Genomic DNA, 57671 nt, shown 5'->3' on the forward strand with positions numbered 1-57671 from the left:
GATGTGACGGGCGGTGATCTTGGAGTGTTTCAGGGAGCGGCGGGCTTCGCCGTTGGTGAGGGGTTTGCGGGAGGCACGTTTGCCGCGGTTGCTCTCGACGGCGGTGAGGTGGCGGGAGAGCAGGACGGCTTCGGGGCAGCGGCCGGTGAACCGTTCGCGCTGGGCGGTGGAGAGGGTGTCGAGGAAGTCCTGGACGAGGGGGTGCAGCGCGGGGGGTTGTTCGGCCTTGCTCGCGGTGCAGGTGAGGGTGGCGCCGCGGACGGAGAGGGCGGCGCCGACGGTGGGGAGGATGCCGTCGCGGCGGTGGCGGAGCGTGGGGGTGTGCCCGTCGTCGGCGGTTCCGCTCCAGCCGATGCGGGGGTCGCCGGTGGCGGCGGTGTGGTGTGCCGTGGTGCTCATGTGGTGCTTCCCTCCCTGCAAACCCCCCGGTTGCGGGGGTCAGCCTGCCAAATGTCCCGGGTGTTCCGGTAGTCGGGCATGCCGTGGAGGGCGTCACGGGCGGGTGACAGCGTGTTGCGGGTGGGGTAAGTGGGCTGGCCGGGGCGGGTGTGATGGGTGGGGCGTGGCGGAGCGGGTGGTGGTGTTTGTAGGGGGTCGGTGGGGTGGTGTGGAGGGCGTCCGGTACCTGCGGTGCCCCTTGCGGTACGGCATAGGCTGTGCGCAGTAGCCAGATTCAGCCAGGGGGCACCGCGATGACGACAGGTCGGCTCGGGCAGCATGCCGCGCCACCGAACACCGCTTATGCCGGGCAGGTCGTGCATTTCCCGGATCCGGTCCGTGCCGCCCGGCACCCGGCGGGGGTGCGGATGGACGGGCGGGGTTTCCCGTCGTTCACGCCGTATGCGCGGGCTGCCGTGGAGATCGCCGAGCCGCCGGAGGGGTTCGGCGTGGACGAGCTGCGGCTGACGGACTATGTGTCGGCGAACGCGGCGATGCATGCGCGGCGGCACGAGTTGTGGGCGGACGGTCCGGCGGTGGCGACGCCGCACGGTTGGACGTGGCACCACGTGGCGGGCACCCGGCGGTTGGAGTTGGTGCCGGTCGAGGTGAAGGCGTTGCTGCGGCACCACGGTGGGCTGGCGACGGCGGCGGTGGCGCACGACAAGCGTGGCACCCGTCCGTTGCAGGAGACGCGTCCGGTGCATTTCGGGTTGGCGCACCGGGGGATCTCGGTGGGTGAGGAGCAGGTGGCGCAGGCGGAGGAGGCGCTGGGTTACCGGCTGCCGGGTGCGTACCGGTCGTTCCTGAAGGCGGCGGGGGGCTGTGCGCCGGTGGGGGTGGGGCTGGACGCGGAGTTGGGGCTGCTGGTGGATCAGCCGTTCTTCACGGTGCGTGACGACGCGGCGGTGAACGATCTGGTCTATGTCAACAAGTGTCTCCGTGATCACCTGACCAAGGACTATCTGGGCGTGGCGTTCGCGCAGGGCGGGTTGCTCGCGGTGAAGGTGCGGGGAGCCGACCTCGGTTCGGTGTGGTTCTGCCCGTACGACGATGCGCGGGACCGTGACGGGTGGACGGTGCAGGAGCGGGTGGAGCGGCTGCTGTTGCCGTGCGGGGCGGATTTCGATGCGTTCCTGGAGCGGCTGGCGGGGAATCCGCCGGAGCTGGAGACGGTGGCGAATCTGATGGTGGACGGTGGCTTCGCGCAGGTCGTCCCGGTGGAGGGGTGAGCGCGGTGGTGACGTTCGCGCAGGCGCAGGAGCGTGCGGAGCTGTGGGTCAACGGCGACGTACCGGCGCAGCTCCAGCGTGAGGTGCGGGTGCGGGAGTTCGACCTCGGGTTCGTCGCGTGGGCGGAGGACCGGGAGGACGGTCCGCGGTCCGACGGGGGGCGGAGCCGGTTGGTGATCGCGCGGGACAGCGGTGAGACGACGCTGTGGCCGGGGTTGCCGGTGGGTGAGGTGATCCGGCGGTACGAGGAGGAGTACGGCGCGGCGGCGGCGCGTCCGGCGGCGGTGTCGGCGGCGCCGCGGATCGATCTGGAGGCGACGTCGTTCCTGCTGACGCCGCCGGAGTGGTTGCAGGAGGCGGCGGACGCGCGTGCCGAGGCGTCGGGTGGAGCGGCTGCCGCGCCGCCTGCTCCGGCTGCTCCGGCGCCCGCGGTCGGTGGTGACGGTGCGGCCGATGCGTGGGCCGGGGTGAATGTGACGCCGGGGGCCGAGGGCGGTCCGGGGGCGGCGGAGGGCGACGACCGGTCGGTGGCGCCGCCGCAGACGGTGTTCGCGCCGCCGTTGGCCGGTCTGGACGAGGTCGGCGAGGAGGACGGGGCGGACACCGCCGCGCGGCGGAGCAGTCCCGAGGCGAAGACCCAGTTGTTGCAGGGTGGCAGTCAGTTGCCGCCGACGCAGGTGACTCCGGCGCTGGAGCGGGAGGCGCCCGCCGGTGCGCCGTCGGCCGATGGTGCGTCAGGTGCAACCGCCGGTGGGTCCGGTGCCGGTTCCGCTGGTGCCGCGCCGGTGCCGCCGATGCCTCCGGCGCCGCCCGTGGGGCCGGGGTGGGCGGATCTGCCGCCGCCGTCGGGTCCGCCGGTCGCCGAGGTGCCGCCGCCGCAGGGCGCCACGCCCGCCGCGTCCGGCCCGCCCGCGCCGCCCGCCACGGGCGGGGTGCACGCGGCGGCGACGGTGTTGGCCGCCGGTGCCGCGGTGCCCGCCGAGGCGGCGGTTCCGCCGCCGCCCCCGGGGGTGCCGGGTGCGGAGAAGGCGGCGTCCGGCGGTGCGGGTGCGCCCGCCGGTGGTTACGTACCGACGCAGTTGGTCTCGCAGTTGGACGGTGACGGGCTCGATCTGAGCGCGGTGGACGGTGCCGACGGGGCGTCCGGTGGCGCCGGTTCCGGTGCGTCCGGCGGTGGGGTGCACGCGGCGGCGACGATGCTGGCGTCGGGTGCCGCGCTGCCCGATCCGGCGACCGGTGGCCCCGGTGCGGGTGGTCCCGCCGTACCGCCGCCGCCCGGTCCGCCCGGTGCGCCGAAGGGTGCCGGTGGCGCCAAGTCCGGTGCGGCGGGCGGGAGTTCGGGGGCGAGCCCGGACGGTCCGCCGCCGCCTCCGCCGCCGGTGCCCGCGGTCGGTGGCGCCGGGGGCGGGGTGCACGCGGCGGCGACGATGCTGGCCTCCGGCGCGGCGGCGCCCGGCCCGGGTGCGTCCGGCCCGGCGGCTCCCGGCGCGCCGCAGGGCGCCGGTCCGGCCGCGCCGCCGCCCGCCCCGCCGCAGGCTCCCGGCCCCGTCGCTCCGCCGCAGGCTCCCGGCCCCGCGGCCCCGCCGCAGGCCGCGCCCCCGCAGGCCGCACCCCCGCAGGGTGCACCCCCGCAGGGTGCTCCCGGTGGCTACGGGTATCCGCCGGCGCCGGGCGGGGTGCCGACGGTCGGGCCCGGGTACATGGCGGTGCTCAGCTACCGCGCGCCGGACGGGTCCGAGCAGAAGATCGTGCGCCGGTCGGCGCCCGGTACGCCGCATCCGGAGTGGCAGCTCCTGCACGAGCTGCGGGGGATGAACATCCCGCCGCAGCAGGTGCTGGAGCTCCACACCGAGCTGGAGAGCTGTGAGGTGCCGGGCGGCTACTGCGCCCGGCTGGTCCGGGACACCTGGCCGCAGGTGCGGATCAGCCACACCGCCGCGTACGGCCGCGACCACGCCTCGCGGCAGCAGGGCGTCCGTCATCTCGTCGAGCACCAGGGCGAGTTGCACCAGGTGGCGGACGGTCCGGCGCGGCCCGCTCCGGTGCGGGCGCCGCTGCCGCACCCCTCGCAGGTGCAGCCGGTGCCCCCGGCGCCGCCGCAGGTCGTCGGGCAGGAGCTGGAGCAGGCGTTCGGCCCGCAGGCGCTGTTCCGCTTCGACCAGCGGGCGGTCTCCCGGCAGGGCGTGCCGGAGGTCGTCGCGCAGATGCTGGTCTGGGCGGGGCTGCCGGTCGACTTCGGGCCGTTCTTCTGGGCGCAGGCGCAGCCGGGCCGCCCGGTGCCGACGCTGGCGGAGCTGGCGGCGGAGCGCGGGGTGCAGCCGTCCGCCGACGCGGGCTCGTATCTGGTGATGGGGAACGACTACGGGCGGCAGCTGTGTGTGCAGTACGGCACGGCGCACCTCGTGGCGGTGCCGCTGGAGGGGGTGCCCGGTGGGCAGCCCGCCCCGGCGCAGTTCGTCAACAGCGGGCTGCCGGAGTTCACGCGCTGCCTGGCGATGCTGGGCCGGATGTGGCGGCTGCGGTACGGGCTGACCCCGGAGCAGGCGGGTCGCTGGACGGTCGATTTCCAGGCGCAGCTGGTGGCGCTCGACCCGGCGGCGCTCGGTTCGCCGGAGACGTGGTGGTCGGTGCTGCTGGAGCAGATGTGGGACGGGCTGCTGTAGCGCCCGACCGCAAGTTGTGGCCGTGACAGGGCCGCTGACCTCGGGTTTTGCGGGGTCGGCGGCCCTTCGTCGTACCCGCTCGGGCTGCGGGAGCGGCGTGGCGCGCGGACCATACCGGTATGGAGCAGCTCGGGCAGGAGCCGCCACCGCCGTCCGCGACCACCGATCGCGCCGGGCGGCGCACCGGGCGGGCCCGGGGCGGGCGGCGGCGTCGCCGGTGGCTGCGCCGGACCCTGCTGGTGCTGCTGGTCGTGGTGGTGTTGCTGGTCGCCGGGGGTGTGGCGGCGTACCGGTGGGCGGGCGGGCAGGTGCGGCACGTCGCGGCGATCGGCACCTATCCGGGCCGTCCGGCGGCGGGCGCGGGCACGAACTGGCTGCTGGTCGGCTCGGACAGCCGCGCCGGGCTCACCCCGCGGCAGCGCAAGGAGCTGCATGTCGGCAACAGCGGCGGGCGGAACACCGACACGGTGATGGTGCTGCACACCGGCGCCCACGGCCCGTCGCTGGTGAGCCTGCCGCGCGACAGTTACGTACCGGTGCCGGGGCACGGCCGCCGCAAGATCAACGAGGCGTACGCGGACGGTGGTCCGCAGTTGCTGACCCGGACCGTGGAGGAGGCGACGGGGCTGCGCATCGAGCGGTACGCCGAGGTGAACTTCCTCGGTCTGGTGCAGGTCGTCGACGCGCTCGGCGGGGTGCGGATCTGTCCGGCGAAGCCGCTGAAGGACGCGAAGTCCGGGGCGGACTTCCGGGCCGGGTGCCAGCACATGGACGGGCGGCAGGGGCTGGCGTACGCGCGGGCCCGCTACAGCGATCCGCAGGGTGATCTGGGGCGGGTGAAGCGGCAGCGGCAGCTGATGGGGGCGGTGGCGGACCGGATGCTGAGCACCGGGACGCTGGTCCATCCGTCCCGTCCGGGGCCGGTGGTGCGGACGACGCTCGCCGCGATCCGGGTGGACGAGGGCGCCGGGATCCGGCAGTTGGCGGAGCTGGGCTGGTCGATGCGGAAGATCACCGGCGGTGCGGGCCGGGCGGTGACGGTCCCGGTGGCGCAGCCCGGGGTGAGCGTCAGCGGTGCGGGGGACGTGCTGCTGTGGGACACGCCGAAGGCGCGGCAGTTGTTCGACGCGCTCCGAAAAGATGATCCAATTCCGACTTCTGTCATCAATTGACGCATCCTGGTGGGGTGGAACGGCCCTCCTGCCGTCTTGAGGCGGTGCGGGCCGGTCCGGAAGTTGAGTGCGGGGCGGCGCGTCGGCCGGACAGAGCGGTCCGGGCGGCGCATCGTCGCGGAGGGCGTGACGTGCGCGCGCCGGAGAGGGGCATGAGGATGAGTGCGTCGGTTTCGCCGCACGGTTTCGTGACCGTACGCGGGCGCGGCTACCGCCCGGACGACGTGGACCGCCGCGTCGCGGGTCTCACCGTGGACCGCGACTCGTGCTGGGAGCGGGTCGCGCAGCTGACCGAGGACGCCGAGCGGCTGGCGGCGGAGCTGGCGGAGCTGCGCGCGTACGTCGCCACGATGCCGCCGCAGACGTACGAGTCCCTGGGCGAGCAGGCCCGGCTCATCCTGACCACCGCCGAGTCCGAGGCGGTGCGGCTGCGGGTCGACGCGGAGCGGGCGGCCGAGGAGCTGCGGGATGCGACGGTGGCGTACGCCTGTGACACCGGCGAGGCGGCCGACGAGGTCGCGCACGCCCGCCGCAAGGACGCCGAGGAGCGCGGTCAGCGGGCGGTCGACGCGGCGCGGGCGGATGCCGCGGCGCGGGTGAAGGCGGCGCAGAAGGATGCCGTGCAGTGGCGCGAGGAGGCCGACGAGGCGCTCCAGGAGATGCGGCGCCGCACCGCCGAGCTGCTCGCCGACGCCGAGCGGCAGCAGGCCGACGCGTGGGAGGAGTGCGGCCGGGAGATCGCCGGGCGGGAGGCGGAGACGGCCCGTCTGATCGTGGAGCTGGAGGAGCGCGGCCGGGAGATCGTGGCGCAGGCGGAGCGGCGGCACGCGGAGACGGAGGAGGCCGCGCGCCACCGCCAGGAGGACGCCGAGGCCCGCGCCGCCGAGCTGCTGGCCCAGGCCGGTGTCGAGGTCGAGCGGATCGAGCGGGCCACCGCCCGGATCCTGCGCGAGCACCAGGAGGAGCGCGATGAACTCCGCTCCCACATGACCCATGTCCGCAACAGTCTGGCCGCCCTGACCGGCAAGGACCCGGGCGATCTGACGGGGGCGGACGAGGACGGCGGCGCCGGGCCCGGGGACGCCCCGGCCGCCCCGGAGGCCGATGCCCCGGCCCCCGCCGCGGGCGGTCCCGCGGGTCCCACGACCGGGCCCGCCGCCGGTGAGCTGCGTACCCCCGTCAACCCGGACGACGAGGACACCGTCGAGACGGAACTGCCGCGCACGACCTGAGCCGGGCCGCGCGGCGGGCGCCGCTCCGGCCCGGGCGCGGGGCGCCGCTTCCCGTGCGGGGGCGGGCGGCGCGGTCCCGGCGGCGCCCGGCCGCCTCGTCCCGGGCCCCGTCCGCCGGGTGACCTGGGCGCCTTCGCTCGCGCGGCGGGCTGTCGGTGGGCGGGCGTAAGGTGGGCAACCCCGGCCCGTTCGACATGGGGACCGCTCCGGCCCAGATCGTCGCGTCGGGCTGTTCGCGTTGTTCGCCTCGCTGGGACGGAACCCCTCATGAGCCTTGCTGGTCTGCTCGACGCCGTCGTCAAGGATCCGGCGCTCGCCGAAGCGGTGCGGGCCGCGACCGACGGCCACCGCCCGCACGTGGACCTCGTCGGCCCGCCCGCGGCCCGCCCCTTCGCGGTGGCGGCGCTCGCCCGGGACGCACAGCGCCCGGTGCTCGCGGTCACCGCCACCGGCCGGGAGGCCGAGGACCTCGCCGCCGCGCTGCGCACCCTCGTCCCGGCCGGGCAGGAGAACACCGTCGTGGAGTTCCCCTCCTGGGAGACGCTGCCGCACGAGAGGCTCTCGCCCCGCTCGGACACCGTCGGCCGCCGCCTCGCGGTGCTCCGCCGCCTCGCCCATCCGAGCCCCGACGACCCGGCCACCGGCCCGGTCTCCGTCGTCGTCGCACCGATCCGCTCCGTGCTCCAGCCGCAGGTCAAGGGCCTCGGCGATTTGGTGCCGGTCAGTCTGCGGACGGGGCAGAGCGCCGATCTCGGCGAGGTCGTCGACGGGCTGGCCGCCGCCGCGTACGCCCGGGTCGAACTGGTCGAGAAGCGCGGCGAGTTCGCCGTCCGCGGCGGCATCCTGGACGTCTTCCCGCCGACCGAGGAGCATCCGCTCCGCGTCGAGTTCTGGGGCGACGACGTCGAGGAGATCCGCTACTTCAAGGTCGCCGACCAGCGGTCCCTGGAGGTCGCCGAGCACGGGCTGTGGGCGCCGCCGTGCCGGGAGCTGCTCCTCACCGACGAGGTGCGCGAGCGGGCCGCCGCCCTCGCCGAGGACCATCCGGAGCTGGGCGAACTCCTCGGCAAGATCGCCGAGGGGATCGCCGTCGAGGGCATGGAGTCCCTCGCGCCGGTCCTCGTCGACGACATGGAGCTGCTGCTGGACGTGCTGCCCGCCGGGAGCATGGCCGTGGTCTGCGACCCGGAGCGGGTCCGCACCCGCGCCGCCGACCTCGTCGCCACCAGCCAGGAGTTCCTCCAGGCGTCCTGGGCGGCGAGCGCCGGTGGGGGAGCGGCCCCGATCGACGTCGGCGCGGCGTCCCTGTGGGGCATCGCCGATGTCCGTGCGCACGCCCGTGAGCTGGGCATGATGTGGTGGTCGGTCAGCCAGTTCGCCGCCGACGAGGCCACCGCCGACGACGCCGGGGACACCCTCACCCTCGGGATGCACGCCCCCGACACCTACCGCGGCGACACCGCCCGCGCGCTCGCCGACACCAAGGGCTGGCTCGCCGACGGCTGGCGCACCGTCTACGTCACCGAGGGCCACGGACCGGCCGCCCGCACCGTCGAGGTGCTCGGCGGGGAGGGCATCGCCGCCCGCCTCGACGCCGAGCTGACCACGCTCGCGCCGTCCGTCGTCCATGTCGCCTGCGGCTCCCTGGACACCGGCTTCCTCGACCCGGAGCTGCGGCTCGCGGTCCTCACCGAGACCGATCTGTCCGGGCAGAAGGCCGCCTCCAAGGAGCTGGGCCGGATGCCGGCCCGCCGCCGCAAGACCATCGACCCGCTGACCCTCAAGTCCGGCGACTTCATCGTCCACGAGCAGCACGGTGTGGGCCGCTACATCGAGATGGTGCAGCGCACCGTCCAGGGCGCCACCCGCGAGTACCTCCTCGTCGAGTACGCGCCCGCCAAGCGCGGCCAGCCCGGCGACCGGCTCTACATCCCCACCGACCAGCTGGAGCAGGTCACCAAGTACGTCGGCGGTGAGGCGCCCACACTGCACCGGCTGGGCGGCGCCGACTGGACGAAGACCAAGGCGCGGGCGAAGAAGGCGGTCAAGGAGATCGCCGCCGACCTCATCAAGCTGTACTCCGCGCGGATGGCGGCGCCCGGCCACACCTTCGGTCCGGACACGCCCTGGCAGCGGGAGCTGGAGGACGCCTTCCCGTACGCGGAGACGCCGGACCAGCTCACCACCATCGCCGAGGTCAAGGAGGACATGGAGAAGTCGGTCCCGATGGACCGGCTGATCTGCGGCGATGTCGGTTACGGCAAGACCGAGATCGCGGTGCGCGCGGCCTTCAAGGCGGTGCAGGACGGCAAGCAGGTCGCGGTCCTCGTCCCGACGACTCTTCTCGTGCAGCAGCACTTCGGCACGTTCACCGAGCGGTACGGACAGTTCCCGGTCAACGTCCGCGCGCTGTCCCGCTTCCAGACCGACACCGAGTCCAAGGCGACCCTCGAAGGGCTCCGGGACGGCTCCGTCGACATCGTCATCGGCACCCACCGCCTCTTCTCCTCCGAGACCAAGTTCAAGGACCTCGGGCTGGTCATCGTCGACGAGGAGCAGCGGTTCGGCGTCGAGCACAAGGAGCAGCTGAAGAAGCTCCGCGCCAACGTCGACGTCCTCACGATGTCCGCGACGCCCATCCCGCGCACCCTGGAGATGGCCGTCACCGGCATCCGCGAGATGTCGACGATCACCACCCCGCCCGAGGAGCGCCACCCGGTGCTCACCTTCGTCGGGCCGTACGAGCAGAAGCAGATCGGCGCGGCCATCCGCCGTGAGCTGCTCCGCGAGGGCCAGGTCTTCTACATCCACAACCGCGTCGAGTCCATCGACCGGGCGGCGGCGCGGCTGCGCGAGATCGTGCCGGAGGCGCGGATCGCGACGGCCCACGGCCAGATGTCCGAACAGGCTCTGGAGCAGGTCGTGGTGGACTTCTGGGAGAAGAAGTTCGACGTCCTCGTCTCGACCACGATCGTCGAGTCCGGCATCGACATCTCCAACGCCAACACCCTCATCGTCGAGCGCGGCGACAACTTCGGCCTCTCCCAGCTGCACCAGCTCCGTGGCCGGGTGGGCCGTGGCCGCGACCGCGGGTACGCCTACTTCCTCTACCCGCCGGAGAAGCCGCTGACCGAGACCGCCCACGAGCGGCTGGCGACGATCGCGCAGCACACCGAGATGGGCGCCGGTATGTACGTCGCCATGAAGGACCTGGAGATCCGCGGCGCGGGCAACCTCCTCGGCGGCGAGCAGTCCGGCCACATCGCGGGCGTCGGCTTCGACCTGTACGTCCGGATGGTCGGCGAGGCGGTCGCCGACTACCGCGCGTCCCTGGAGGGCGGGGTGGAGGAGGAGCCGCCGCTGGAGGTCAAGATCGAGCTGCCGGTCGACGCGCACGTCCCGCACGACTACGCCCCCGGCGAGCAACTGCGCCTCCAGGCGTACCGGGCCATCGCCTCGGCGTCGAGCGAGGAGGACATCAAGGCGGTCCGTGAAGAGTTGACCGACCGCTACGGCAAGCTGCCCGAGCCGGTGGAGAATCTGCTGCTGGTCGCCGGGCTGCGGATGCTGGCGCGGGCCTGCGGCGTCAGCGACATCACCCTCCAGGGCTCCAACGTCCGCTTCGGCCCGGTGGAGCTGCGCGAGTCCCAGGAGCTGCGCCTCAAGCGCCTCCACCCGCGCTCCGTCCTCAAGCCCGCCACCCGCCAGGTGCTGGTACCCCGCCCCACCACCGGCAAGATCGGCGGCAAACCGCTGGTCGGCCGGGAACTGCTGGCCTGGGTGGGGGAGTTCCTGACGACGATCCTGGGGGCGTAGGCGTAGGCGGGCCGCCGGCACCGGGTGGCCCGCCGCCGGACCGGTGCCGTCCGTGCGGCGTGGGGTGGCCCGCCGCCGGGCCGCGCAGCCCCTGCAGACGTATCTTCCGGGGTTTCTGACTGTTTCAGGGGATTGACCGGTTCCTGGCGGGAGTTGTCGGCATATCCTCTCCCGGAGCGTGGACCCGCCCGCTCCGCCGCCTTCTCCCCGGACTGGATGCCCCTGCCGTGATACGTGCCCGCCGTGCCGCCCTGTCCGCCGCCGCCTTCGTGACGGCCGCCCTGGTCTCCGTCGTCGCCTGTACGCCCGGGAACGCCGGGGCGGACGAACGGCCCACGACGCCCGCGGCGACGGCCTCCGCCACGGCGTCCTCCTCGCCCCCGGCCTCGCCGTCCGCCTCGCCTTCCGACTCGCCGTCGGCCCTGCCCGCGCGGACGGCACCGGCGTCCCCGGCGCCCGCCCCCACGGACGCGCCGGATACGGCGGTCCGGCACGACCCCCCGCCGCTGCCGAACCCGGCCCGGCGGACGACCGCCCCCGTCGCGGACCCGGGCGGGAGCGGCGGCGTGATCCTCGCGCCGTCCGGGAACCACTACCGGCGCGGTCAGTTCTGCAAGAAGATCCATCTCGGGCTCACCACCCGGGACGCCCACGGCGCCACCCTGCACTGCGCGATGCAGAGCGGCCGACCGCACTGGCAGTAGGACCCTCACCCCACCCGCTCCGCCACCTCCCGCGCGCACTCCCGTGCCGTGTGCAGGCCGGTGTCGACCTCGATGTCGTAGGTCATCCCGCGGTGGACCAGGGACGCCTGGGCGGCGGCCATTCCGGGGACGCGGTCGGGGCGGGTGCGTTCGCGGGCGGTGGCGACGGCCGCGTCGCAGCGGACGCCGACCCAGAGGGCGGGCAGGTCGCCCAGTGCGCGCTCCCAGGCGCGGCGGCCCTCGACGCCGCCGAGGAACACCTCGTCGAGGATGACCGGCGCCCCGGCGCGGGCGACCGCGGCGACGCCGTGCCGCCAGCTCTCCTGGAGCGCCTGGAACGCGGCGCCGGGCGTGACCGAACCGTCCGCGCCGAGGACCAGCCCGTCGGGGGCGTCCATCAGGCCGGGCGGCAGCGCCTCGATCAGGCTGTCGACGCCGAACGTCAGCCACGGGCGTGGCAGCACGTCCTGGAGGGCGCGGGCCAGCGACGACGTGCCGGAGCTGGAACCGCCGTTGAGAACGATCACCTGGTGGGCCATCGCGCCACCGTAGCGACCACCGCCCGCCGCCGCCCCCGGATTTCCGCCCGGCTCAGGGCCCGGACGTCCGCCGCAGCACCAGGAGTTCCGCGGCCGTACCGGACACCGCGTACCGGGTGTGCGGATGCCGCTGCTCGGCCTCGGTGCGGACCTGCTCGGGGGTGCGGCCGTCGGACAGCTGCACCGCGACGTAGTCGGGGGCGATCCCGCGGGTGTCGCCGATCCAGAACACCCGGGTGCGGGAGACGAGCCGGGACAGCGGCCGGATGTCCGCCTCGACGCTCGCCCCGTCCGGGACGGTCGCCAGCAGCCGTTCGGCGGCGGCGACCTCCGGCGGGATGCGGTACGTCGCCGACTCGGTGAGGCGGGACAGCGGCAGCGTGGTGGTCAGCGCCAGCGCCGCGGCGAGCACCGCCGCCGGGAGCTGGTCCGCCAGCGCCCGCAGCCGGGGGCGCGGCGAACGGCCGGTCCGCTCCAGCGCGTCGACGAGGGCGAGGAAGACCACCGGCATCAGCACCGCGTTGTAGTGCCAGTCGATGCCCCAGTAGTGCGGCTCGTGGGAGACGAACCGCCAGCCGAGCGTCGGCACCGCCGCCAGCAGCAGCGGCGAACGCAGCGCCAGCAGACCGGTGGTGGGCAGCAGCACCCACAGCAGGGTGTGCAGCGCCTCGCCCACCCCGATCGCCGGGCCCGCCGCGCCGTCGCCGCCGAGCTTGGACCAGTAGTCGTACGAGCCGGTGCCGTTGAACCCGGGGATGATCACGCCGAGGGTGACGGCGGTGGCGGCCAGCCCGAAGCCGACCAGCGCGACGGCGAGCGGCAGCGCCTGCCGCGCCCGGACCAGCACCACCACACCGATCGCGGCGGCGGTGACCCCCAGATCCTCCTTGACCAGCACCAGCGGCGCGGCCCAGCACACCGCCGCCGTCCACCGCCCGCGCACCACCGCCTCCAGCGCGAACGCCAGCAGCGGCAGCGCGAAGGCGATCTCGTGGAAGTCGAAGTCGACGGCCTTCTGCAGCCCCCACGACAACCCGTACGCGACACCGACGGCCAGCCCCCGGGCGCGCCCCAGATACCGGGCGGCGGCGCGGGTGACCGGCACCGACGACAGCGCGAACAGCGCCGCCTGCGCCGTCAGCAGCGTCAGCGGCGAGGGCAGCAGCCGGTAGAGGGGCGCGAGCAGGATCAGCACCGGGCTGAAGTGGTCGCCCAGGATGTTGGTGCCCGGCCCCTTGAGGTCGACGATCGGCGCCCCGAGATGCGCGTAACCGCGGACCGCCTGCTCGAAGATGCCGAGGTCCCAGGAGGCGGTGCCCATCGTCAGATGGCGCAGCAGCGACAGCGTGGCGTACGCGGCGAAGAGCAGCGCCGCCAGCCACCACGGGTCGAGGCGCGGCGCCCGCCATGCGGCGAATCGGCCGCCGCGCGCGGCGGCGGGCGCCTCGCGGGGGATGTCGGGCGGCGCGGTCCGTTGCCCGGGCGGCGCCCCGGTCGCCGTGCCGGGCGTCGCGGGACCGGCGCCCGCCGCCGTCGCTGCGGCCGTGTCCATGCGCGTCCTCCGTCTCGGCTTCCGAAAAGATACTCGAAGCCGTCGAACCGGGCGGTTACGACGTACCCGCCCCGTGGCGCGTACGCTCCTTCGCCGGACCGGCCACCGGTGCTCCGGCGGCCCAGCTACCTGAGGGGACACCCGACTTGAACCGGATACGGACCGCGCTGCCCATCGCCGCCGTCGCCGCACTGCTCACCCTGACCGGCTGCACCCCCGCCGACGGGGCGGGCGGCGAGGACGCCAAGGGCGCCGGGGAGGGGACGTCGGCGTCCGGCGCGCCCGGTGGCGCCCTGGCGACGCTGGCGGGACTGCCCGTCAAGAAGCGTGGCTCGCAGGACGGTTACGCCCGTGACCGCTTCGGCAGCGCCTGGGCCGACACCGACAGCAACGGCTGCGGCACCCGCGACGACATCCTCCAGCGCGACCTGGAGCACACCACCCACCGCGGCAAGACCTGCGCCGTCACCTCCGGGACGCTCACCCACGACCCGTACACCGGCGGCACCATCCGCTACAGGCGCGGCAGCAGCAAGGTCGACATCGACCATGTCGTGGCGCTCTCCGACGCCTGGCAGAAGGGCGCCGCCCGCTGGGCGCCGCGCAAGCGGATCGCGCTCGCCAACGACCCGCTGAACCTCATCGCCGTGGAGGCGTCCGCCAACCGCAGCAAGAGCGACGGCGACGCGGCCGCCTGGCTGCCGGAGAACCAGGGCTACCGCTGCACCTACGTCGCACGGCAGGTGGCGGTGAAGCAGAAGTACGGGCTGTGGGTCACCCGCGACGAGAAGGCGGCGATGTCGAAGGTGCTGAACGGCTGCCCGAGCGAGAAGCTGCCGACCGGCGGCAACCCGACGGAGGCACCGGGGCGGTTCAAGGCGAAGTAGCGACGGGGACGGCGGGGCACGGCCGGGCGCGCGGCCACCGGGGCGCCCGGTGGGCCGAGAGCCCGCGGCGCCCGGTGGGCGAAGAGCCCGCGGCGCCCCGCCCGCGTACCCAAAAACCTGGGGAATCGTTGGCCAACCGGTGGCCCGGGGCACCCGGACTCCCTACTATCGATCAACGCCAGATCGATGAGATGACCGCTCCCGGCACCCGCCGGGGGCGCCCCGCCCACCGCTGCCGCACGGCGTTCGCGCCGCGCCGTCTCGTTCACGATCTCTGCCGGGAGGCCCCGTGCTCCGCCGTAGGACAGTGCTCTCCGTATCCGTCTCCGCCGCCCTGCTGGCGACCCCGCTGCTCACCGCCTGCGGCAGCGACGCGCACCCCGGTGCCGCCGCGATCGTCGGTGGCCAGCGGATCACCGTCGCCCAGCTCCAGGCGAAGGTCAAGGACGTACGCCGGGCCCAGAGCAAGTCCCCGCAGGGCGGCCAACTCATCTCCAACACCGGCCAGTTGAGCCTGATCACCCTCAACGGCATGATCTTCCGGCAGGTCCTGGAGCGCAGTGCCGACCGCGAGGGGGTCTCCGTCAGCCGCGCCGATGTGCAGAAGTGGCGGTCCACCGCGGAGAAGGAACTGGGCGGCCCGGAGCGGCTGAAGGCCGTCTGGCTCCAGCAGCAGTCGGTCGCCCCGGACGAGGTCGACGCGACCGTCCGCAACCAACTCCTCCTGGACGGCCTTGCCAAGAAGATCGGCGCCGACCGCGCCAGCGCCGCGGGCCAGCGCCGCCTCGTCGACAACCTCGCCCGCACCTCCCGCGCCATGGGCGTCGACGTCAACCCGCGCTTCGGCTCCTGGAACGACCGCCGGGTGATCCTGGGCGCGACGAAGGACCCGTGGATCTCCCCCGCCTCGGGCACCCGCGAGCAGGCGTAGCAGGAACGTCCTGGGGAGCGGCCCCGGCGCCCGGTCGGCCCGTGCGGCCCCCGGGTGCCGGGGCCGTCGCCGGTCCGCGGCGCGGGCGCTGTCGGTGGGGTGCGTTACGTTCGAGGGGTGAACGCTGACGTGCCCTCCGCCGACGCCGCTGACCGCCCCGGCGGCACCGGACGCCTGGTCCTGCTCACCACCAGCCACCGCGTCGCCCCGGGCCTGCTGTCCTGGAACGCCTGGCGGACGCTGCGCGCCGCCGACCGCGTGTGCTGCGCCGACGCCGCCCATCCGCAGCTGCCGTATCTGCGCGAGGCCGGAGTCACGGTGGAGACCGCCGTCCCCACCGCCCGTGAGCTGGTCGACGACTGCGTCGCCGGGGACCGCACGGTCGCCGTCCTCACCTCCGCCGACGGCGAGAGCGCGCTCACCGACGGTCTGGCCCGCCTCGCCGGTTCCGGCCGCGAGACCATGCCCGATCTGGAGCTGCTGCCCGGCGCCTACGATCTGCCCGGCGCCCGGCTGCTCGATCTCGTCCAGGTCATGGACCGCATCCGCGCCAGCTGCCCCTGGACGGGCATCCGCACCCACGAGGACCTCGCCAAGTACGCCCTGGAGGAGACGTACGAGCTGGTCGAGGCCATCGAGACCGGTGACCGCGAGGCGCTCCGCGAGGAGCTGGGCGACGTCCTGCTCCAGGTCGTCTTCCACGCCCGCATCGCCCAGGACGACCCCGAGGCGCCGTTCTCGGTCGACGACGTCGCCGGGACGATCGTGGAGAAGCTGATCCACCGCCATCCGCATCTGTTCGGGGACGAGCCCGCCGAGACGCCCGAGGAGGTCCGGGCGCACTGGCTGCGCACCAAGGCGACCGAGAAGCGGCGCGCCTCGGTCACCGACGGCGTCCCGCTCACCCAGCCCGCGCTGGCCCTCGCCGCCAAGCTCGCCTCCCGCGCCCGCACCGCCGGTCTCGACGTCCGCCCGTCGGCCCCCGGCATCGGCTACGAACTCCTGGCCCTGGCCGCCCGCGCCGAGGCCGAGGGCACCGACCCGGAGACCGCCCTCCGCGCCGCCGCCCGCACCTACCGCGACGCGATCCGCGCGGCGGAGGGCCTGCCGACGGCGGAGACGGACGAGATATCCGAGCTGCCCGAGGAGCCTGGGACACCCGAGGCGCCCGAATAAGAGGTGCCCCCCCCGGGGCGCCCCGCCCCCCCCGGCCGCGGGGCGCCTCCCGCGGGCGGGGGCGCGCCGTCCGTACCGCCCCGAGCAGCGGTTACCGTCGAAAGGTGCACCCCTCGCCCGACACCGCCCCCGGATGCCCCGCGCACCCCGCGGCCGCCGCCCCGTCCGCCCCCGCCCTCTTCACCTGGGAGTTCGGCGCCGACCCGTATCCGGCCTACGCCTGGCTGCGGGAGCATGCGCCGGTGCACCGTACGGAGCTGCCCAGCGGCGTCGAGGCATGGCTGGTGACGCGGTACGCCGACGCCCGGCAGGCGCTCGCCGACGCCCGGCTCTCGAAGAACCCGGTGCACCACTCCGAGGGCGCCCACGGCAAGGGCAAGGTCGGCATCCCCGGCGAGCGCAGCGCCAACCTCATGACGCATCTGCTCAACATCGACCCGCCCGACCACACCCGGCTGCGCCGTCTGGTCTCCAAGGCGTTCACCCCGCGCCGCGTCGCCGCCTTCGCACCGCGCGTCCAGGAGCTGACCGACGCGCTGATCGACGGGTTCGCCGCCCGCGGTGAGGCCGACCTCATCCACGAGTTCGCCTTCCCGCTGCCCATCTACGCCATCTGCGATCTGCTCGGCGTCCCGCGCGAGGACCAGGACGACTTCCGGGACTGGGCCGGGATGATGCTCCGCCACACCAAGCCGGGCGGCACCGGCGGCGGGCCGCGCGGCGGCGTCGCCAAGGCGGTCAAGAAGATCCGCGGCTACCTCGCCGAGCTGATCCACCGCAAGCGCGCCGTCCTGCCGCCCGAGCCCGCGCCCGACGAGGACCTGATCTCCGGCCTGATCCGCGCCTCCGACCACGGCGAGCACCTCACCGAGAACGAGGTCGCCGCGATGGCGTTCATCCTGCTCTTCGCCGGGTTCGAGACCACCGTCAACCTCATCGGCAACGGCACCTACGCCCTGCTGCGCACCCCCGACCAGCGCGAACTCCTCCAGAAGTCGCTGGCCACCGGGGACCGCGAGGTGCTCGCCACCGGTATCGAGGAGCTGCTGCGCTACGACGGTCCGGTCGAGCTGGCCACCTGGCGGTTCGCGACCGAGGAGCTGACCCTCGGCGGCGAGCGGATAGCCGTCGGCGATCCGGTGCTGGTGGTGCTCGCCGCCGCCGACCGCGACCCCGCGCGCTTCGACGCCCCGGACACCCTCGACCTGCGCCGCACCGACAACCCGCACCTCGGCTACGGCCACGGCATCCACTACTGCCTCGGCGCGCCGCTCGCCCGCCTCGAAGGACAGACCGCCCTCGCCACCCTGCTGACCCGGCTGCCCGACATCCGGCTCGCGGCGGAACCGGACGATTTGCGGTGGCGCGGCGGACTCATCATGCGCGGTCTGCGCACCCTCCCCGTGGAGTTCACCCCGGCCCCCTGACGACACGCCGTCCACCTGCGCGGACGGCCGCCCGGGAGCCGGAAGTTGACACTCCGTCAGTCGCGTGACCTACACGTGATCTCCGCTACACCGGCTTGTGACGCCCCGTGAGCCCGGCTACCTTGCCACCGAACAAGCGATCCATCGCCCCGGTGGACGCCGTACCGGACCCCGGGCGGCCGGACCGGGGCGGCGGGACGGACAACTCAACCGCCGCTCGAAAGGCAATCGCATGCGCACCGGCAACGGCAGACACCGTCGCCCCCGCCAGGCACCGGCCCTCTTTGTCACGGCGGGTGTGACCGGCGCGGGCCTCGCCCTGCCCCTCCTCGGCGCGGGCGCCGCCCACGCCGCCGACACCGCCACCTGGGACCGCGTCGCCCAGTGCGAGTCCGGCGGCATCTGGTCCAGCGCCGAGGGCACCGGCTTCTACGGCGGGCTCCAGCTCACGCTCGACATGTGGCGCGACCACGGCGGTCTGGAGTACGCCGCCCGCCCCGACCTGGCCAGCCGCTCCCAGCAGATAGCCGTGGCCCAGGCGATCCTCGCCGACCGCGGTCCCGACGCCTGGCCGCGCTGCGCCACCGACGCCGGACTCACCGAGGACGGCAAGGCACCCGACGTCGACCCCGGCGGCTCCGTCACCACCCCGCCCGCCGACGCGGACGACGCCCACACCGGCACCGGCACCGACTCCGACCAGGAGGGGCCCGCCACGCCGGACACCACCGACCCGTCCACCCCGAAGGGCACCCCGGACCCGTCCGACACCCCGGACCCGTCCACCTCGCCCGACGCCACCGGCTCCCCCCAGGCGCCCGAGGGCTCGCAGCGACCCGACACGCACGACCCGTCCGACGAGCCGTCCACCGACCCGTCCGACCACGCCACGCCCCCCGCCGAGCCCTCGCACCCGTCCCGTACGGCGCCCCCGGCGGACACCGACGGGCCTCGTGACGGTGACAGCTCCGGGCGCCACCGCGGCGGCAGCGACGCCGACGGGGACGGCGACCGCGCCCCGGGGCGGCACGCCTCGCGCGGCGGGGAGCGGACGGAGCCGGACGCGGGCGGGTACACCGTGCGCTCCGGTGACAACCTGTCAGCCATCGTCGAGGCGCGTGACCTGCCCGGCGGCTGGCCCGCGCTGTACGAGCGCAACGAGGGCGTCATCGGCGACGACCCGGACCTCATCCGGCCTGGTCAACTCCTCGATCTGGGCCGCTGATCGAGCCGATAGGCGGCTTTTGCCCGTTTTAGCGAAAGTGAGACATGGCTCTCGTCCGTGTCCGGGCCGTCCCGACCTGCCCTTCGTTTCCACACCATGTCCTACCTGCGGAAATATGCGCTCTCTGTGATCGTTGGCGGTCAACTGGGTGCAGAAAGCGGGGTTTGAACGACACGGGGGGTTCTGTCTACGGTCAGGACCGCTCGCCAAAGCGGGCCCTTCGTTCACACGCCGAATCCTGCCGGTGGGCGAAGGTGGTCGACGCGCAAGCGCCGAAGGCAGGAGCGGGGGACCCAAGGTAAGTGCCGGCCCCACCCGTGAAAGCGGGTCAACCGGCTTGGGGTGAAGCCGTGTGCACCTCGCACGGCCGGGCAATCCACACCGCCCGAACCCGACAGCTCACCTCGCAGGCGTCGGTGAGGAAACGAAGCATGCTGAACAAGGCCAAGCACCGTCGCCCCTCCAAGGCCGTCCGCGTCGCCACCCTGGCCGGTGTCGCCGGCGCCGCCGTGGCCGTCCCGCTGATGGGCGCCACCAACGCCTCCGCCGCCTCCGTCTCCACCTGGGACGCCGTCGCCCAGTGCGAGTCCGGTGGCAACTGGTCGATCAACACCGGCAACGGCTACTTCGGTGGTCTGCAGTTCTCCGCCTCCAGCTGGGCGGCCGCCGGTGGCACCCAGTTCGCGCCCCGCGCCGACCTGGCCACCAAGGCCCAGCAGATCCAGGCCGCCGAGAAGCTCCTCGCCATCCAGGGCCCGGGCGCCTGGTCCTGCGCCGGTGCGGGCAACCTCACCGCCGGTGGCCCGTCCCCCGACCTGAACACCGGCACCACCAAGGCCGCCCCCAAGCAGCAGGCCCCGCAGCCCAAGGCCGCCCCCAAGCAGCAGGCGCCGAAGCAGCAGGCCCCGCAGCAGCAGTCCCGCCCGGCGACGCCGCAGCACCACGTCATGGGCCACGGCAACTACACCGTGAAGTCCGGTGACACCCTCGCCAAGATCGCCAAGGCGCACGGCAAGAACTGGAAGTCGGTCTACGCGGACAACAAGTCCGTCATCGGCTCCAACCCGAACCTCATCTTCCCGGGCCAGAAGCTCAACGTCTGATCCCCGCGCGGGGCCCCACGGCCCCGCACCCCGGGCACCCGGCCCCTCCCGGCCACCGCGCCCGTGCGTACGGCGGTACGCACGGCACACCGGACCGGGAGGCGGCACCGGCCGCCCGGACCCCACGGGCCACGGCCCCCGGCACCGCCCGGGAGCCCCCGCTCACCCGCGGACCTCCCCCCCCACGGGATACCCCGCCCGGCGCGCACGTCCCCGGGGCGGCACCGGCTCCCCGCCGGTGCCGCCCTCCGCGCGCCGAGGCGGGGTTTCGCCGTTCCGTACCCTGGTCCCGGACACAGCGTCGTGCCCGCCCCACATCAGCTGCTTTTCCGTTCCGCGGCCTTCGTTGTCGAATGTCAGGAACCTGGCGTCCGAGGCACCTTTCGTCCCGTACTGCGGGCCGCGAGGTAGCGGAGGGCCCGGGGGCCGTTAGGCTCGTGCCGCAGAACTCCAGACACCCATGAAGGAGACAACGTGCCGTCCATCGACGTCGTCGTAGCCCGCGAAATTCTCGACTCGCGAGGTAATCCCACGGTCGAGGTCGAGGTCGGCCTCGACGACGGCTCCACCGGCCGGGCCGCCGTCCCGTCCGGTGCCTCCACCGGAGCCTTCGAGGCCGTCGAGCTGCGCGACGGGGACCCCAACCGCTACCAGGGCAAGGGCGTCGAGAAGGCCGTTCTCGCCGTCATCGAGCAGATCGGCCCGGAGCTGGTCGGCTACGACGCCACCGAGCAGCGCCTCATCGACCAGGCCATGTTCGACCTGGACGCCACCGACAACAAGGGCTCGCTGGGCGCCAACGCCATCCTCGGCGTCTCCCTCGCCGTCGCGCACGCCGCCTCCGAGGCCAGCGACCTGCCGCTCTTCCGCTACCTCGGCGGCCCGAACGCGCACGTCCTGCCCGTCCCGATGATGAACATCCTGAACGGTGGGTCGCACGCCGACTCCAACGTCGACATCCAGGAGTTCATGATCGCCCCGATCGGCGCGGAGTCCTTCTCCGAGGCGCTGCGCTGGGGCGCCGAGGTCTACCACACCCTCAAGAAGGTCCTGAAGAACAAGGGCCTGGCCACCGGTCTCGGCGACGAGGGCGGCTTCGCCCCCAACCTCGGCTCCAACCGCGAGGCCCTCGACCTCATCCTGGAGGCCATCCGCGAGGCCGGTTACGCCCCCGGCCAGGACATCGCGCTCGCCCTGGATGTCGCCGCCTCCGAGTTCTACAAGGACGGCAAGTACCAGTTCGAGGGCGAGGAGCGCTCCGCCGCCGAGATGACGGAGTACTACGAGGAGCTGGTCGGGGCCTACCCGCTCGTCTCCATCGAGGACCCGCTGTTCGAGGACGACTGGGCCGGCTGGAAGGTCATCACCGACAAGCTCGGCACCAAGGTCCAGCTCGTCGGCGACGACCTCTTCGTCACCAACCCCGAGCGCCTGGCCCGCGGCATCGAGGAGGGCTCCGCCAACGCCCTCCTGGTGAAGGTCAACCAGATCGGTTCGCTCACCGAGACCCTGGACGCCGTCGAGCTGGCCCAGCGCAACGGCTTCAAGTGCATGATGTCGCACCGCTCCGGCGAGACCGAGGACGTCACCATCGCCGACCTGGCCGTCGCCACCAACTGCGGCCAGATCAAGACCGGCGCCCCGGCCCGCTCCGAGCGCGTCGCCAAGTACAACCAGCTGCTGCGCATCGAGGAGATCCTGGACGACGCGGCGGTCTACGCCGGTCGTTCCGCGTTCCCGCGCTTCAAGGGCTGACCCCGGCGCGGTGCGTCCCGCTCCGCCCGACCGTGGGCGGGCCGCCACCGCACCGGCCTGCGTTCGTCCCCGGCGACGGTCCCGTACCGTTGCCGGGGACGGCTGCGCTTCCGACCGGCTCCGCCCGGCGGGGGCGCGCGCACTCCATGACGGTCGGCCAACAGGGGAGGCGACGTGTCCGCGGACCGGTTCTCGACCGCGACCCGGCTCAAGGCGCTCGGCGAACAGGCGGCGGCCCGCGTCCAGCGCGTCCGGCGCCCGCGCCGCAACCGCCTCACCGGCCGGGCCGCCCTGCTGGCCCTCGTCATGTGCTCCCTCGTCGTGGCCCTGGCCTACCCGATACGGCAGTACGTCTCGCAGCGCTCCGACATCGCCGACCAGCGCCGCAAGGCCCAGGAGGCGGCCCGGACCCTGGACCGGCTGCGCGACGAGAAGTCCCGCTGGCGCGACCCGGCCTACGTCGAGCAGCAGGCCCGGCTGCATCTGCACTTCGTCCGCCCCGGCGAGACGGGTTATATCGTCCAGGACGGCTCGCGCGCCGACGACGGCGCCGCGCGCGAGGGCGCCTCGGCGGCCTCCAGCCCCTGGTACGAGAACCTCTGGGCCGACGTCGACACGGCCGACCGGTGACCCGCCGCACCCCGGCCGCGGCCACCGGCCCGCGGCCGTGAGCACCGAAGACCCATCGAAGATCCCACCGAAAGCGCACATGGACACGCCTCCGCCCCAGACCGAGCCCACCGAGCCCACCGCCGCGGACATCGCCGCCTTCAAGGAGCAGCTGGGCCGCCCGCCGCGCGGCCTGCGGGCCATCGCCCACCGCTGCCCCTGCGGTCAGCCCGACGTCGTCGAGACGGCCCCGCGCCTGGAGGACGGCACGCCGTTCCCGACGCTGTACTACCTGACCTGCCCGCGCGCGGCCTCCGCCATCGGCACGCTGGAGGCCAACGGCGTGATGAAGGAGATGACCGAGCGGCTGGCCACCGACCCCGAGCTGGCCGCCGCCTACCGCGCCGCCCACGAGGACTACATCCGCCGCCGCGACGCCATCGAGGTCCTCCAGGGCTTCCCCAGCGCCGGTGGGATGCCGGACCGCGTCAAGTGCCTGCACGTCCTCGTCGGCCACTCCCTCGCGGCCGGTCCCGGCGTCAACCCGCTCGGCGACGAGGCGATCGCGATGCTGCCCGAGTGGTGGCGCAAGGGCCCGTGCGTGAGCCCGTGCGACGAGAGCGCCGCCGCCGAAGGAGACGCCGAATGACCCGGGTCGCCGCCGTCGACTGCGGTACCAACTCCATCCGCCTGCTGGTCGCCGACGTCGATCCGGCCACCGGTGAGCTGATCGAGCTGGACCGCCGGATGCAGATCGTCCGCCTCGGCCAGGGCGTCGACCGCACCGGCCGCCTCGCCCCCGAGGCGCTGGAGCGGACCTTCGCCGCCTGCCGCGAGTACGCCGCCGTCATCGAGGAGCTGGGCGCCGAGCACACCCGCTTCGTGGCGACCTCCGCCTCCCGCGACGCGGAGAACCGCGACGACTTCGTCCGCGGGGTGGTGGCGATCCTCGGCGTCGAGCCCGAGGTCATCACCGGCGACCAGGAGGCGGAGTTCTCCTTCACCGGCGCCACCCGCGAGCTGACCGGCCGCCCCGACCTCGCCCGCCCGTACCTCGTCGTGGACATCGGCGGTGGCTCCACCGAGTTCGTCCTCGGCGACACGACCGTCCGGGCCGCCCGCTCCGTCGACATGGGCTGCGTGCGGATGACCGAGCGGCACTTGGTGCACGACGGCGGGATCAGCGACCCGCCGGCCCCCGACCGGATCGCCGCGATCAAGGCGGATGTGGCCGCCGCCCTCGACGAGGCGGAGGCCGCCGTGCCGCTCCGCGAGGCCGCCACCCTCGTGGGGCTCGCCGGTTCGGTCACCACCGTCGCCGCCATCGCCCTCGGCCTCGACCACTACGACTCCGAGGCCGTCCACCACGCGCGTATCTCCCGCGCCCGCGTCGCGGAGATCACCGACCGGCTGGTCACCTCCACCCACTCCGAACGCGCCGCGGTCCCGGTCATCCACCCGGGGCGCGTCGACGTCATCGCCGCCGGAGCCCTCGTCCTGCTGGAGATCATGGACCGGACGGGCGCCGAGGAGGTCGTCGTCAGCGAGCACGACATCCTGGACGGCATCGCCTTCAAGGCAGCGGAGGACGCCGGGAAGAGCGCCCCGTAGCACCGGCCCGGACCGGGTGTGCCGCACACCCGCCGCACACCCCGCGGAACGCCACACGCAGTGCCCCCACCCTTCCCGGTGGGGGCACTGCTGCGTACCGGGGGCGGGCGGCGCGGGACGCGCGCGGAGGGTAACGCCCACGGCGCGCCGGGAGCCGCCGCCACGCCGGGGCGTTCGGCAGCCGCGTACGGCGAGGGGGGCCCGGCGACTGCCTACCGCATGACCGCACATGATTTCTTGGGTCGAAAGTCCCTTCATTTCGGGACTTTCGGCTGCTGGTGTGCCCGGTTCGCTCTGTAAAGATCTTGTTGGTGGCCTCTGGTCATCTTTTGGTCAGTTAAAAGGCGACATCTAAAGGCAGTTGAGAGGACGGGCGGTCGTGGAGGCAATCGGGAGCCGAGCGCCCCGGAAGGGCACGGACGGTCCGCCGTCCGGGACCGTCCGGCCCGGTTGCGCACGGTTATCCCCTCCACGGCCTCGCCGCGGTTCCTGCGACGACGGAGCGGACGATGGCATCGATACCCGACGATGAGCAGCACGAGGGTGATTCGGCGCCCGTACCCGCCAAGCCGAAGCGGCCGTACAACGCATGGCGCGGTGACGGTATCCCGATGGACAAGCTCTTCCGCGAGGGAGCGGCGGAGGAGACGGCGGACGGCGCGGCGGCGGAGCGGCACGGCCCGCGGGCGGAGGCGGACACCGCGGAACAGCCGCTGGTGCTGGTGCCGTTGCTGGACGTGGACACCGGACTGCCCTTCCGGGACGAGTTCGAGGACGCGCTCCCGGCCCGCGGCACGGCGACCCGGTCGGTCGGCAAGGCGACGCGGGCGGGCGGTACGGCGACCCGGTCGGCCGCCCCGGCGGCCGCGGACGCCGCGGTGGCGGGCATCGCCGCCGCCAACGGACTGCTGGACACGGCGGAGCGGACCGGCCGCGACGCGCCCGGGCCCCCGGACGGCGGCCGGGCCGAGGAGGAGCCGCCGCCGCGCACCGGACGTACGGGCGCCGAGAGGGACGCCGGGAAGCGTGCCGGGAAGGGCGCCGGACAGGACGCCGGGAAGGGCCCCGCGGAGCGGGCGCGGCGGGAGCCGTCGCGGTCCGCGGCCCAGGACACCGGGGAGCCCGCGGCCCGGGGCGGCGACACCCGGACGCCGGTGCGCCGCTCCCCGTCGGCGGACCCCGCCCTGACCGAGCGGCGCGGCCCCGCGCTCCCCGGCTGGCTCGCCCTCGCCGTCGGCCTACTGGCGCTCGTGGGCGTCGTGGCCCTGCTCTGGTGGCGCGGTGTGCTGCCCGAATCGGCGGTCCGCGCCACGGGCCTGCCGGTCACCGGCCCGGGGCGGCTGCGCGGCCGGGAGGGGCTGCTGATCGCCGCCGCGGCCGTGGTGGCGCTGCTCGCCTTCGGCGGGCTGACCCGCGGGCGGGTCGGCAGCGCCCTGGTGCTGAGCCTGTTCGGCCGCTACCGGGGCACCGTCCGGCGCGCCGGACTGCTGTGGATCAGCCCGATGCTGCTGCGCCGCCGGGTGGACGTCCGGCTGCGGCACTGGCGCAGCGAGCCGATGCCCGCCGTGGACGCGGACGGTGCGCAGCTACGTGCCGTGGTGATGGTCGTCTGGCGGGTCAAGGACACCGCGCGGGCGCTGCTCGCCGTCGAGGACCACGCCGAGTACCTGCGCGAACAGGTGGAGGCCGCGATGGCGCGGGTCCTGTCGCAGGCCCCGGCCGACGCCTTCCAGGAGGAGGGCCGCCCCGGCCCGACCGCCCCCTCCACCCTGCGGGACGCGGAGGCGGTGGGCGACGCGCTGACCCGGATGCTGGCCGCCGACTGCCGACCGGTCGGGATCGAGGTCTTCTCCGCGCAGCCCACCCGGATCGAGTACGCGCCCGAGGTGGCGGGCGCCATGCAGCGCCGCCAGATCGCGGCGATCGACGCCCGGCACCGCGACACCGTGCTGACCTCGGTCGTCGACGCGGTGGACGACACCGTCCGCAGGCTGACCGCACGGGGACTCGTCGAACTCGACGACTACGAACGGAAGGCCCTGGTCAAGGACTTGACCGTGGCCTTCTACACGGCGCGCGGCAGCGCGGCGTCCGAAAGCTGAGCCGGCGCTCAGGGAAAGGCAGGTCACATATGCGGACACCGGAATTCACCGAGGAGGCCCCGACCGACTGCCCGTGCGACTTCTGCACGGGGGGCCGGGTCGCCGACGCGTCCGGCGGCCACCGGCCGCGGTGCACCGTGCGCGGTGCCGTCGTCGCGGCGGTGGGCGCGGCGGTGCTGGTCGGCACGGGCGCGGGCCCGGCGAGCGCGGAACCGGCGCCGAGCCACGCGGGCTGGGACGGTACGAAGTACTGGTTCAAGAACGCCGCCGGTGAGTGGCGCTGGACCAGCTACAGGGCGAAGTACGAGCGCTACACCGGCAAGAGCGGCGGCAGCACCGCCCGCCCCGCCCGCCCCGCCCCGTCCACCGGGCACAACAGCTCACCCACCTTCCGTGGCCGGGCCGGATGGGACGCCGTCGACCGGGTGTACTGGTACCGCAGCAGCGGGCACTGGTGGTGGACCAGCCACCGGAACATCTACGAGGCCCGGACCGGTAGCTCCGGCTCCGTCCCCAAGGGCTCCGGCAGCACCGGCGGCTCCGGCTCCGGCTCCGGCGGCAAGGGCACCCCCTCGCGGCACGGCACCGAGGCCGCCATCGGGTGGGCGATGAGCCAGCTCGGCAAGCCGTACGCCTGGGGCGGCAACGGGCCGTACTCCTACGACTGCTCCGGCCTGGTCCAGCAGGCGTACCGGCGGGCCGGGATCTCGCTGCCGCGGGTCGCCGACTACCAGTACCGCGCCGGGAAGTCGATCGCCCGCTCCCAGCTGCGCCGCGGCGACCTCGTCTTCTGGTCGTCCAGCGGCTCGTCCTACGGGATCCACCACGTGGCGATCTACCTCGGCAACGGCCAGTACCTGGAGGCGCCGCGACCGGGGAAGAACGTCCGCGTCTCCTCCTTCTCCTCCTACAACCCCAACATGTACGCCCGCGTCGGCTAGGGGATTTCGCGGGGTTCGGGCCGCCGCCGGGCCCGGGGGCGACGCCGCTCCCGGGCCCGGCGGGCGGTCCCGGGGAAGAAAGTTCGTGAAATCCTTCACATGAAAAAGGTGCCGGATGGACGAAGAAACCGGGCTTCCGACCCTCATTCGAAGGTCCTAGGTCCCTTGTGAGCGGGGAAAGTGCGGCTCCGGACGTGCTAAGGGCGACCCGTCCCGGCCGGTGGTCCAGCGGTCGGCGCGCCCGCAACGCCTGATCAACGGGGGTATCAACGCCTCGCGTGGCCCGGTGGTTCCCCATCGGTGCTATGGCGTCGGTCACGGGGGCGGCGGAGTGTAGCAGATGCCCCTACGAACCTTGTGAAGGGGCTCACGAGCAGCCCCCCAGGGGGAGGTGGATACTCGATTGCATGAGCACCACGGAGCGTCCCAGGATCCTCGTTGTAGGCGGTGGGTACGTAGGTTTGTACGCGGCGCGTCGCATCCTCAAGAAGATGCGGTACGGCGAGGCGACCGTCACGGTCGTCGACCCGCGCTCGTACATGACGTACCAGCCCTTCCTCCCTGAAGCTGCGGCCGGCAGCATCTCCCCGCGCCACGTCGTGGTTCCGCTGCGGCGTGTGCTGCCCAAGGCGGAGGTTCTCACCGGCCGGGTGACCACCATCGACCAGGACCGCAAGGTCGCCACCGTCGCGCCGCTGGTCGGCGAGGCGTACGAGCTGCCCTTCGACTACCTGGTCATCGCGATGGGTGCGGTCTCCCGTACCTTCCCGATCCCGGGCCTTGCCGAGAACGGCATCGGCATGAAGGGCGTCGAGGAGGCCATCGGCCTGCGCAACCACGTGCTGGAGCAGCTGGACAAGGCCGACTCCACCACCGACGAGGAGGTCCGCCGCAAGGCGTTGACCTTCGTCTTCATCGGCGGCGGCTTCGCCGGTGCGGAGACCGTCGGCGAGGTCGAGGACATGGCCCGCGACGCCGCGAAGTACTACAACAACGTCAAGCGCGAAGACATGCGCTTCCTGGTCGTCGACGTCGCCGACAAGATCCTCCCCGAGGTCGGCCCGAAGCTCGGTGCCTACGGCAAGGCGCATCTTGAGGGCCGTGGCGTCGAGGTCTACCTCAAGACGGGCATGGACTCCTGCGTCGACGGTCACGTCGTGCTCAACAACGGCCTCGAGGTCGACTCGGACACCATCGTGTGGACCGCGGGTGTCAAGCCGAACCCGGCGCTCTCCCGCTTCGGTCTGCCGCTGGGCCCGCGCGGTCACGTCGACACCGCCGCCACCCTCCAGGTGCAGGGCACCGACTACATCTGGGCCGCGGGCGACAACGCCCAGGTGCCGGACATGGTCGGCCGCAAGGCCGGTAACGAGAACGCCTGGTGCCCGCCGAACGCGCAGCACGCGCTGCGGCAGGCGAAGGTCCTCGGCGACAACGTGGTCTCCGGTATGCGGGGCTTCCCGCAGAAGGAGTACAGCCACGCCAACAAGGGCGCGGTTGCGGGTCTGGGCCTGCACAAGGGCGTCGCGATGATCGTCGTCGGCAAGGCGAAGATCAAGTTCAAGGGCCGTCTCGCCTGGTACATGCACCGCGCGTACCACGGCATGGCGATGCCGACGTTCAACCGTAAGATCCGGGTCTTCGCCGACTGGACGCTCGCGATGTTCCTCAAGCGTGAGGTCGTCTCGCTCAGCGCCATGCAGAACCCCCGCGAGGAGTTCTACGAGGCCGCCAAGCCGGCGCCGAAGCCCGCCGCCGAGGCCGACAAGCCGAAGGCCAAGGCTTCTTGATCTCCAGGTCGGCATAGTCCGGCCGGCCCGAAGGGCGTCCGCCATCCGTGGGGCGGGCGCCCTTCGGCATGTCCGCCGTCGGAGCCGTGACGCGCTTTACCGTCCCCTTACGCGGGAACGGGACTATCCGGGCGCCTGCACGGCGTTTACGTGGTCGGTGAAAGTGTTTCGCCGACTCGTCAAGACGGAGGTGTGCGACATGGCCGACGCCGCTGGACGGCTCACCAGGCTCGCCGAGGAGGTGCTGGGGGCGAAGCTCCCGGTCCGTATCCGCGCGTGGGACCGCAGCGAGTTCGGCCCTCCGGGCGCCCCGGTCCTCGTCTTCCGCAACCGACGGGCCCTGCGCCGCCTGCTCTTCAAACCCGGCGAACTGGGCCTGGCCCGCGCCTGGGTCGCCGGAGACCTCGACATCGAGGGCGATCTCTACGAGGCGCTGGATCTGCTGGCCGGTCTCATCTGGGAGCGCGGCACCGCCGCCCCCGCACCGCAGCGCGCGCCCGTGCTGCGGGCCCTGGCGCGGCCCGAGATCCGCGCGGCGGCCAAGGAGCTGCTGTCCCTCGCGGCCGTACCGCTGCCGCCGTCCCCGCCCGCCGAGGAGGCCCGCACCCGCCGCGGTCCGCTCCACACGCTGCTGCGCGACAAGGAAGCCATCAGCCACCACTACGACGTCGGCAACGACTTCTACGCGCTGGTGCTGGGCCCGTCGATGGTCTACTCGTGCGCCTACTGGGCGGGCCCCGACGCGACGCTGGAGGAGGCGCAGCGCGACAAGCTCGACCTGATCTGCCGCAAGCTCGGCCTCACCGAGGGGCAGCGCCTCCTCGACGTGGGCTGCGGCTGGGGCTCGATGGTGCTGCACGCCGCCCGCGAGTACGGCGTCCGGGCCGTCGGCATCACCCTCTCCGAGGAGCAGGCCACGTACGCCCGTAAGCGGGTCGCGGAGGCGGGGCTGGCCGACCGGGTGGAGATCCGGGTGCAGGACTACCGCGAGATCCATGACGAGCCGTTCGACGCGATCTCCTCGATCGGGATGGCCGAGCACGTCGGGCGGGCCCGCTACGCCGAGTACGCGAACGCGCTGTACGCCCTGCTCAAGCCCGGCGGGCGGCTGCTCAACCACCAGATCGCCCGGCGCCCGCTGACCGACGAGGACACCTACCACGTCGACGAGTTCATCGACCGGTACGTCTTCCCGGACGGTGAGCTGTCGCCCGTCGGCCGGACCGCGGGGGCGCTGGAGGACGCCGGGTTCGAGGTGCGGGACGTGGAGGTGCTGCGGGAGCACTACGCGCTGACGCTGCGGCGGTGGGTCGCCAACCTGGAGGCCCGCTGGAAGGAGGCGGTGCGGCTGACGACGCCGGGCCGGGCCCGGGTGTGGCGGCTCTACATGGCCGCCTCCGCGCTCTCCTTCGAGCGCAACCGCATAGGGGTCAACCAGGTGCTCGCCGTGCGGACGCCGGAGTCCGGGGCGTCGGGGCTGCCGCTGCGCCCGCGCGTCTGGCAGGGCTGAGCCACCGGACGGCAGGAGGGCCCCGGACCGCGTACGGTCCGGGGCCCTCCTGGGTGTGCGGGCGGTTACTCCGCCTTGAGGGCGGTGAGCATGTTCAGCTTCGCCGCGCGGCGGGCCGGCCACAGGGCGGCGACCACGCCGACCAGGGCGGCCAGGGCGAGGAAGAGACCCATCCGGCCCCAGGGCAGCACCAGTTCGTAGGTGGTGAGCGTGGCGGAGATCAGTTCACCGGCGGCCCAGCCGAAGAAGACGCCGAGACCGATGCCGAGGACGCCGCCGAAGAGCGAGATCACCAGGGACTCCAGACGGACCATCCGCCGGACGCCGGTGCGGTCCAGACCGATGGCGCGGAGCATGCCGATCTCCTGGGAGCGCTCGAAGACCGACATGGCCAGGGTGTTGACGACGCCGAGGACGGCGACGATCACGGCCATGGCGAGCAGTGCGTAGAGCATGTTCAGCAGCAGGTTGACCGACTGGGAGATGCCGTCGGAGACGTCCTTCTTGTCCTCGACGGTGAGGGCGGGGTTCTTGCCCAGCGCGTCGATCAGCTTCTGCTTGGTGGCGTCGGTGGCGCCGTCCTTGGTCTTGACCATGACCTTGAGGTCGGTGGCGTTCTTCTGGTGGCCGCCCAGGACGCCGTTGTCGACGACGATCTGCTGGATCATCTCGTTGCCGCGGTAGACGCCGGAGACGGTGAGCGTCTCCTTCCGGCCGTCCTCGAACGTCACCGGGACGCGGGAGCCGACCTTCCAGCCCTTCTCCTTCGCGGTGTCCTCGTCGGCGACGATGCCGCGGTCGGCGAGGTCGCCGAGGGAGCCGGAGGTGAAGTCGAGGCGGGTCAGCTTGGCGAAGTCCTTGCCGTTGACGCCGGTCAGATAGGCGGTGTGGCCGCCGATCTCGGCCTCGGAGCTGCGCATCGGGCTGAGGGCGGTGACCTCGTCGAGGCTGCCGAGCTTCTGCGCCACCTCGGGGGAGAGCGGCGTCAGACCGGCCATGGAGACGATGTAGTCGGCCTTGAGGGAGTCGACGGCCATCTTGTCGATGCCCTTCTGGACGCTGTTCCCGATCACCGTCAGACCGGTGATCAGGGTCAGGCCGACCATCAGGGCGGAGGCGGTGGCGGCGGTGCGGCGCGGGTTGCGGACCGCGTTCTGCCGGGCGAGCTTGCCGGAGATGCCGAACGCGCGGAGCAGCGGGGCGGCCAGGCCGATGAGCGGGCGGGAGAGCAGCGGCGTCAGGACGAAGACGCCGATCAGCAGCAGCACCGCGCCCAGGCCCAGGACGGCCTTGCCGTCGCTCATGCCGGTGGCGGCCAGGACGGCGGCGATACCGGCGGCGGCGAGGAGCGCGCCGAGGGCGTTGCGGACGACCAGGGACTTGGTGGTGGCCGTGGCGTGCACGCTGTTCATCGCGGCGACCGGCGGGATCTTCGCGGCGCGGCGGCCCGGCAGCCAGGCGGCGAGGACGGTCACGCCGATGCCGACCACCAGCGAGGTGACGACGGTGGAGACGTCGACGACGAGCGGGCCGTCGGGGACGATCGCGCCGCTGCCGTTCATCAGGGCGCGCATCGCGGCGCCGATGCCGATACCGGCGGCCAGACCGGTGACGGCGGCTGCCGCGCCGACGACGAACGCCTCGATCAGCACCGAGCGGGTGACCTGGCGGCGGCTGGCGCCGACCGCGCGCAGCAGCGCCAGTTCCTTGGTGCGCTGGGCGACCAGCATGGTGAAGGTGTTGGCGATCAGGAAGATGCCGACGAAGAGCGCGATACCGGCGAAGCCCAGCAGCGCGGTCTGCATGCTCTGCATGCTCTCGGCGATCTGGTCGGCCTCGTCGTCGGCGAGCTGCTTGCCGGTGGTGGCCTCGGCGCCCTTGGCGGGCAGCACCTTGCGGATCTGCGACTCCAGGGCGCTCTGCGAGGTGCCCGGGGCGGCCTTGACGTGGATCTCGTTGTACTTGCCGGGGGCGAGCAGCTGCTTCTGGGCGGTCGCGTTGTCGAACAGCGCGAGGCTGCCACCGGCCGAGACGGCGCCGTCGGTGGTGGTGAAGACGCCGGTCAGCCGGGGCTCGTGGACCGTTCCGTCGAAGGAGATCCGGACGGTGTCGCCGACCTTGTACCCGGCCTCGTCGGCGGTACGGGCGTCCAGGGCGATCTGGTCGGCGCCGTGCGGGGCGGTGCCGTCGCGCAGCGGGTAGCGGGCGTCCTTGCCGTCGGCGCCGGGGTAGTAGTTGCCGCCGCGGGTGGCGAAGCCGGTGCCGATCAGCTTGCCGTGGCGGTCGGCGATGGCGGTGAAGCCGGTGACGGTGCCGGTGGCCGAGGCGGCGCCGGGCACGTGGGCCGCCTTGTCGAGCAGCTTCTGGTCGAGGGCGGGGCGGGCGCCGGGCCCGGCGCCGTCGCCGGTGGGCCGGACGGCCACGTCGACGTCGGCGTAGCCCGCCTGGGAGCTGGCGCGCAGCCCGCCGGAGATGGTGGAGGTGAAGACCAGGGTGCCGGAGACGAAGGCGACGCCGAGCATGACGGCGAGGACGGTCATCAGCAGCCGGGCCTTGTGCGCGAGGACGTTGCGCAGGGCGGTACGGAGCATGGGTCAGTAGTCCTGGGGGAGAGGTCCGAAGTGCGGGCGGCGGGGCGTCAGTTGGTACGGCCCTTGGCGTCGAAGCCCTTCATGCGTTCCAGGACCAGATCGGCGGTGGGGTGGGGCATGTCGTCGACGATGCGGCCGTCGGCGAGGAAGACGACGCGGTCGGCGTAGGAGGCGGCGACCGGGTCGTGGGTGACCATGACGACGGTCTGGCCGAGTTCGCGGACGGAGTTGCGCAGGAAGCCGAGGACCTCGGCGCCGGAGCGGGAGTCGAGGTTGCCGGTCGGCTCGTCCGCGAAGATGATCTCGGGCCGGGAGGCGAGGGCGCGGGCGACGGCGACGCGCTGCTGCTGGCCGCCGGAGAGCTGGCCGGGGCGGTGCTTGAGACGACCGCCGAGGCCGACGGTCGTCACGACGCGGTCCAGCCAGGCGCGGTCGGGCTTACGGCCCGCGATGTCCATCGGGAGGGTGATGTTCTCCAGCGCCGTCAGGGTCGGGAGCAGGTTGAACGCCTGGAAGATGAAGCCGATCTTGTCGCGGCGCAGCTGGGTGAGCTTCTTGTCCTTCAGCCCGGTCAGCTCGGTGTCCCCGATCCGGGCGCTGCCGCCGGAGATTGTGTCCAGCCCCGCCATGCAGTGCATCAGCGTCGACTTGCCGGAGCCCGAGGGGCCCATGATCGCGGTGAACTGCGCCTGGTGGAACGTGACGGAGACGGCGTCGAGGGCGACCACCCGGGTCTCACCCTCTCCGTAGACCTTGCTGAGGTCCGTCGCGCGGGCGGCCGCCGCGGTGGTGCGCGGGGCGGTGGGGGCGCCGGTGGGGATGGTGGTCACGGAAGCGTGCTCCTCGTCGAAACGGTGCGGCGGGACGGCCGCGGCTGGGGACCTTTCCATCGTCGGCGTGCGGAGCCCCCCGGAACGTCAGCCCCGACGCCCGTCCTGGACCCGACCTGGGGCGTATCGGGCACCACGGCCGTCATCCCTGGGGATGAGGGGCGCCCCTGAGACGGCCGGGCGCGCGGGGGGCGGGAGGGGCGCGGGGCGGTCCGGGGGCCGGGTGTCCGGCCCGGTGGGATTCCTGCCGGAGTGTCGGCCGAGCACATATCGGGGCGGGTTGGCGAGGCGGTACGGCGACTTTCCGTCATTTCGGGGCCCGAACGTGTTTCAGGACGTTACGCCGGAGGTGCGCCACAGGCATGTGACAACAGCCCGCGGTGGTGGCTGACGCACCCTCAGTTGCCAATAAAATAAGACAACCTCGGGATGAGCGGCCGGGGGTCAGGTGGCCTGCGGGCTACGCTCGTGCTGCCTCTGTGGGGGCATGGGGGAGTCCACGCCCGGATGGTGGAATGCAGACACGGCGAGCTTAAACCTCGCTGGCCTTCGGGCCGTGCCGGTTCAAGTCCGGCTCCGGGCACTTCCGGCAATCGGCCGCCCGTTCCGAAGGGTTTTCCCGGACCTTGCGCCGTGCCGCGCATACCCTGACACATCCCGTTCACACTCCGCCCCGGCGGAGCCTGTCCGCGCCCGCCCGCCGCCGCGTTCTCCCTGCCCGGACGCCCGCCGCCCGGCCGGACCGCCGGGCGCGCCGCACCGCCCACCCGGACGGACCGGCACCGCTTCCGGAGAAATGCGGCGGACGATTGCGGGGCGGCTCCCTTCCTTCCCGCGGCCCATTCCGTGACCGTACGAATCCGTAGGGTCACGCGGTGGTGTGCGGGCTTTGTGGCGGCGCCGCGAGCCGGTGCCGGATAACGGGCCGGAGGCCGTGTGCGGGTGATTTCCCGGAGGCGTTCCGCGGTATTTCGTATTCGCTCGTTCCGGGGAATTCGCCGTCCCGCCGACCGGATTTCGTCCGCCCGTGGAGAAGCGCGGCGCGCCTCCGGGCGGACGGGTCCGGCGGCGCCGTCGCTCCGGGCGGCGGCGGGGTGCGCGGTGCCCCGAATTCCGGGCGGGCGGCCCATCCGGGGTGCGGTCCGTGCGCCGGTCGCCGGGGTCCCGGAAGTCGCGCCTGCTCTGCGTATGGTGAGCTTTTGTCGGATTTGAGCGTATTGAGGATGGTGGCTTACGGCATGGAACTCTCCTTCCTGCGTCCCCTCTACACGGAGGGAGCCCCGGTCGCCTCGGTGTACCTCGACACCACACGCGCGGTCCCGGACGCGGACGAGCGGATCGCCACCCGCTGGCGGACCGCACGCCGCACGCTGGCCGAACAGGGCGCGGACGACGCGACGCTCGAAGCGCTGGACGCCACCGTCGGCGGCGTGCCCGACCTGTCCGGACCCCAGGGCGAGGCGCTGTTCGCCGCCGACGGGCGACTCCTCGGCGCCTTCACCCTGACCGAGCCGCCCGCCGCCGACCGGGCGCTCTGGACGCCGGTGCCCGACCCGCTGCTGCTCGCCTTCGACCGCGACCACCAGGTGCCGCACGTGCTCGTCGCGGTCGACCGGGAGGGCGCCGACGTCGAGGGGTACCCGGCCGCCGCCCACGAACCGGCCTTCCGGCGGACCTTCAACGGCAGCACCCTGCACATCACCCGCGTCCGCGCCGGTGCCGAGGCGCAGGCGTCGTTCCACCGGCGCACCGTCAACGTCTGGTCCGAGAACACCGAGCAGGCGGCGCAGGACGTCCGCGACGCCGTCGACGCGGTGGACGCCGAGGTCATCCTGGTCGCCGGGGACCCGAAGGCGTTCGGACTGCTGCGGGATCACCTCGGGCCGCTGGCGGAGCGGTTGGTGAAGGTGGGCGGTGGCCGCACCGACGCGCAGGCCCGGGCGGCGCTGCGGGAGGCGGCCGACACCGCGCTCCACGAGATTTCGGCCGAGTCCCACCGGGACGCCTTGCGGCAACTGGAGAGCGCACTCGACGGCGATCAGGCCCTCCAGGGCATCCCGGCGGTGAAGGAGGCGCTCGCCGAGGGCCGGGTGGACACCCTCTACATGGCGCCGCCCACGGCCACCCAGGACGTCCCGCTCTTCACCTCGGAGCGCAACCCCCGCGCCCTGGCCACCGATCGGGCGGCCCTCGGCGACGACCCGACGGTGTTCGAGGCGCCCGCGCCGCTCCTGCTGCTGCGCGCCGCGGTCCTCGGCGACGCGTCCTTCAGCGAGATCCAGCCGCCGACCCGGTGCACCGACGGCGTCGCCGCCCTGCTGCGCTACTGATCCGCGCCACGCCCGGACCCGTCGCCGGGTCCGGGCACGATCGCGGACGGCCGTTCGTACTCTTCGTGGTGTAGGCGCGCCCCTGACGGAGGGGGAGAAATCGTGCTCAGGAAGTAGCCCCGCGTCTTTGCCAAGCCATTACTCTTGTGGCGAGGTCGCGCAGGGCGGCCATGGAGGAGTGAGGATGAGGAGCAGCAACCCGGTCTTCTCGCGACGGGGGTTCAGCCGCGACACCGGCTACGCGGGCTTCAACGCGCCGCCGCAGGCCGGGGGCGTCGGAGCCGATCCGTACGCCGGGGCCAACCCGTACGCGCAGACCGCCACCCAGGCACCGCAGTACACGCCGCAGACCCGCCCGATGACGATGGACGACGTCGTCGTCCGCACGGCGTTCACCCTCGGCACGGTCATCGTCGGCGCCGTCGTCGGCTGGCTGTACCTGTCGGACAAGATCGGCTTCGCGATCGGTGCCGGTATCGCCGCGATGGTGCTGGGCTTCATCCAGTCCTTCAAGCGGAAGCCGTCGCCGGCGCTGATCCTGGGGTACGCGGCGCTGGAGGGGCTCTTCCTCGGCGCGCTCAGCGGCAACCTCAACGACCTGCCGAAGATGAACGGCGCGCCGATGCAGGCGGTGCTGGGCACGATGGCGGTCTTCGTCGCGATGCTCATCGCCTACAAGACGCGGATCGTGCGGGTCACCGCCCGCTTCACCCGCTTCCTGATGATCGCGACGCTGGGCTTCGTACTGCTGTCGCTGGTCAACGTCCTGTTCATGGCGTTCGGCGGCGGTGACGGCCTCGGCTTCCGCAGCGGCGGTCTCGGCATCGTCTTCGGTCTGGTCGGTGTCGTCCTCGGCGCGCTGTTCCTGGCGCTGGACTTCAAGCAGGTCGAGGACGGCATCGCCTACGGCGCCCCGCGGGAGGAGTCCTGGCTGGCCGCGTTCGGCCTGACCACCACGCTGGTGTGGATCTACATGGAGATGCTGCGGCTGATCTCGATCCTGCGCGATTGACGGGACGGCGGGCCGAGGCGGCGTCACCCCGCCGCCCGGCACCGCACCGTCACGGAGCCCCGCGGGCAGTCGCCCGCGGGGCTCCGGCGTGCCCGGGGACCGCCCGCCCGCCGCCGGACCGCCCCCGGCGGCCGTGCGCGCCGCCGTGCGCCGTCGCATAGGCTCGCGCCGTGCCTGACGTAACGCCATTGGTCCACGCCGTGGACTCCTTCGCCGACCGCCTCCGCTCGATGCCGCAGAGCATCCTGCGCCGCGGCGCGGCGGCCGACGCGCTCGCCCTGGCGCGGGAGCTGACCGCCCGCGCCCAGCGCCTGGAACGCCCGGACCGGGAGCCGTACGCACTGCCCGACGCGGGGCTGTTCGCCGTCGGCGACCAGCTCGCCGTCGCCGGGCACGACCTCGTCGAGGCCCTGCGGAACGCGGAAACGGCCTCCGCCGGGGATGTGGCGGAGGCCGTGGCGCGGGTCGGGGAGACGGCGCGGCGCTGGTGAGCCGGGGCGGCGGCCCGTGGGGCGCGCCGCCGACGGCCGGTCAGAGCGAGGCGATGACGCGGTCGGCGAGAAGGTAGACGCTCTCCTGCCGGTCCTCGCCCCAGGCGAACGTCAGGGCGTACGCACCGGCGATGGCGGAACCGCCCAGCAGCACCGGGGCGTGACCCTCCCGCAGCGCCTCGGCGACGCTCTCGGACGTCTCGCGGTGGCCCGGCGTCAGACAGAGGGTGGTGCCGTCGGAGAAGACGTAGACGTCGAGGGTGCCCAGCGGGCCCGGGCGGACGTCGACCAGCGGCACGCTCCGCTCGGCCAGCTCCTCCAGCCGCGCCACCGTGCGCTCGTGGTCGGTGACGGCGGCGACCGGCGTGAAGTCCGGGTGCGAGGGGTGGCGACGGCGGGCCGCGGCCAGCTCCGCCGACTCGCCCTCCTCCGCCGTCTCCCACTCGGCGGCCCGCAGCGCGTCCGACGACTCCGGCGCGGGCTCGACCGCGGTGAACGGTTCCGGCACCGCGAACGGCTCCAGCGCGTCCGGGCCGAGCAGCGGCTCCAGACCGGCCAGGTCCGCCTGGCGGGGCAGGAACGGCCGGGCGTCGAACCGGTCGTCCGGCAGATCGCGGGGGTCCAGCGGGCTCTCCTCGCCGATCCCGGGCACCCCGCCCAGCAGCGACGGGGCGTCCGCGGCGTCCCGGGCCTCCTGGGCGGCCCAGAACGCCCGCGCCTCGGCCAGCTCCCGCTCCCGCTCCTCGGCGAGGGCGTCGGCGACCGCCGCGCGTATGTCCGCGAGCGGCGTCGCCTCGGCCGGGCTCTGCCGGGCCGCCGGGACGGTGCGGACCGCGTCGGCGTGGGCGGAGAGGGTTTCGCGGGTGGACACCAGCTCGGTGCGCACCTCGGCGAGCTGGCGGCGCAGCCCCCGGACGGTGTGCAGCGCCGCGGCGCCCACCGCCACGGCACCGGCCACGGCCAGGAACAGGACGAGGTCGACGACGCTCATGCGCCCTCCCCCCGTCGCTCCGCGGCCTCGGCGGCGCGCGGCGCGCGCCCGTCGACGGCCCGGGCCCGGCCGACGGCCGCGACGGCGGCCTTGCTGGGTTCGCTGCGCTCGCTCACTGGTGTACTCCCCATAGCAGAAGGTCTTTCGACTTCTACCTCAGCCTGACGGGCGTCGGCGACCGCGCCCAGTGCGCTTTGTCCCGAAATAGTGGGGGCCTGCGGCCTCATGCGACCGAGTGACCCCCGGCTGACCTGCAAGAACCCTTCTCCGGCGGGGCGTTGGTCACAATCCTGGCGGCGATTGGGTCGCGATCTTGTCACCGGGTGACCCACCTCACGCGCCCTTGCCGAGGGTGCCCGCACGACGACGAAGGGTGCGCGGAAACGGGGGAGTTGACTTCCCGGTTTCCGCGCACCCTTGGCGACGATTCAGCTCAGCGGCTCAGCTCAGCCGCGCCCCTTTTTTTGGTCGCGCTGAGCTTCGCCTCCGCTGCGGGCAGGTGCCGCCCTCCTTCGTCGGGCGACCCCTACCCTCCGCTGCGGCTCAGCTCAGCCGCGCGCTTTCATGGTCGCGTTCCGCTTCGCCTCCGCTGCGGGCGGGTGCCATCCTCCTTCGTCGGATGACCCCCACCCTCCGCTGCGGCTCAGCTCAGCCGCTCGATGACCATCGCCATGCCCTGGCCGCCGCCCACGCACATCGTCTCCAGGCCGAACTGCTTGTCGTGCCACTGGAGGGAGTTGATCAGGGTGGTGGTGATGCGGGCGCCGGTCATGCCGAAGGGGTGGCCGACGGCGATGGCGCCGCCGTTGACGTTCAGCTTGTCGAGGGGGATGTCCAGGTCCCGGTAGCTCGGGATGACCTGGGCGGCGAACGCCTCGTTGATCTCGACCAGGTCGATGTCGGACATCGACAGACCGGCCCGGCGCAGCGCCTGCCGGCTCGCCTCGACCGGGCCGTAGCCCATGATCTCGGGGGAGAGGCCGGAGACGCCGGTGGAGACGATCCGGGCCAGCGGGGTCAGGCCCAGCTCGCGCGCCTTGGTGTCGGACATGATCACCAGCGCCGCGGCGCCGTCGTTCAGGGGGCAGCAGTTGCCCGCGGTGACCAGTCCGTCCGGGCGGAACACCGGCTTGAGGCCCTGCACGCCCTCCACCGTGACGCCCGCCCGCGGGCCGTCGTCCTTGGCGACGACGGTGCCGTCCGGCAGCGTCACCGGCGTGATCTCCCGCTCCCAGAACCCGGCCGCGATGGCCTTCTCGGCGAGGTTCTGCGACCGGACGCCGAACTCGTCCATGTCCTGACGGGTGACGCCCTTGAACCGGGCGAGGTTCTCCGCGGTCTGCCCCATCGCGATGTACGCGTCCGGGACCAGGCCGTCCGCGCGCGGGTCGTGCCAGTCCGCGCCCGCCTGCTCCGCGCGGGCCGCGGTGCGTGCCTCGGCGTCGGCGAAGAGCGGGTTGTGGGTGCCGGGCATCCCGTCCGAGCTGCCGTTCACGGAGCGCGAGACGGTCTCGACGCCCGCCGAGATGAAGACGTCGCCCTCGCCCGCCTTGATCGCGTGCAGCGCCATCCGGGAGGTCTGGAGCGAGGAGGAGCAGTAGCGGGTGATCGTGCAGCCCGGCAGGTGGTCCATGCCCATCTGTACGGCGACGATCCGGCCGAGGTTGTGGCCCTGCTCACCGCCGGGCAGCCCGCAGCCGAGCATCAGGTCGTCGATGTCCCGGGGGTCCAGCTCGGGCACCTTGGCCAGCGCGGCCTCGATGATCTTCGCGGTCAGGTCGTCCGGGCGCAGCTCCTTGAGCGAGCCCTTGAAGGCGCGGCCGATCGGGGAGCGGGTGGCTGAGACGATGACGGCTTCGGGCATCACGGCTCCATGGGGTCGTAACGTGCGGCGGCGCGAGACCCGGGGGCCTCGGCGGGCGCGGGCGGGCGGGACTGTCAGGGAAGTTACCGGTACGTACCGCGGAGGTCACGGGGTGCGCGCTGTGATGCGGGACTCTTTTCTAAGCGGACGCTTATGCGGAGGTGGGCCCCGCGCCCACGGCGCCCCCGCCCCGGGCCGCCGGTGGCTGCTCGGTCTCTTCCGGGGCCGGGATCCGGCGGCGCCTGCGGTGCTTGAGCAGGGCCCAGGGCGCGCGGGCCGAGGCGACCTCCGTACCGGCCTCGGACGCGGCCTCCGCGGCGGCCTCCTCGACCGGCAGTACGCCCTCGTACCGGGCGGGCTCGGGGTGCTCGCCCTCCGGCCACAGGCCCAGGGAGGCGCAGAGCGTCGGCAGCACGGCCATCGCGGCGGTGGCGTAGCCCTCCGCCGACGGGTGGTAGTTGTCCGGGCCGAACAGCTCCCGCGGCCGGGCCTCGAACTCCGGGCCCAGCAGATCGCCGAGCGAGACCGTCCGGCCGCCGTTCTCCACCACGCCGATGGTCTGCGCCGCCGCCAGCTGCCGCGACAGCCGCCGGGCCACCCAGCGCAGCGGCTGGTAGACCGGCTCGATGGTGCCCATGTCCGGGCAGGTGCCGACGACGACCTCGCTCCCGGCCGCCCGCAGCCCGCGGACCGCGTCGGAGAGCAGCCGTACGGAGCGGGCCGGGGGCATCCGGTGGGTGACGTCGTTCGCGCCGATCATGATCACGCAGACGTCCGGGGCCGGGGCGCCGTCCGCCAGCAGCAGCGCGACCTGGCGCTCCAGGTCGTCGGATTGCGCCCCGGGCAGCGCGACGTTGCGGAAGTCGACCGGCAGCTCCGACAGCGCGGCGAGGCCGGAGGCGAGGAGCGCGCCCGGTGTCTCGCGGGCCCGGCGCACGCCCTGGCCCGCCGCCGTGGAGTCGCCGAGGAAGGCGAGGCGCAGCGGCGGCCGGTCGGCGCCGTGGCCGAACGCGGCGCCGTAGCGGCCGTCGGCGCACGGCGGGAGGTCGCCGGAGCCGCCGACCGTGCGGCGCGCCAGCCGGACCTCGGTCAGCAGCACCCCGGCGGCGGCCACCCCGAGCAGCCCGATCCCGCCGCCGCCGTACGCCGCGGCGGCGGCGATCCGCCGGGCCACCCTCGCCCTGGACAACGTCATCGGCATAGGCCGGGCACCTCCCCGTGCAGTGCGTCGGCGTGCCCCGGGCCGTACCGGTCGGCGCACGCCGGACATGCGGTGAGAACTCGTACAACAGGTTGTTGCCCCGTCGTGCACCGAACGCAACGCGGCGGCCCCGCAGACGGGCGGGCAATAGGCTGATGTGATGGGCGCAGGACAGCGTGCCCCCGACCGCGGAGACCACCGTGCAGTTTTACGATTCGATGATTGAGCTCGTCGGCAACACCCCGCTCGTGCGGCTCAACAACGTCACCCAAGGGATCCAGGCGACCGTCCTGGCCAAGGTCGAGTACTTCAACCCCGGAGGCTCGGTCAAGGACCGGATCGCGGTGCGGATGATCGAGGCCGCCGAGGAGTCGGGCGCGTTGCGGCCGGGCGGCACCATCGTCGAGCCGACGTCCGGGAACACCGGCGTGGGGCTGGCGATCGTGGCCCAGCAGAAGGGCTACAAGTGCATCTTCGTCTGTCCCGACAAGGTCTCGATGGACAAGATCAATGTGCTGCGGGCGTACGGCGCCGAGGTCGTGGTCTGCCCGACCGCCGTCGACCCCGAGCACCCGGACTCGTACTACAACGTCTCCGACCGGCTGGTCAGGGAGACGCCCGGGGCCTGGAAGCCGGACCAGTACAGCAACCCGAACAATCCGCGCTCGCACTACGAGTCGACCGGCCCGGAGCTGTGGGAGCAGACCGACGGGAAGATCACCCACTTCGTGGCGGGTGTCGGCACCGGCGGCACGATCAGCGGCACCGGCCGCTATCTGAAGGACGCCAGCGACGGCCGGGTGAAGGTCGTCGGCGCCGACCCGGAGGGCTCCGTCTACAGCGGCGGCTCCGGGCGGCCGTACCTGATCGAGGGCGTCGGTGAGGACTTCTGGCCGACCGCGTACGACCGGACCGTCGCCGACGAGATCGTCGCGGTGTCGGACAAGGACGCCTTCCAGATGACCCGGCGGCTGGCCAAGGAGGAGGGGCTGCTGGTCGGCGGCTCCTGCGGGATGGCCGTGGTGGCCGCCCTGGAGGTCGCCTCCCGGCTCGGCCCCGACGACGTGGTCGTCGTCCTGCTGCCGGACAGCGGCCGCGGCTACCTCTCGAAGATCTTCAACGACGAGTGGATGGCCGACTACGGCTTCCTGGAGGAGGGCGGCGCCGCCGCCGTCGGCGAGGTGCTGGCCCACAAGGAGGGCGCGCTGCCGTCGCTGGTGCACATGCACCCGGAGGAGACCGTCGGCCAGGCGATCGAGGTGCTGCGCGAGTACGGCGTCTCCCAGATGCCGATCGTGAAGCCGGGCGCCGGGCACCCGGACGTGATGGCCGCCGAGGTCGTCGGCTCCGTCGTCGAGCGGGAGCTGCTCGACGCGCTCTTCGCCCAGCGCGCCTCGCTGTCGGACCCGCTGGAGAAGCACATGTCGGCGCCGCTGCCGCAGGTCGGCTCCGGCGAGCCGGTCGCCGATCTGATGGCGGTCCTGGAGGGCGCGGACGCCGCCATCGTGCTGGTCGAGGGCAAGCCGAAGGGCGTCGTCAGCCGCCAGGACCTGCTGGCGTACCTGGCGCGCGAAGCGGGGAAGTGACGGCGCGGCCGGTGTGCGACGGGGCGGTCGGCGGGGGCCCGGCCGCCCCGTCGGCCGTCCGGTCCGCGGCACGGCGCCGCCCCGCCGCGCAAGATGTACGTACGCGTCATACGGACGCAGCACGTACTTAACACGGGTCCGGCAGATTGTCGGTCACGGCGATCGGAACTCCGGAGCGGCTCCCGGACCTCCCACTTCGCCGGGACGCCCCTCCGGACCTGGCCCGGAGCGCGTCCCCAGCGGGGACCGCCGTCGTCCCGACCCCGGCCACGGCCGGGGTGCGGCGGTCCCCGCCTTTCTCTTTCCGGGGTGCGGTGGGCTCAGCGGGGCGTGGCCGGTTCGTGCCCCTCGGCGGTGGCCGGGTCCGGCTCCGGCGGCACCAGGCGTCCGGTGTCGCGGCGGGCGAAGATCCCGTACAGCACGGCCGGTACGAGCAGGCCGACGAGCCAGGAGAGGTCGGCGCCGCCGAGCGGGCCGACCAGCGGGCCGGTGTAGAACGCGGTGGCCAGGAACGGCAGTTGGGCGAGGACGCCGACCGCGTAGACCGAGAGCGCCGTGCCGTTCCACGCGCCGTAGCGCCCGCGCGGGTCGGTGAGGGCGGGGATGTCGTACCGCTCCTTGGAGATCAGGTAGTAGTCGACGAGGTTGATCGCCGACCACGGCGTGAAGAACGTCAGCAGGAACAGCAGGAAGTCCTTGAACGCGGTGAGGAAGGAGTCCTTCCCCAGCAGCGCGACCACGGAGCCCGCCACCATGATCCCGGCGATGTACGCGCTGCGGGCGCGCGGTGACAGGGTGCGCTGGGTGCGGAAGCCGCTGACGCCGGTCACCAGCGACATGAAGCCGCCGTAGGTGTTGAGGATGTTGATGGTGAGCTTGCCGAGCGCGATGACGAGGTAGAGCAGTGAGGCGATCAGCCCGGTGCCGCCGAGCCCGACGATGTACGTCACCTCGTGGCCGACGAAGGCGGCGGGCGCCGCGGCGGCGGCCAGCGCGCCGAACGTCATCGACCACTGCGAGCCGAGCACCGAGCCGGAGAGCGTCCACCAGAACGTCGCCCGCGCCGAGGTGTGGCGCGGCAGATAGCGCGAGTAGTCGGCGACGTACGGGCCGAACGCCAGCTGCCAGGAGGCCGAGAGGGAGACGGCGAGCAGGAAGACGGGGAGCCCGAAACCGTGTGGATGCAGCAGCGCGCCCAGGTCGGTCTGGTGGAGGAGGCGGGCGCCGAGGTAGACGAAGGCGAGCGCGCAGACCAGCCCGGCGATCTTGCCGAGAAGGTGGATCAGGCGGTAGCCGACGGCTGTGGCGACGCCGGTGACCAGCGCGAACACAAGGATGCCGGTGGTGTCGCCGAGATGCGTCAGCTGGCCGACCGCCTGCCCGGCGAGCACCGTGCCGCTGGCGAAGAAGCCGATGTACATCACGATGACCAGGGCCAGCGGGACGACCGCGCCGCGCACCCCGAACTGCGCCCGGGAGGTGATCATCTGCGGCAGTCCGAGCCGGGGGCCCTGCGCGGAGTGCAGTGCCATCACGGCGCCGCCGAGCAGATTGCCGATCAGCAGTCCGGCCAGGGCCCAGAAGGGGGTCGCGCCGAAGACGACGGCCAGCGCCCCGGTGACCACCGCGGTGATCTGGAGGTTGGCGCCCAGCCAGAGCGTGAACTGATTGAACGCGCTGCCGTGCCGCTCCTCGTCCGGGACGACGTCGATCGAGCGTTTCTCCACCACACCGGCCATGGACACCACCTCCCTGGATGCATCCTGTATGAATTCATTCAGAATTAGGGTGCGGTGAATGGAAGGTCAATAGGTGGGAGCGGACCATCTGGGCCGGGCGGGGCGGAAGGGAGCCCGGTTCGGTGAGGTCTGCTCCGGTGCGGTGCGATTCGGGCGGCCGGTCCGGCGCGGGGCCCCGGCGGGCGTTCGGGGCGTCGCGCGGCCCGGGTTTCCGTAGAGTCGATCGGTAGACGACATGGCCCCCGACCGGGCCGGGAGGAAGAGGCGATGAGCGGGGACGGGGACGGCAACAGCGGCGGCGGTACGGCCGGTGCCACGGGCGGGACGGCCACGGCGCGTACGGGGGCGACCGGCGGTACGGACGGGACGGGCGTGGCCGGGGCTCCGGCCGGTGACGGTGCGGGGGCCGGGGCTGCGGCGGTCGGTGCGGCCGGTGGTGACGCGGCGGCCGCGCGGTTGCAGCGGCTCTTCGAGGGGCGGCGGCTGACGCCCACCCAGCGGCGTATCGCCCACTGCATGGTGCGCCGCGCCGCCGACGCGCCGTTCCTCTCCAGCGTCGAACTCGCCGAACTCGCCGGGGTCAGCCAGCCCTCGGTGACCCGCTTCGCGGTCGCCCTCGGCTTCGACGGCTACCCGGCGCTCCGCCGCCATCTGCGCGACACCGCCCCGACCGGCCCGGACGCCACCGCCGTGGTCAACGAGTACCAGCAGGCGGTCCAGGCGGAGATCGACAACCTCCGCCATCTCGCCGCCGTCCTCGCCGACCCGGAACCGGTCGTCCGGGCGGGCCGCCTCTTCGCCGCCTCCCGGCCGCTGCCCGTCCTCGGGCTGCGCGCGGCCACCGCGCAGGCCGCCGGGTTCGTCTACTTCGCCCGCAAGGTCCACCCGGACGTCCGCCTGCTCGACGAGGGCGGCTCGCTCCTCGCCGACCGCATCGACGCCGCCGTCCGCGCCGGGGCGAGCGCCCTGCTCTGCTTCGCGCTGCCGCGCCATCCGCGCGAGGTCGTCGAGGCGCTGGCGTACGCGCGCGCCGTCGGGCTGACCGTCGTCACCGTCGCCGACAGCGCCTTCGCCCCCGTCGCCCACCACACCGATCTGCTGCTCCCCGCCCCCGTCGGCACCGGTCTGACCTTCGACACGGTCTGCGCCCCGATGCTCCTGGGCCGCGTCCTGCTGGAGGCGATGTGCGACGCGCTGCCCGGCGCCCAGGCCAGCCTGGAGGAGTTCGACGCGAAGGCGGCGGCACGGGGGCTGTTCGTGGAGTGAGCCCCGGGAGCGGACACCCGGAGCGTCCGTACGGGCGCCCGCGAGCCCGGGGCTTCCGGCGGCTCCCGGCCCGGTCCGCGGCGGCCGTCCGCCGTCCTCCCGTCTCAGGGAATCCTCATCCGCGCTCACTACGCTCCACCGCCGGTACGGGGGTGTCGGTGCAGAGGTGACGGCACGGGCGGGCCGGTACGCGCCGAGCCGTCCGTGCGGTGCGGTCGAGGTGAGGAGGTCCGGCGTGGGACGCGGGGCGTACGGGCTGGCGCGGGTGGCGGTGATCGTCCGGGCGCCGGTCGGTTGGCTGTGGTGGTCCGGAGTGCTGGCCGCCGGGATCGGGGCGCTGCCGCCGGGGGCGGCCGGGCGCCGGATCGGGGTGCTCGCCGGGATCGCGGGCGGCCTGATCACCGCGTACGTGGTGTGGGCCGCGCGCCGCCGCCGCTGGCGGGCCCTGCTCGGCGCCGCGGAGCGGGCCGGGCGCGCCGTCGTCCTCCAGGACCGGGCGGTCACCCTCCGCGCCTGGCGCCGGGCCCACCGCCGATGGCTGCTCCTCGCCCTCCCGGTCGCCGTCGCCTCGTCGTTCGTCCTGCCCGTGGCCGGTGGCCTGCTGCTGTGCGGCGCCGCGCTCGGGCTGTGGGCCAAGGCGCGGTGGCTCGGCCGCTGGGAGCGGGAGCACGAGGCCCTGCTCTGGGTCCGTACCGAAGCGGCGGCAGGCGGGGGCGCCGCGGGCCGCACCGTCCCCGGCCTCCACACCACCGGCCTGGCCGCGGGCGACGCCGCCCCGGGCGGCGCCCGCAGGCCGCGCCGCCGCGCGCGATCGGGGTCGGCGCGGCGGTAACGCGGCGGGCGGGACGGCCGCGGGCGGGCGGTGGCGGCGCAGGGTCCCGCCGACGCGGCCCGGCCCGGCGCCTCGCACCCCGCAGGCCCCCGCCTCACTGCAACGTGCGCAGCTCCTCCGTGTGGGCCCCGCCGCTCTCCGCCGTCAGCTCCTCCAGGGTCTGCGGCGTACGGACGGTCGCGAAGCGGACCCCGCCCGCCGGGTCCGCGGTGTAGCCGTACACCCCGGGCCGGGGCAGCGAGTTGTAGGCGAAGTGGGTGGAGAAGTAGTACGCGCCGGTGTCCAGCAGCGCGGCGTGGTCGCCGGAGGCCAGGAGCGGCAGCGGGCGGTTCTCGGCGACCAGATCGCCCGCGAAGCAGCACGGCCCGGCGATGTCCTGGGCGACCTCCGGCCCCTCCTTGGGCAGCCCCCGGGCGTCGTACGCGGCGACCCGCAGCGGCCAGGCGTCCGGGACGAAGACCGTACGGGTGGCGACCTGCGCCCCGGCGTGGGTGACCGCGATCGGCCGCCCGCCCGCCGACTTCGCGTACTCCACCCGCGCCACCACCGTGCCGTGCTTGGCCAGCAGCGACCGGCCGAACTCGGTCACCAGCCCGTACCGCCCCCGGAACAGCCCCGGCACCCGCTCCCGCAGCAGCTCCACGTACTCCCGGTAGGTGGGCGTGACCCGGTCCGAGGCGAAGTTCACCGGCAGCCCGCCGCCGATGTCGAGGGTGTCGACCTGCGCCCGCCCCACCTGCGCGTTGATCTCCTCGGCGAGGTCGAACAGGGCCCGCACCCCGTCGGCCATCAGCGGCAACGCCATGCCCTGCGAGCCGACGTGCCCGTGCAGCCGGGTCAGCCACGGGCGGTCCCGGTAGGCCCGCACCACCCATGCCCGGGCGCCCTCGTCCCGTAGCGCCACCCCGAACTTGGAGGTGTCCGTCGCGGTGCTCATCGCGCCGATGCTGCCGCCGCCGAGCTGCGGATTGACCCGCAGCCCCAGCGGCGCGCCGGTCGGCGCCGACGACACCAGCGCGTCGACCCGGGCCAGCTCCTCCGGGTTGTCGATGTTGACCGCGATGCCCAGCGCCAGGGCCTCGCGCAGCTCGGCGGGGGTCTTGGCGGGGGAGTCCAGCACCGTGCGCCGCACCGGGACGCGCGCCGCGCGGGCCAGCGCCAGCTCCCCGGGGCTGGCCACCTCGCAGCCCAGCCCCTCGTCGGCGAGCAGCCGCAACACCGGCACCAGCGACGCCGCCTTCACCGCGAACGCGTGCAGCACGGGAACCCCGGCATCGGTGAACTCGGCGAAGGCGGAACGGAGTTCGGCCGCCGAACGCCGCACCCCCGCGACATCCAGCAGCCCGGCGACGGGCGCGGCGGGGCTCACGAGCCCCTGCTCGACGGCTGCCCGTACGGCACGGTCCCGGTCCGTGCGGCCCGGAACGGTCGGAGAACCAGTGGTGAGGCCAGTCATACCGTCACTCCATCATCGCTCCGCCGTACGACGCCACAGCTGTCCAGGGACCGGTCACCGAGCCGTTACGCGTCCCCGGCGGGACGGTGACCCCGGGGGAGGCGGTCGGCCCGCCCGGCGGCCGGGGGCGCGGCCGGAAGGCCCGGTGCGGCGAGGCCGCGCCCCGGTCCGTGAGAAGGGCCACACGATCGTCGCCGTGGGGTGCGCGGTGGTACGCGGCGCCCGGTCCGGCCGTGGCCGCCGCCCGCCCTCCCGCGCTGTTGACTAGCCATATTCAGCGAAGCCAATATGTGAATATCCCGATCCAATCGCTGCCGGGAGGCACCCGTGCCAGGACCTCGTCCCGTTCCGACCGAAGGCGCTGCCGCACCCACGACGGGGGTGCGGGCATGACCGGACAGCCCGCGTCGTTCCACACCATGTGGCGGGAGCTGCGGCCCCTCGGCCGCGACACCTCCTCCGGCGGCTACCGCCGCCACGCCTGGACCCCCGCCGACGCCGACTGCCGCGCCTGGTTCCGCGCCCAGGCCGAGGCCCGCGGCCTCTCCTACGAGCTGGACCGCAACGGCAACCAGTGGGCCTGGCTCGGCGTCCGCTCGTACACCGAGGTCGCCCCCGGCGCCGCCGTCGTCACCGGCTCCCACCTGGACTCCGTCCCGGACGGCGGCGCCTTCGACGGCCCGCTGGGCGTCGTCTCCTCCTTCGCCGCGCTCGACGAACTCCGCCGCAGGGGAGCGGAGTTCCGCGCGCCGCTGGCCCTCGTCAACTTCGGCGACGAGGAGGGCGCCCGCTTCGGGCTCGCCTGCGTCGGCTCCCGGCTCAGCGCGGGCGCCCTCACCCCCGAGGACGCCCGTGAGCTGCGCGACGGCGACGGCGTCACCCTGCCGCAGGCCATGGAGCGCGCCGGATACGACCCCGACGCGATCGGCCCCGACCGCGACCGGCTGGACCGGATCGGCGCCTTCGTGGAGCTCCACATCGAGCAGGGCCGCGCCCTCGACCTGACCGGCGACCCGGTCGGCATCGCCTCCGCCATCTGGCCGCACGGCCGCTGGCGGTTCGACTTCCACGGCGAGGCCAACCACGCGGGCACCACCCGCCTGGAGGACCGCCACGACCCCATGCTCAGCTACGCCCGGACCGTCCTCGCCGCCCGGGAGGCCGCCCACGCCGCGGGCGCCCTGGCCACCTTCGGGAAGATCAGCGTCGAGCCGAACGGCGTCAACGCGATTCCCTCGCTGGTCCGCGGCTGGCTCGACTCCCGCGCCGCCGACCAGGACATCCTGGACACCGTCGTCGAGGAGATCGGGCGCGCCGCCGCGGAGAGCGCCGCCCGTGACGGCGTCGACCTGCGCGTCGTCCGGGAATCCTTCACCCCCGTCGTGGAATTCGGCCACACCCTCCGCGACGAACTGGGCACCCTGCTCGCCCGCGCCGCCGACGGACGGCCCGTCCCCGTCCTCGGCACCGGCGCCGGACACGACGCCGGCATCCTCTCGGCGACCGTCCCGACCGCCATGCTGTTCGTACGCAACCCCACCGGCGTCTCGCACTCGCCCGCCGAAACCGCGGCCGAGGACGACTGCGTCGCCGGGGTCACCGCACTCGCCGACGTACTGGAGGGGCTCGCGTGCCGATGACACCGCAGGACACCACGCCGCCCGGCGGCACCCCCGAACGCCCCACGCCGCCGGGCGCGACGGTCTACTGGCTCGAACACGCCTGGCTCGGCGACCGCACCGAGCCCGGCGTGACCGTCGAGACCGCCCAGGGGCGGATCACGGCCGTCCGCACCGGCACCGCCACCCCGCCGCCCGGCGCCGTCGCCCTGCGCGGGCTGACGCTGCCGGGCCTGGCCAACGCCCACTCGCACGCCTTCCACCGGGCGCTGCGCTCCACCGTGCAGGTCGGCTCCGGCACCTTCTGGACCTGGCGCGAGGTCATGTACGACACCGCCGCCCGCCTCGACCCGGACAGCTACCACGCCCTCGCCCGGGCCGTCTACGCCGAGATGGCGCTCGCCGGGATCACCTGCGTCGGCGAATTCCACTACCTCCACCACCGGCCCGGCGGCGGCGCCTACGCCGACCCCAACGCCATGGGGGAGGCGCTGATCGCGGCCGCCGCCGACGCCGGAATCCGCATCACCCTCCTCGACACCGCCTACCTCTCCGCGGGCTTCGGCACCCCGCCCGCCCCGCACCAGCGGCGCTTCTCCGACGGCACCGCCGACGCCTGGGCCGAACGCGCCGCCGCCCTCAAGGGCGCCGCGCACGCCCGCATCGGCGCGGCGATCCACTCCGTCCGCGCGGTGCCCGCCGCACAGCTGGGCACCGTCGCCGACTGGGCCCGCGAACGCGGCGCCCCGCTGCACGTCCACCTCTCCGAGCAGACCGCGGAGAACGACGCCTGCCAGGAGGCCCACGGCTGCACGCCCACCCGCCTCCTCGCCGACCACGGCGCCCTCGGCCGCACCACCACCGCCGTGCACGCCACCCACCTCACCTCGGAGGACATCGGCCTGCTCGGCGGCGCCGGGAGCGGGGTGTGCATGTGCCCGACCACCGAGCGCGACCTCGCCGACGGCATCGGCCCCGCCGTCCGCCTCCAGGAGAGCGGCAGCCCGCTCTCGCTGGGCAGCGACAGCCACGCCGTCATCGACCTCCTCGAAGAGGCCCGCGCGATGGAGCTGAACGAGCGGCTGCGCACCCGCGCCCGCGGCCACTGGACCGCCGCCGCACTGCTGCGCGCCGCCACCGCCGACGGCCACACCGCCCTCGGCTGGGACGACGCGGGCACCCTGACCACCGGCGCCCTCGCGGACTTCACCACGATCGCGCTGGACTCCGTACGGACCGCGGGCCCGCCGCCCCGGCTCGCCGCGGAGACCGCGGTATTCGCCGCGACGGCGGCCGACGTACGGCACACCGTCGTCGGCGGCCGCCGGATCGTCCGCGACGGCGTGCACACGCTCGTGCCGGACGTGCCCACCGAACTCGCCGCGGCCGTCGCCGCCGTACGCACCCGCGACTGACGCGCCCCCACGGGACGCACCAGCGGACGAAGGAGAACACCACCGCGATGACCACCACCGCACTGACCCGTCTCACCCAGCTCGTCACCAACGACCCCTCCCTCGGCGAAGGCCCCCTCGGTCTGATCCAGGACGCGGCCGTCGTCATCGACGGCGACCGCATCGCCTGGGTCGGTCCGTCCAGCAAAGCACCCGCCACTGACAACGCCGTCGACGCGAGCGGCCGCTCCGCCCTGCCCGGCTTCGTCGACTCCCACTCCCACCTGGTCTTCGGCGGCGACCGCACCCAGGAGTTCAACGCCCGGATGTCCGGCCGCGCCTACGAGGCGGGCGGCATCCGCACCACCGTCGCCGCCACCCGCGCCGCCACCGACGAACAGCTCTCCGCCAACGTCGCCCACTACCTCGCCGAGGCGCTGCGCCAGGGCACCACCACCTTCGAGACCAAGTCCGGCTACGGCCTGACCGTCGAGGACGAGGCCCGCGCGCTGCGCATCGCCGGGGAGCACACCGACGAGGTCACCTACCTCGGCGCGCACATCGTCTCGCCCGACTACGCCGACGACCCGGCCGGCTACGTCGACCTCGTCACCGGCCCGATGCTGGACGCCTGCGCCCCGCACGCCCGCTGGATCGACGTCTTCTGCGAGAAGGGCGCCTTCGACGGCGACCAGGCCCGCGCGATCCTCACCGCGGGCAAGCGCCGCGGCCTGCTGCCCCGCATCCACGCCAACCAGCTGTCCTACGGGCCCGGCGTACAGCTCGGCGTGGAGCTGGACGCCGCCTCCGCCGACCACTGCACCCACCTGACCGACGCCGACGTCGACGCGCTGGCCAACTCCGCCACCGTCGCGACGCTGCTGCCCGGCGCGGAGTTCTCCACCCGCGCCACCTGGCCCGACGCCCGCCGCCTGCTGGACGCCGGGGCGACCGTCGCGCTCTCCACGGACTGCAACCCCGGCTCGTCCTTCACCTCGTCGATGCCGTTCTGCATCGCCCTCGCCGTCCGGGACATGCGGATGACGCCCGACGAGGCGGTGTGGGCGGCGACGGCGGGCGGCGCGCAGGCGCTGCGCCGCACCGACGTGGGCCGGATCACCCCCGGCGCCCGCGCCGACCTCACGCTGCTGGACGCGCCCTCCCACGTCCACCTCGCCTACCGGCCCGGCGTCCCGCTGGTGTCGGGCGTCTGGCGCAAGGGCGTCCGGGTGGCCTGAGCCGCCGCACCGGGGCTCCTACGGGCCCCACACACGAAGGAGGGCCCGCCCCGAGTCGCCCGGGGCAGGCCCTCCTTCGCGCGGGCGGACACCGGCCGGTGGACCGGTGGGCGACCGCGGAATCTCACTCGTCGATCATCAGACCCTTGCGCAACCGCACCAGGGTGCGCGAGAGCAGCCGGGAGACGTGCATCTGGGAGATGCCCAACTCCTCGCCGATCTCGGACTGGGTCATGTTGGCGACGAACCGGAGCGACAGGATCTTGCGGTCGCGCGGCGGGAGTTCGGCGATCAGCGGCTTGAGGGATTCGACGTACTCGATGCCCTCGAGTCCGTGGTCCTCGTAGCCGATCCGGTCCGCCAGCGCGCCTTCGCTGTCGTCCTCCTCGGGCTGGGCGTCGAGCGAACTCGCGGTGTACGCGTTGCTCGCCGCCATGCCCTCCACGACCTCGTCCCGGGTGATGCCGAGACGTTCGGCCAGCTCGCCGACCGTGGGTGCACGGTCCAGCTTCTGGGCCAGTTCGTCACCGGCCTTGGCGAGGTCGAGGCGGAGCTCCTGCAGCCGCCGCGGCACGCGCACCGACCAGCTGGTGTCGCGGAAGAAACGCTTGATCTCGCCGACGATCGTCGGCATCGCGAACGTCGGGAACTCGACGCCGCGGCTCAGTTCGAACCGGTCGATCGCCTTGATCAGACCGATCGTGCCGACCTGGACGATGTCCTCCATCGGCTCGCTGCGGGAGCGGAACCGGGAGGCCGCGAACTTGACCAGGGCGAGGTTGAGTTCGACCAGGGTGTTCCGGACGTAGGCGTATTCGTGGGTGCCTTCCTCAAGCGATTCGAGCCGCTCGAAGAGGGTTTTGGACAGCGCCCTCGCGTCGACCGGACCCACCTCGTCGAACGGCGGGATCTCGGGCAGCCCGTCGATTTCGGGCACCACCGGCAATTCGGGTTCGGCGGCGGCCGGCTGGGAAGGGATCTGTCCGGTCGGGTCGGACGGGGGTGTCGACGAGGTGTGCTGCCGGGTGTCGTCGGTGCGCATTTCGTCGAGCCGGGGTGACATGGTCTCCTCCATCGTTCTCGGCATATGGCTGCCGATGCCTCTACGTGAAGCTGCGGTGTGCGGCGCCTCCAAAGCCGGCCGTGGCGAATGTGTCTGCGTCTACGCCTACCTGGCTTTGCCGGAAGATGGCAAGTGTGCGATGTCTGTATTTGGTGTTATATGCGGATTGTTCAGCTACCCCTGTGTGAAGCGAAGGCGTAGGGTTCGATGAGCGCAGTCATAGGCAAAACGACGTCGAGACAGCAAGAGGGGTGCGCGCGCATGGACCGCGGGACGGTCGGCAGTGCGAGCCGAGGCCGGCTTCACGTCGCGATCCGGCATCACGGCGCCAGCGCGGTCGTGACGGCGGCGGGCGAGCTGGATCACCACACCGCCGATCTGTTGCGTGACGCGTTGGAGGGGTGCGTGGCGGAGGGGCGTGCCCGCCTGGTGGTCGACTGCGGGCCCCTGGAGTTCATGGACTCCACCGGACTCAACGTCCTGCTCGGCGCCCGCCTCAAGGCGGAGGCCGCGGGGGGCGGGGTCCATCTCGTCGCGATGCAGCCCGTGGTGGCCCGCGTCTTCGAGATCACCGGCGCGGAGGCGGTTTTCACGGTGCACGACTCGCTCGATGCGGCACTGGCCGGCGAAGGGTGACGGAGGATGCTCCGGGGGATGGCATTCCGGGCACGTAGTCCGCGTCACATCTTCCGTACCCAAGAAGTGGGTGTTCTCACGGTCCGGTCGGGCAGGAGACATCTGAATCCGTTGAATCTGTCAGTTATCCGTTTTCCGTGAAAAGGCGAATCGGTGAGGTGAAGCGCTGATGAGCACCACCCGGCCGTACCCGCCGGGCGACCTCGGCCCGGAGTCGGGCAGCGCCGGCGCTTCCGCCGCGGCCCCGCCCGCCGCCCCGGTCGGCCAGGTCCGCAGGCTGCGCCTGAGCGGCACCCGGGGAGCCGTCGCGCGCGCCCGGGACTTCGCCCGTGAGGCCCTCCAGGACTGGGGCTGGCTCCCGGCCGCCACCGCCGATCAGCGCGCGGCCGCCGAGGACGTCCTGCTGGTCGTCTCCGAGCTGGTCACCAACGCCTGTCTGCACGCCGAGGGCCCCGAGGAGCTGCGGCTGCGCTGCACCGCCAAGGTGCTGCGCCTGGAGGTCGGCGACCTGGGCGCCGGGTCGCCCGCGCCGCGCACCCCGCACCGTGCCGGACGCCCGGGCGGGCACGGCATGTTCATCGTGCAGCGGCTCTGCCTGGACTGGGGCGTCGTCCGTAACGCCGACGGCCCCGGCAAGACCGTCTGGGCCGAACTGGCCGCGCCGTCCTGAGCGGTGCCGGGCGGCGCGCGCCGCCCGGGAGCCCGGTGCGGCCGGGAGGTGAGGGCGTGGACCCGAGGGTCCGCGCCCTCCGTGCGTTCCGCCCCGATCCGCCCCGCGCAGTGCCTTCCCCCTTCGCGGTCCCCGGCGTACCTTGAGCCACCCATCTGATGTGCCGTCAGTAAACGGGCGGCGCCCAGGGACGGTACGGGGCCGCCGGGCCCGCGGCCCGCACGGGCCCCGCCGCGCCCCTGGACCCGGGAGAAGGGAACGAGAGGTGGCCCGCTTCCACACCCCCCAGATCCGCCGCCCCCGCGCGGCCCGGCCCGCCGTCGCCGTGGCGCTGACCTCGGCGGCGGTGCTGCTGTCCGCACCGACCGCGCATGCCGACGTCGTCGACGTCAACTACCAGTGCAAGACCCCGATCGGCAACAAGGGCGCCGTCTCGCCCATCGACATCACGTCCACCCCGAGCGGCGGCGGGTACCGGCTCGTCATGTCGTTCCGCAAGGGCGTCTCGTCCAGCCCCGTCGAGCTGGGCAAGGGCGCCATGAAACCGTCCGCCGTCATCGAGCTGGGCGGCGCGGACAAGGGGACGGTGCCGGTGTCGGGGCCGCCCAACGACCAGGCCATCCCGGCCAACACCCCGATCAAGATCAGCGACCTGAGCGGTACGTACACGCCCAAGGCGAGCGGCAAGGTGACGTTCACGGCGGGCGAGCTGACCATCAAGGCGCTCGGCACCACGACGACCTGTACCCCGAGCAACAGTCCCAAGCCGTCGCTCAGTCTGGACGTCAAGGGTGGCTCCGGAGGGTCGGGCGGCGGGTCCGGCTCCTCCTCCGGCGGTGCCTCGGGCGGCGGCGCGTCCGGCTCCGGCGGGCAGCTGCCGCAGACCGGACCCGCGGACTCCGCCGTCGCCCTCGGCACCTTCGGCGCCACCGTGCTGCTCGCCGGGGCGGCCGGTGCCCTCTGGCTCAACCGCCGCCGCACCGCCTGACCCGCCGCCCCTCCCCGGGGCGCGCGCCCGCACCGCGCCGCCCCTCCCGTACGCGTACGAGCACCAGGAGCAGCCGATGCCGTTCCGTACCCGCGGCGCGTCCGTGGCACTCGCGACGGTCGCCGCGCTGGCGTGCTGGCCCCCGGGCGTCGCGGCGGCCACCGCCCGACCCGGCTGGTCGGTCGCGCCCGCGCCCGGCGCCGGGAGCCGCCCGACCGGCGACGACCGGCCGTTCTTCTACCTGGAGGGCGCGCCCGGCACCGCCCTGGCCGACCGGCTCGCGGTGACCAACCCGGCCGGACACCCCGTCACCGTCCGGCTGCGCGGCGCCCCGGCGCCGGGCGGTACGGACGCCTCCGCCTGGCTCGCGCCCGCCGCGGCGCAGGTCCGTGTCCCGGCGCGGACCCGGGCGGCGGTGCCGTTCACCGTCCGGGTGCCCCGGGACGCCGCACCCGGGGAGCGCACCGCCGTGCTCCGCGCCGACGGTCCCGGGGGCGGGCGGAGTGTCCCCGTCCATCTGCGGGTGACCGGGCCCGCGCTCGCCGCGCTGACCGTCGAGGACGTCGCGGTGGCCCGGGGCGACGAGGGGGCAGAGATCCGCTACACGCTGGTCAACCGCGGCACCACGGTGCTCCGGCCGCGCCTCGCGGTACGTGCCGACGGCTTCCTGGGGAGCGCGCTGCGGCGCCCGGCCCGCGCGCTGCCGGTCGCGCTCGCCCCCGGGCAGCGCGTCCGGCGCACCGAGACCTGGTCCGATCCGCCCGCCCTGGACGCCGTCGACATCACCCTCACCGTCACCGCCGCCGGGGGCGCGCACGCCTCCGCACGCGCCGGGTACGCACCCCTGTCCCGGGGCGCGCTCGGTGCCGGGGCGCTCGCCGTCGCCGCGGGTGCGGGCGGCGCGCTGTGGCGACGGCGCCGCCGCACCGCCCGCACCGCGCCACCGGACCGACCCGCCCACGGAACAAGGGAGTTGACGCGCGTGGGAGACCGACCGTGACCCGCGGGGCGGCGCGCCGCACCGTACGGGCCCGGCTGCGCCGCGCGGCCGTCGCCGTCCTCGTCCTGGGCGCGGCGCTGCTGCCGTACGCGCCGACCGCGGCCGCCGCACCGGGCAGCGCCGCCGGAGCGCCCACCGCCGAGGTCGGCACCGCACAGGCCGGAACCGGCGGCACGGTGACCGTCTCCGGGCGCGGCTGGCGGCCCCGAACGCTGCTCACCCTGCTGATCTGCGGCCAGAACATGATCGGCGGCACCAACTCCTGCGCCAACGGCGACGGGCGGGCGGTCACCACCGACGCCCACGGCGCGTTCCGGACCGCGCTGCCGGTGGCCGAGCCGCCCAAGCCCTGCCCCTGTGTGGTGCATGTGGCGACGGTGACCGGCCCGGCCGCCGCCGACGACGTACCGTTCGCGGTCGCCGGGCACCCGGTCGCCCCGCTGCCGCAACAGGAGACCG

45 protein-coding genes, 1 tRNA gene and 1 riboswitch (2 of these 47 only partly in view) are annotated in these 57671 nt (G+C 73.9%); of the genes, 35 read left to right on the top strand and 11 right to left on the bottom strand.

Going from position 1 to position 57671, the window contains the following annotated elements; translation table 11 throughout:
• Window positions 1-399 carry the 5' portion of a YwqJ-related putative deaminase gene (locus IF23_RS0110295; RefSeq protein WP_030282137.1) on the bottom strand. It extends 114 nt beyond the left edge of the window, so the window shows 399 of its 513 coding nt (coding positions 1-399); the start codon lies at window positions 397-399; its stop codon lies off the left edge, out of view.
• Window positions 400-692: 293 nt separating this feature from the next.
• On the opposite strand from IF23_RS0110295, the gene IF23_RS0110300 reads away from it, so the two are divergent.
• From IF23_RS0110300 to IF23_RS33960, 6 genes are all read left to right on the top strand, one after another.
• Window positions 693-1670 (top strand): SMI1/KNR4 family protein, encoded by a 978-nt coding sequence (locus tag IF23_RS0110300; RefSeq protein WP_037677881.1) that lies wholly within the window; start codon window positions 693-695, stop codon window positions 1668-1670.
• A gap of 5 nt (window positions 1671-1675) precedes the next feature.
• On the top strand, window positions 1676-4333 hold the full coding sequence (locus IF23_RS0110305) for an SUKH-4 family immunity protein (protein WP_030282140.1): 2658 nt from the start codon (window positions 1676-1678) through the stop codon (window positions 4331-4333).
• A gap of 236 nt (window positions 4334-4569) precedes the next feature.
• On the top strand, window positions 4570-5505 hold the full coding sequence (locus IF23_RS0110310) for an LCP family protein (RefSeq protein WP_030282141.1): 936 nt from the start codon (window positions 4570-4572) through the stop codon (window positions 5503-5505).
• A 158-nt stretch (window positions 5506-5663) separates the two neighbouring features.
• Window positions 5664-6737 (top strand): coiled-coil domain-containing protein, encoded by a 1074-nt coding sequence (locus IF23_RS31075; RefSeq protein WP_245654944.1) that lies wholly within the window; start codon window positions 5664-5666, stop codon window positions 6735-6737.
• Between the two features lie 267 nt (window positions 6738-7004).
• Entirely contained in the window at window positions 7005-10553 is a 3549-nt protein-coding gene (mfd, locus tag IF23_RS0110320) for a transcription-repair coupling factor (protein WP_030282147.1), read from the top strand.
• A gap of 227 nt (window positions 10554-10780) precedes the next feature.
• Window positions 10781-11257 carry a hypothetical protein gene (locus IF23_RS33960; RefSeq protein WP_037677850.1) on the top strand — a complete coding sequence of 159 codons (477 nt, stop codon included), beginning with the start codon at window positions 10781-10783 and terminating at the stop codon, window positions 11255-11257.
• A 5-nt stretch (window positions 11258-11262) separates the two neighbouring features.
• Here the strand turns inward: IF23_RS33960 and IF23_RS0110330 are convergent, their stop codons facing one another.
• Window positions 11263-11796, bottom strand: a complete 534-nt coding sequence (locus IF23_RS0110330; RefSeq protein ID WP_030282148.1) for a chloramphenicol phosphotransferase CPT family protein — start codon at window positions 11794-11796, stop codon at window positions 11263-11265.
• 52 nt (window positions 11797-11848) lie between these two features.
• Window positions 11849-13348, bottom strand: coding sequence for a DUF2079 domain-containing protein (locus tag IF23_RS0110335; protein WP_030282150.1), 1500 nt, complete (start codon window positions 13346-13348; stop codon window positions 11849-11851).
• A 146-nt stretch (window positions 13349-13494) separates the two neighbouring features.
• On the opposite strand from IF23_RS0110335, the gene IF23_RS0110340 reads away from it, so the two are divergent.
• The 14 genes from IF23_RS0110340 to IF23_RS0110405 all read left to right on the top strand — a co-directional run bounded on the left by IF23_RS0110340 (window position 13495) and on the right by IF23_RS0110405 (window position 30415).
• Window positions 13495-14235, top strand: a complete 741-nt coding sequence (locus IF23_RS0110340) for an HNH endonuclease family protein (protein WP_030282153.1) — start codon at window positions 13495-13497, stop codon at window positions 14233-14235.
• A 307-nt stretch (window positions 14236-14542) separates the two neighbouring features.
• The gene (locus IF23_RS0110345; RefSeq protein WP_342667919.1) at window positions 14543-15166 is read left to right on the top strand and encodes a SurA N-terminal domain-containing protein; all 624 of its coding nucleotides are present in this window, start codon (window positions 14543-14545) and stop codon (window positions 15164-15166) included.
• Window positions 15167-15283: 117 nt separating this feature from the next.
• Window positions 15284-16342 (top strand): nucleoside triphosphate pyrophosphohydrolase, encoded by a 1059-nt coding sequence (locus tag IF23_RS0110350; protein ID WP_051739462.1) that lies wholly within the window; start codon window positions 15284-15286, stop codon window positions 16340-16342.
• Window positions 16343-16446: 104 nt separating this feature from the next.
• The gene (locus IF23_RS0110355) at window positions 16447-17769 is read left to right on the top strand and encodes a cytochrome P450 family protein (protein ID WP_030282162.1); all 1323 of its coding nucleotides are present in this window, start codon (window positions 16447-16449) and stop codon (window positions 17767-17769) included.
• Window positions 17770-18001: 232 nt separating this feature from the next.
• Complete coding sequence (locus IF23_RS0110360; RefSeq protein WP_030282165.1) at window positions 18002-18994, top strand: LysM peptidoglycan-binding domain-containing protein; 993 nt, start codon at window positions 18002-18004, stop codon at window positions 18992-18994.
• 260 nt (window positions 18995-19254) lie between these two features.
• A riboswitch (cyclic di-AMP (ydaO/yuaA leader) is annotated at window positions 19255-19422 on the top strand.
• Between the two features lie 3 nt (window positions 19423-19425).
• Entirely contained in the window at window positions 19426-20097 is a 672-nt protein-coding gene (locus IF23_RS0110365; protein ID WP_030282166.1) for a LysM peptidoglycan-binding domain-containing protein, read from the top strand.
• 474 nt (window positions 20098-20571) lie between these two features.
• On the top strand, window positions 20572-21852 hold the full coding sequence (gene eno, locus IF23_RS0110370; protein WP_030282167.1) for a phosphopyruvate hydratase: 1281 nt from the start codon (window positions 20572-20574) through the stop codon (window positions 21850-21852).
• 174 nt (window positions 21853-22026) lie between these two features.
• The gene (locus tag IF23_RS0110375) at window positions 22027-22482 is read left to right on the top strand and encodes an FtsB family cell division protein (protein ID WP_030282168.1); all 456 of its coding nucleotides are present in this window, start codon (window positions 22027-22029) and stop codon (window positions 22480-22482) included.
• 79 nt (window positions 22483-22561) lie between these two features.
• Complete coding sequence (locus IF23_RS0110380) at window positions 22562-23110, top strand: DUF501 domain-containing protein (protein WP_030282170.1); 549 nt, start codon at window positions 22562-22564, stop codon at window positions 23108-23110.
• Window positions 23107-24072, top strand: a complete 966-nt coding sequence (locus IF23_RS0110385) for a Ppx/GppA phosphatase family protein (RefSeq protein ID WP_030282173.1) — start codon at window positions 23107-23109, stop codon at window positions 24070-24072. Before IF23_RS0110380 ends, IF23_RS0110385 begins: the two co-directional genes overlap by 4 nt.
• 509 nt (window positions 24073-24581) lie before the next feature.
• Entirely contained in the window at window positions 24582-26174 is a 1593-nt protein-coding gene (locus IF23_RS32530; protein WP_078653896.1) for an SPFH domain-containing protein, read from the top strand.
• Window positions 26175-26203: 29 nt separating this feature from the next.
• Window positions 26204-27115, top strand: a complete 912-nt coding sequence (locus IF23_RS31965) for a C40 family peptidase (protein ID WP_051739463.1) — start codon at window positions 26204-26206, stop codon at window positions 27113-27115.
• A gap of 407 nt (window positions 27116-27522) precedes the next feature.
• On the top strand, window positions 27523-28905 hold the full coding sequence (locus tag IF23_RS0110400; protein WP_030282179.1) for an NAD(P)/FAD-dependent oxidoreductase: 1383 nt from the start codon (window positions 27523-27525) through the stop codon (window positions 28903-28905).
• 199 nt (window positions 28906-29104) lie between these two features.
• Window positions 29105-30415, top strand: coding sequence for an SAM-dependent methyltransferase (locus IF23_RS0110405; RefSeq protein WP_030282180.1), 1311 nt, complete (start codon window positions 29105-29107; stop codon window positions 30413-30415).
• A gap of 65 nt (window positions 30416-30480) precedes the next feature.
• On the opposite strand, the gene IF23_RS0110410 is transcribed toward IF23_RS0110405, so the two are convergent.
• Both IF23_RS0110410 and IF23_RS0110415 read right to left on the bottom strand, forming a co-directional pair.
• Window positions 30481-33006, bottom strand: coding sequence for an ABC transporter permease (locus IF23_RS0110410; RefSeq protein ID WP_030282182.1), 2526 nt, complete (start codon window positions 33004-33006; stop codon window positions 30481-30483).
• Window positions 33007-33053: 47 nt separating this feature from the next.
• On the bottom strand, window positions 33054-33896 hold the full coding sequence (locus IF23_RS0110415) for an ABC transporter ATP-binding protein (protein WP_425423824.1): 843 nt from the start codon (window positions 33894-33896) through the stop codon (window positions 33054-33056).
• Between the two features lie 441 nt (window positions 33897-34337).
• Between IF23_RS0110415 and IF23_RS0110420 the strand changes: the two genes are divergently transcribed.
• From IF23_RS0110420 to IF23_RS0110435, 4 genes are all read left to right on the top strand, one after another.
• Window positions 34338-34419: transfer RNA gene (locus tag IF23_RS0110420), tRNA-Leu, on the top strand.
• 655 nt (window positions 34420-35074) lie between these two features.
• Window positions 35075-36166, top strand: a complete 1092-nt coding sequence (locus tag IF23_RS0110425; protein ID WP_030282185.1) for a baeRF2 domain-containing protein — start codon at window positions 35075-35077, stop codon at window positions 36164-36166.
• Between the two features lie 184 nt (window positions 36167-36350).
• Window positions 36351-37178 carry a Bax inhibitor-1/YccA family protein gene (locus IF23_RS0110430; RefSeq protein ID WP_030282187.1) on the top strand — a complete coding sequence of 276 codons (828 nt, stop codon included), beginning with the start codon at window positions 36351-36353 and terminating at the stop codon, window positions 37176-37178.
• 170 nt (window positions 37179-37348) lie between these two features.
• Window positions 37349-37669 carry a hypothetical protein gene (locus IF23_RS0110435; protein WP_030282189.1) on the top strand — a complete coding sequence of 107 codons (321 nt, stop codon included), beginning with the start codon at window positions 37349-37351 and terminating at the stop codon, window positions 37667-37669.
• A 40-nt stretch (window positions 37670-37709) separates the two neighbouring features.
• Here IF23_RS0110435 and IF23_RS0110440 read toward each other — a convergent pair whose 3' ends face one another.
• The 3 genes from IF23_RS0110440 to IF23_RS0110455 all read right to left on the bottom strand — a co-directional run bounded on the left by IF23_RS0110440 (window position 37710) and on the right by IF23_RS0110455 (window position 41725).
• Window positions 37710-38660, bottom strand: coding sequence for a hypothetical protein (locus IF23_RS0110440; RefSeq protein WP_030282191.1), 951 nt, complete (start codon window positions 38658-38660; stop codon window positions 37710-37712).
• A 643-nt stretch (window positions 38661-39303) separates the two neighbouring features.
• The gene (locus tag IF23_RS0110450; RefSeq protein WP_030282193.1) at window positions 39304-40524 is read right to left on the bottom strand and encodes an acetyl-CoA C-acetyltransferase; all 1221 of its coding nucleotides are present in this window, start codon (window positions 40522-40524) and stop codon (window positions 39304-39306) included.
• Between the two features lie 151 nt (window positions 40525-40675).
• Entirely contained in the window at window positions 40676-41725 is a 1050-nt protein-coding gene (locus tag IF23_RS0110455; protein ID WP_078653897.1) for an SGNH/GDSL hydrolase family protein, read from the bottom strand.
• A 200-nt stretch (window positions 41726-41925) separates the two neighbouring features.
• Between IF23_RS0110455 and IF23_RS0110460 the strand changes: the two genes are divergently transcribed.
• The gene (locus tag IF23_RS0110460) at window positions 41926-43311 is read left to right on the top strand and encodes a cystathionine beta-synthase (RefSeq protein WP_030282197.1); all 1386 of its coding nucleotides are present in this window, start codon (window positions 41926-41928) and stop codon (window positions 43309-43311) included.
• 320 nt (window positions 43312-43631) lie between these two features.
• Here IF23_RS0110460 and IF23_RS0110465 read toward each other — a convergent pair whose 3' ends face one another.
• Window positions 43632-45050 (bottom strand): purine-cytosine permease family protein, encoded by a 1419-nt coding sequence (locus IF23_RS0110465; RefSeq protein ID WP_030282199.1) that lies wholly within the window; start codon window positions 45048-45050, stop codon window positions 43632-43634.
• Between the two features lie 267 nt (window positions 45051-45317).
• Between IF23_RS0110465 and IF23_RS0110470 the strand changes: the two genes are divergently transcribed.
• Both IF23_RS0110470 and IF23_RS0110475 read left to right on the top strand, forming a co-directional pair.
• A complete protein-coding gene (locus IF23_RS0110470; protein ID WP_030282202.1) occupies window positions 45318-46316 on the top strand; it encodes a MurR/RpiR family transcriptional regulator in 999 nt (332 codons plus the stop codon).
• A 235-nt stretch (window positions 46317-46551) separates the two neighbouring features.
• On the top strand, window positions 46552-47148 hold the full coding sequence (locus IF23_RS0110475; protein WP_030282204.1) for a hypothetical protein: 597 nt from the start codon (window positions 46552-46554) through the stop codon (window positions 47146-47148).
• Window positions 47149-47242: 94 nt separating this feature from the next.
• Here IF23_RS0110475 and IF23_RS0110480 read toward each other — a convergent pair whose 3' ends face one another.
• On the bottom strand, window positions 47243-48604 hold the full coding sequence (locus IF23_RS0110480; RefSeq protein ID WP_051739465.1) for a type III PLP-dependent enzyme domain-containing protein: 1362 nt from the start codon (window positions 48602-48604) through the stop codon (window positions 47243-47245).
• Between the two features lie 389 nt (window positions 48605-48993).
• Here IF23_RS0110480 and IF23_RS0110485 point away from each other — a divergent pair, with 389 nt between their 5' ends.
• From IF23_RS0110485 to hutI, 3 genes are read left to right on the top strand one after another with little or no spacing between them, the layout of a single operon-like run.
• On the top strand, window positions 48994-50244 hold the full coding sequence (locus IF23_RS0110485; protein ID WP_030282208.1) for an allantoate amidohydrolase: 1251 nt from the start codon (window positions 48994-48996) through the stop codon (window positions 50242-50244).
• Window positions 50241-51638, top strand: a complete 1398-nt coding sequence (locus IF23_RS0110490; protein ID WP_051739476.1) for a formimidoylglutamate deiminase — start codon at window positions 50241-50243, stop codon at window positions 51636-51638. Before IF23_RS0110485 ends, IF23_RS0110490 begins: the two co-directional genes overlap by 4 nt.
• Window positions 51639-51685: 47 nt before the next feature.
• Complete coding sequence (hutI, locus tag IF23_RS0110495) at window positions 51686-52855, top strand: imidazolonepropionase (protein ID WP_030282212.1); 1170 nt, start codon at window positions 51686-51688, stop codon at window positions 52853-52855.
• Window positions 52856-52979: 124 nt separating this feature from the next.
• On the opposite strand, the gene IF23_RS0110500 is transcribed toward hutI, so the two are convergent.
• Window positions 52980-53930 carry an RNA polymerase sigma factor SigF gene (locus IF23_RS0110500; RefSeq protein ID WP_030282214.1) on the bottom strand — a complete coding sequence of 317 codons (951 nt, stop codon included), beginning with the start codon at window positions 53928-53930 and terminating at the stop codon, window positions 52980-52982.
• A 249-nt stretch (window positions 53931-54179) separates the two neighbouring features.
• Between IF23_RS0110500 and IF23_RS0110505 the strand changes: the two genes are divergently transcribed.
• The 5 genes from IF23_RS0110505 to IF23_RS0110525 all read left to right on the top strand — a co-directional run.
• Window positions 54180-54554 carry an STAS domain-containing protein gene (locus IF23_RS0110505; RefSeq protein WP_030282216.1) on the top strand — a complete coding sequence of 125 codons (375 nt, stop codon included), beginning with the start codon at window positions 54180-54182 and terminating at the stop codon, window positions 54552-54554.
• A 169-nt stretch (window positions 54555-54723) separates the two neighbouring features.
• Window positions 54724-55224, top strand: a complete 501-nt coding sequence (locus IF23_RS0110510; protein WP_030282217.1) for an ATP-binding protein — start codon at window positions 54724-54726, stop codon at window positions 55222-55224.
• A 265-nt stretch (window positions 55225-55489) separates the two neighbouring features.
• On the top strand, window positions 55490-56212 hold the full coding sequence (locus IF23_RS0110515) for an LPXTG cell wall anchor domain-containing protein (RefSeq protein ID WP_030282219.1): 723 nt from the start codon (window positions 55490-55492) through the stop codon (window positions 56210-56212).
• Window positions 56213-56288: 76 nt separating this feature from the next.
• Window positions 56289-57212 (top strand): COG1470 family protein, encoded by a 924-nt coding sequence (locus tag IF23_RS0110520; protein WP_030282220.1) that lies wholly within the window; start codon window positions 56289-56291, stop codon window positions 57210-57212.
• Window positions 57209-57671: the start of a hypothetical protein gene (locus IF23_RS0110525; protein WP_078653898.1), read on the top strand. It continues 647 nt past the right edge of the window; the window shows 463 of its 1110 coding nt (coding positions 1-463); its start codon is at window positions 57209-57211; its stop codon lies off the right edge, out of view. Before IF23_RS0110520 ends, IF23_RS0110525 begins: the two co-directional genes overlap by 4 nt.

This window comes from Streptomyces catenulae (assembly GCF_000718015.1).
GTDB classification, from domain to species: domain Bacteria; phylum Actinomycetota; class Actinomycetes; order Streptomycetales; family Streptomycetaceae; genus Streptomyces; species Streptomyces catenulae.

Bases quoted from the DNA above. Each gene is read 5' to 3' on its own strand.
- IF23_RS0110415 (WP_425423824.1), bottom strand. From the start codon at position 33,896: ATGGAAAGGTCCCCAGCCGCGGCCGTCCCGCCGCACCGTTTCGACGAG.
- IF23_RS0110385 (WP_030282173.1), top strand. From the start codon at position 23,107: ATGACCCGGGTCGCCGCCGTCGACTGCGGTACCAACTCCATCCGCCTG.
- IF23_RS0110300 (WP_037677881.1), top strand. From the start codon at position 693: ATGACGACAGGTCGGCTCGGGCAGCATGCCGCGCCACCGAACACCGCT.
- IF23_RS0110405 (WP_030282180.1), top strand. From the start codon at position 29,105: ATGGCCGACGCCGCTGGACGGCTCACCAGGCTCGCCGAGGAGGTGCTG.
- IF23_RS0110365 (WP_030282166.1), top strand. From the start codon at position 19,426: ATGCTGAACAAGGCCAAGCACCGTCGCCCCTCCAAGGCCGTCCGCGTC.
- IF23_RS31075 (WP_245654944.1), top strand. From the start codon at position 5,664: ATGAGTGCGTCGGTTTCGCCGCACGGTTTCGTGACCGTACGCGGGCGC.
- IF23_RS0110480 (WP_051739465.1), bottom strand. From the start codon at position 48,604: ATGACTGGCCTCACCACTGGTTCTCCGACCGTTCCGGGCCGCACGGAC.
- IF23_RS0110470 (WP_030282202.1), top strand. From the start codon at position 45,318: ATGAGCGGGGACGGGGACGGCAACAGCGGCGGCGGTACGGCCGGTGCC.
- IF23_RS0110450 (WP_030282193.1), bottom strand. From the start codon at position 40,524: ATGCCCGAAGCCGTCATCGTCTCAGCCACCCGCTCCCCGATCGGCCGC.
- IF23_RS32530 (WP_078653896.1), top strand. From the start codon at position 24,582: ATGGCATCGATACCCGACGATGAGCAGCACGAGGGTGATTCGGCGCCC.
- IF23_RS0110440 (WP_030282191.1), bottom strand. From the start codon at position 38,660: ATGAGCGTCGTCGACCTCGTCCTGTTCCTGGCCGTGGCCGGTGCCGTG.
- IF23_RS0110455 (WP_078653897.1), bottom strand. From the start codon at position 41,725: ATGCCGATGACGTTGTCCAGGGCGAGGGTGGCCCGGCGGATCGCCGCC.
- IF23_RS0110410 (WP_030282182.1), bottom strand. From the start codon at position 33,006: ATGCTCCGTACCGCCCTGCGCAACGTCCTCGCGCACAAGGCCCGGCTG.
- IF23_RS0110400 (WP_030282179.1), top strand. From the start codon at position 27,523: ATGAGCACCACGGAGCGTCCCAGGATCCTCGTTGTAGGCGGTGGGTAC.
- IF23_RS31965 (WP_051739463.1), top strand. From the start codon at position 26,204: ATGCGGACACCGGAATTCACCGAGGAGGCCCCGACCGACTGCCCGTGC.
- IF23_RS0110510 (WP_030282217.1), top strand. From the start codon at position 54,724: ATGAGCACCACCCGGCCGTACCCGCCGGGCGACCTCGGCCCGGAGTCG.
- IF23_RS0110485 (WP_030282208.1), top strand. From the start codon at position 48,994: ATGACCGGACAGCCCGCGTCGTTCCACACCATGTGGCGGGAGCTGCGG.
- IF23_RS0110520 (WP_030282220.1), top strand. From the start codon at position 56,289: ATGCCGTTCCGTACCCGCGGCGCGTCCGTGGCACTCGCGACGGTCGCC.
- IF23_RS0110425 (WP_030282185.1), top strand. From the start codon at position 35,075: ATGGAACTCTCCTTCCTGCGTCCCCTCTACACGGAGGGAGCCCCGGTC.
- IF23_RS0110505 (WP_030282216.1), top strand. From the start codon at position 54,180: ATGGACCGCGGGACGGTCGGCAGTGCGAGCCGAGGCCGGCTTCACGTC.
- IF23_RS0110330 (WP_030282148.1), bottom strand. From the start codon at position 11,796: ATGGCCCACCAGGTGATCGTTCTCAACGGCGGTTCCAGCTCCGGCACG.
- IF23_RS0110430 (WP_030282187.1), top strand. From the start codon at position 36,351: ATGAGGAGCAGCAACCCGGTCTTCTCGCGACGGGGGTTCAGCCGCGAC.
- IF23_RS0110380 (WP_030282170.1), top strand. From the start codon at position 22,562: ATGGACACGCCTCCGCCCCAGACCGAGCCCACCGAGCCCACCGCCGCG.
- IF23_RS0110490 (WP_051739476.1), top strand. From the start codon at position 50,241: ATGACACCGCAGGACACCACGCCGCCCGGCGGCACCCCCGAACGCCCC.
- IF23_RS0110335 (WP_030282150.1), bottom strand. From the start codon at position 13,348: ATGGACACGGCCGCAGCGACGGCGGCGGGCGCCGGTCCCGCGACGCCC.
- mfd (WP_030282147.1), top strand. From the start codon at position 7,005: ATGAGCCTTGCTGGTCTGCTCGACGCCGTCGTCAAGGATCCGGCGCTC.
- IF23_RS0110465 (WP_030282199.1), bottom strand. From the start codon at position 45,050: ATGGCCGGTGTGGTGGAGAAACGCTCGATCGACGTCGTCCCGGACGAG.
- IF23_RS0110360 (WP_030282165.1), top strand. From the start codon at position 18,002: ATGCGCACCGGCAACGGCAGACACCGTCGCCCCCGCCAGGCACCGGCC.
- IF23_RS0110500 (WP_030282214.1), bottom strand. From the start codon at position 53,930: ATGGAGGAGACCATGTCACCCCGGCTCGACGAAATGCGCACCGACGAC.
- hutI (WP_030282212.1), top strand. From the start codon at position 51,686: ATGACCACCACCGCACTGACCCGTCTCACCCAGCTCGTCACCAACGAC.